The sequence below is a fragment of the Bartonella sp. JB63 genome (genome assembly GCF_002022665.1).
Lineage (GTDB): Bacteria > Pseudomonadota > Alphaproteobacteria > Rhizobiales > Rhizobiaceae > Bartonella.
Genome location: NZ_CP019788.1, coordinates 1 through 57671, shown reverse-complemented (window position 1 = coordinate 57671; position 57671 = coordinate 1). Strand labels below are relative to the sequence as shown.

At 35.6% G+C, this 57671-nt stretch carries 49 protein-coding genes, 1 other RNA gene and 3 pseudogenes (1 of these 53 running past the window's edge); 36 read left to right on the top strand and 17 right to left on the bottom strand.

Annotated features, from left to right (window positions below; genetic code table 11):
• Positions 1-677: the 3' portion of a molybdopterin-synthase adenylyltransferase MoeB gene (locus BJB63x_RS00260; protein WP_078718504.1), read on the top strand. It extends 112 nt beyond the left edge of the window; only the last 677 of its 789 coding nucleotides appear in the window; the start codon falls outside the window, past its left edge; the stop codon is at positions 675-677.
• Here the strand turns inward: BJB63x_RS00260 and BJB63x_RS00255 are convergent.
• The 4 genes from BJB63x_RS00255 to BJB63x_RS00240 form a co-directional block, all read right to left on the bottom strand.
• Positions 623-2233 (bottom strand): ABC transporter ATP-binding protein, encoded by a 1611-nt coding sequence (locus tag BJB63x_RS00255; RefSeq protein ID WP_078718503.1) that lies wholly within the window; start codon positions 2231-2233, stop codon positions 623-625. The genes BJB63x_RS00260 and BJB63x_RS00255 overlap by 55 nt on opposite strands.
• A complete protein-coding gene (locus BJB63x_RS00250; RefSeq protein WP_442855942.1) occupies positions 2233-3375 on the bottom strand; it encodes an ABC transporter permease in 1143 nt (380 codons plus the stop codon). Before BJB63x_RS00250 ends, BJB63x_RS00255 begins: the two co-directional genes overlap by 1 nt.
• Positions 3372-4493, bottom strand: coding sequence for a microcin C ABC transporter permease YejB (locus BJB63x_RS00245; RefSeq protein WP_078718501.1), 1122 nt, complete (start codon positions 4491-4493; stop codon positions 3372-3374). The genes BJB63x_RS00250 and BJB63x_RS00245 overlap by 4 nt, the downstream gene beginning before the upstream one ends.
• Positions 4494-4609: 116 nt before the next feature.
• Positions 4610-5164, bottom strand: coding sequence for a c-type cytochrome (locus BJB63x_RS00240; protein ID WP_078718500.1), 555 nt, complete (start codon positions 5162-5164; stop codon positions 4610-4612).
• 113 nt (positions 5165-5277) lie between these two features.
• Between BJB63x_RS00240 and BJB63x_RS00235 the strand changes: the two genes are divergently transcribed.
• From BJB63x_RS00235 to truB, 24 genes and pseudogenes are all read left to right on the top strand, one after another.
• The gene (locus BJB63x_RS00235) at positions 5278-6009 is read left to right on the top strand and encodes a 3-deoxy-manno-octulosonate cytidylyltransferase (protein WP_078718499.1); all 732 of its coding nucleotides are present in this window, start codon (positions 5278-5280) and stop codon (positions 6007-6009) included.
• Between the two features lie 108 nt (positions 6010-6117).
• Positions 6118-6543, top strand: coding sequence for a hypothetical protein (locus BJB63x_RS00230; protein WP_078718498.1), 426 nt, complete (start codon positions 6118-6120; stop codon positions 6541-6543).
• A 155-nt stretch (positions 6544-6698) separates the two neighbouring features.
• Positions 6699-6796: signal recognition particle sRNA small type (gene ffs / locus BJB63x_RS00225), an RNA gene on the top strand.
• A gap of 228 nt (positions 6797-7024) precedes the next feature.
• Positions 7025-8920 carry a DNA polymerase III subunit gamma/tau gene (locus tag BJB63x_RS00220; RefSeq protein WP_236823890.1) on the top strand — a complete coding sequence of 632 codons (1896 nt, stop codon included), beginning with the start codon at positions 7025-7027 and terminating at the stop codon, positions 8918-8920.
• A 14-nt stretch (positions 8921-8934) separates the two neighbouring features.
• The gene (locus BJB63x_RS00215) at positions 8935-9261 is read left to right on the top strand and encodes a YbaB/EbfC family nucleoid-associated protein (protein ID WP_078718496.1); all 327 of its coding nucleotides are present in this window, start codon (positions 8935-8937) and stop codon (positions 9259-9261) included.
• 31 nt (positions 9262-9292) lie between these two features.
• Positions 9293-9898 (top strand): recombination mediator RecR, encoded by a 606-nt coding sequence (gene recR / locus BJB63x_RS00210; protein WP_078718495.1) that lies wholly within the window; start codon positions 9293-9295, stop codon positions 9896-9898.
• 488 nt (positions 9899-10386) lie between these two features.
• Entirely contained in the window at positions 10387-10623 is a 237-nt protein-coding gene (locus tag BJB63x_RS06770) for a putative sulfate exporter family transporter (protein WP_442855958.1), read from the top strand.
• 116 nt (positions 10624-10739) lie between these two features.
• On the top strand, positions 10740-10907 hold the full coding sequence (locus BJB63x_RS06765) for a hypothetical protein (RefSeq protein WP_442855941.1): 168 nt from the start codon (positions 10740-10742) through the stop codon (positions 10905-10907).
• A gap of 331 nt (positions 10908-11238) precedes the next feature.
• Entirely contained in the window at positions 11239-11922 is a 684-nt protein-coding gene (tsaB, locus tag BJB63x_RS00200; protein ID WP_078718494.1) for a tRNA (adenosine(37)-N6)-threonylcarbamoyltransferase complex dimerization subunit type 1 TsaB, read from the top strand.
• Positions 11922-12413, top strand: coding sequence for a ribosomal protein S18-alanine N-acetyltransferase (gene rimI / locus BJB63x_RS00195; protein ID WP_078718493.1), 492 nt, complete (start codon positions 11922-11924; stop codon positions 12411-12413). The genes tsaB and rimI overlap by 1 nt, the downstream gene beginning before the upstream one ends.
• A gap of 31 nt (positions 12414-12444) precedes the next feature.
• Positions 12445-13827 (top strand): tRNA (N6-isopentenyl adenosine(37)-C2)-methylthiotransferase MiaB, encoded by a 1383-nt coding sequence (miaB, locus tag BJB63x_RS00190; protein ID WP_078718492.1) that lies wholly within the window; start codon positions 12445-12447, stop codon positions 13825-13827.
• A gap of 105 nt (positions 13828-13932) precedes the next feature.
• Positions 13933-14944: pseudogene (locus BJB63x_RS00185) on the top strand (PhoH family protein).
• A 106-nt stretch (positions 14945-15050) separates the two neighbouring features.
• Positions 15051-15527: an rRNA maturation RNase YbeY gene (gene ybeY, locus BJB63x_RS00180; protein ID WP_078718491.1), complete on the top strand. Its 477-nt coding sequence runs from the start codon at positions 15051-15053 to the stop codon at positions 15525-15527.
• 103 nt (positions 15528-15630) lie between these two features.
• The gene (locus BJB63x_RS00175) at positions 15631-16653 is read left to right on the top strand and encodes a hemolysin family protein (RefSeq protein WP_078718490.1); all 1023 of its coding nucleotides are present in this window, start codon (positions 15631-15633) and stop codon (positions 16651-16653) included.
• Between the two features lie 3 nt (positions 16654-16656).
• Positions 16657-18249, top strand: a complete 1593-nt coding sequence (gene lnt, locus BJB63x_RS00170) for an apolipoprotein N-acyltransferase (protein WP_442855957.1) — start codon at positions 16657-16659, stop codon at positions 18247-18249.
• Positions 18250-18393: 144 nt separating this feature from the next.
• Positions 18394-18807: a helix-turn-helix domain-containing protein gene (locus tag BJB63x_RS00165; RefSeq protein WP_078718489.1), complete on the top strand. Its 414-nt coding sequence runs from the start codon at positions 18394-18396 to the stop codon at positions 18805-18807.
• Positions 18808-18918: 111 nt separating this feature from the next.
• The gene (metK, locus tag BJB63x_RS00160; RefSeq protein WP_078718488.1) at positions 18919-20187 is read left to right on the top strand and encodes a methionine adenosyltransferase; all 1269 of its coding nucleotides are present in this window, start codon (positions 18919-18921) and stop codon (positions 20185-20187) included.
• Positions 20184-20885, top strand: coding sequence for a tRNA (guanine(46)-N(7))-methyltransferase TrmB (gene trmB, locus BJB63x_RS00155; protein ID WP_078718487.1), 702 nt, complete (start codon positions 20184-20186; stop codon positions 20883-20885). Before metK ends, trmB begins: the two co-directional genes overlap by 4 nt.
• Positions 20886-21035: 150 nt before the next feature.
• A complete protein-coding gene (gene rimP, locus BJB63x_RS00150; protein ID WP_078718486.1) occupies positions 21036-21596 on the top strand; it encodes a ribosome maturation factor RimP in 561 nt (186 codons plus the stop codon).
• A gap of 48 nt (positions 21597-21644) precedes the next feature.
• Positions 21645-23255 (top strand): transcription termination factor NusA, encoded by a 1611-nt coding sequence (nusA, locus tag BJB63x_RS00145; RefSeq protein ID WP_078718485.1) that lies wholly within the window; start codon positions 21645-21647, stop codon positions 23253-23255.
• Complete coding sequence (locus BJB63x_RS00140; protein WP_078718484.1) at positions 23256-23891, top strand: RNA-binding protein; 636 nt, start codon at positions 23256-23258, stop codon at positions 23889-23891.
• Entirely contained in the window at positions 23888-26440 is a 2553-nt protein-coding gene (infB, locus tag BJB63x_RS00135; RefSeq protein WP_078718483.1) for a translation initiation factor IF-2, read from the top strand. The genes BJB63x_RS00140 and infB overlap by 4 nt, the downstream gene beginning before the upstream one ends.
• Before the next feature lie 122 nt (positions 26441-26562).
• Entirely contained in the window at positions 26563-26970 is a 408-nt protein-coding gene (gene rbfA, locus BJB63x_RS00130) for a 30S ribosome-binding factor RbfA (RefSeq protein WP_078719490.1), read from the top strand.
• 5 nt (positions 26971-26975) lie between these two features.
• On the top strand, positions 26976-27932 hold the full coding sequence (truB, locus tag BJB63x_RS00125; protein ID WP_078718482.1) for a tRNA pseudouridine(55) synthase TruB: 957 nt from the start codon (positions 26976-26978) through the stop codon (positions 27930-27932).
• A gap of 90 nt (positions 27933-28022) precedes the next feature.
• Here the strand turns inward: truB and BJB63x_RS00120 are convergent, their stop codons facing one another.
• Positions 28023-29645 (bottom strand): MFS transporter, encoded by a 1623-nt coding sequence (locus BJB63x_RS00120; protein WP_078718481.1) that lies wholly within the window; start codon positions 29643-29645, stop codon positions 28023-28025.
• Positions 29646-29944: 299 nt separating this feature from the next.
• Between BJB63x_RS00120 and rpsO the strand changes: the two genes are divergently transcribed.
• The 3 genes from rpsO to BJB63x_RS00105 all read left to right on the top strand — a co-directional run bounded on the left by rpsO (position 29945) and on the right by BJB63x_RS00105 (position 33708).
• Positions 29945-30214: a 30S ribosomal protein S15 gene (gene rpsO, locus BJB63x_RS00115; protein ID WP_078718480.1), complete on the top strand. Its 270-nt coding sequence runs from the start codon at positions 29945-29947 to the stop codon at positions 30212-30214.
• 223 nt (positions 30215-30437) lie between these two features.
• A complete protein-coding gene (gene pnp / locus BJB63x_RS00110) occupies positions 30438-32639 on the top strand; it encodes a polyribonucleotide nucleotidyltransferase (RefSeq protein ID WP_078718479.1) in 2202 nt (733 codons plus the stop codon).
• Between the two features lie 70 nt (positions 32640-32709).
• Entirely contained in the window at positions 32710-33708 is a 999-nt protein-coding gene (locus BJB63x_RS00105; protein WP_078718478.1) for a class I SAM-dependent methyltransferase, read from the top strand.
• 20 nt (positions 33709-33728) lie between these two features.
• Here BJB63x_RS00105 and hslU read toward each other — a convergent pair whose 3' ends face one another.
• Together hslU and hslV are read right to left on the bottom strand one after the other, a co-directional pair.
• Entirely contained in the window at positions 33729-35036 is a 1308-nt protein-coding gene (gene hslU, locus BJB63x_RS00100; protein ID WP_078718477.1) for an ATP-dependent protease ATPase subunit HslU, read from the bottom strand.
• Entirely contained in the window at positions 35037-35618 is a 582-nt protein-coding gene (gene hslV / locus BJB63x_RS00095; protein WP_078718476.1) for an ATP-dependent protease subunit HslV, read from the bottom strand. It lies immediately after the preceding gene.
• Positions 35619-35871: 253 nt separating this feature from the next.
• On the opposite strand from hslV, the pseudogene BJB63x_RS06695 reads away from it, so the two are divergent.
• From BJB63x_RS06695 to BJB63x_RS00075, 4 genes and pseudogenes are all read left to right on the top strand, one after another.
• A pseudogene (locus tag BJB63x_RS06695) lies at positions 35872-36821 on the top strand (asparaginase).
• A gap of 134 nt (positions 36822-36955) precedes the next feature.
• Entirely contained in the window at positions 36956-37954 is a 999-nt protein-coding gene (coaA, locus tag BJB63x_RS00085; protein ID WP_078718475.1) for a type I pantothenate kinase, read from the top strand.
• Positions 37955-37967: 13 nt separating this feature from the next.
• Positions 37968-39341 (top strand): leucyl aminopeptidase family protein, encoded by a 1374-nt coding sequence (locus BJB63x_RS00080; protein WP_078719489.1) that lies wholly within the window; start codon positions 37968-37970, stop codon positions 39339-39341.
• 134 nt (positions 39342-39475) lie between these two features.
• On the top strand, positions 39476-40330 hold the full coding sequence (locus BJB63x_RS00075) for a C40 family peptidase (protein WP_078718474.1): 855 nt from the start codon (positions 39476-39478) through the stop codon (positions 40328-40330).
• Between the two features lie 409 nt (positions 40331-40739).
• Here BJB63x_RS00075 and BJB63x_RS00070 read toward each other — a convergent pair whose 3' ends face one another.
• On the bottom strand, positions 40740-43583 hold the full coding sequence (locus BJB63x_RS00070) for an autotransporter outer membrane beta-barrel domain-containing protein (protein ID WP_078718473.1): 2844 nt from the start codon (positions 43581-43583) through the stop codon (positions 40740-40742).
• Positions 43584-44053: 470 nt separating this feature from the next.
• Between BJB63x_RS00070 and BJB63x_RS00065 the strand changes: the two genes are divergently transcribed.
• Entirely contained in the window at positions 44054-44611 is a 558-nt protein-coding gene (locus tag BJB63x_RS00065) for an SH3 domain-containing protein (RefSeq protein ID WP_078718472.1), read from the top strand.
• A gap of 59 nt (positions 44612-44670) precedes the next feature.
• Here the strand turns inward: BJB63x_RS00065 and irr are convergent, their stop codons facing one another.
• Positions 44671-45102 (bottom strand): Fur family transcriptional regulator Irr, encoded by a 432-nt coding sequence (gene irr / locus BJB63x_RS00060; RefSeq protein ID WP_078718471.1) that lies wholly within the window; start codon positions 45100-45102, stop codon positions 44671-44673.
• Between the two features lie 236 nt (positions 45103-45338).
• Here irr and fabA point away from each other — a divergent pair, with 236 nt between their 5' ends.
• Genes fabA through fabI form a run of 3 tightly spaced genes read left to right on the top strand, consistent with a single transcriptional unit; the run spans position 45339 to position 48020 of the window.
• Positions 45339-45863 carry a 3-hydroxyacyl-[acyl-carrier-protein] dehydratase FabA gene (gene fabA / locus BJB63x_RS00055; RefSeq protein WP_078718470.1) on the top strand — a complete coding sequence of 175 codons (525 nt, stop codon included), beginning with the start codon at positions 45339-45341 and terminating at the stop codon, positions 45861-45863.
• 41 nt (positions 45864-45904) lie between these two features.
• Positions 45905-47125, top strand: coding sequence for a beta-ketoacyl-ACP synthase I (gene fabB, locus BJB63x_RS00050; RefSeq protein ID WP_078718469.1), 1221 nt, complete (start codon positions 45905-45907; stop codon positions 47123-47125).
• Positions 47126-47180: 55 nt separating this feature from the next.
• The gene (gene fabI / locus BJB63x_RS00045; protein WP_078719610.1) at positions 47181-48020 is read left to right on the top strand and encodes an enoyl-ACP reductase FabI; all 840 of its coding nucleotides are present in this window, start codon (positions 47181-47183) and stop codon (positions 48018-48020) included.
• Between the two features lie 159 nt (positions 48021-48179).
• Here fabI and cyoD read toward each other — a convergent pair whose 3' ends face one another.
• The 8 genes and pseudogenes from cyoD to dnaA all read right to left on the bottom strand — a co-directional run bounded on the left by cyoD (position 48180) and on the right by dnaA (position 57071).
• Positions 48180-48674, bottom strand: coding sequence for a cytochrome o ubiquinol oxidase subunit IV (cyoD, locus tag BJB63x_RS00040; protein ID WP_078718468.1), 495 nt, complete (start codon positions 48672-48674; stop codon positions 48180-48182).
• The gene (locus BJB63x_RS00035; RefSeq protein ID WP_078718467.1) at positions 48674-49345 is read right to left on the bottom strand and encodes a cytochrome (ubi)quinol oxidase subunit III; all 672 of its coding nucleotides are present in this window, start codon (positions 49343-49345) and stop codon (positions 48674-48676) included. Before BJB63x_RS00035 ends, cyoD begins: the two co-directional genes overlap by 1 nt.
• Positions 49342-51360 carry a cytochrome o ubiquinol oxidase subunit I gene (gene cyoB / locus BJB63x_RS00030; RefSeq protein ID WP_078718466.1) on the bottom strand — a complete coding sequence of 673 codons (2019 nt, stop codon included), beginning with the start codon at positions 51358-51360 and terminating at the stop codon, positions 49342-49344. The genes BJB63x_RS00035 and cyoB overlap by 4 nt, the downstream gene beginning before the upstream one ends.
• Before the next feature lie 78 nt (positions 51361-51438).
• Positions 51439-52410 (bottom strand): ubiquinol oxidase subunit II, encoded by a 972-nt coding sequence (gene cyoA, locus BJB63x_RS00025; RefSeq protein ID WP_078719488.1) that lies wholly within the window; start codon positions 52408-52410, stop codon positions 51439-51441.
• Between the two features lie 143 nt (positions 52411-52553).
• Positions 52554-52963: pseudogene (locus BJB63x_RS00020) on the bottom strand (type II 3-dehydroquinate dehydratase).
• A 53-nt stretch (positions 52964-53016) separates the two neighbouring features.
• Positions 53017-54159, bottom strand: a complete 1143-nt coding sequence (gene recF / locus BJB63x_RS00015; RefSeq protein ID WP_078718465.1) for a DNA replication/repair protein RecF — start codon at positions 54157-54159, stop codon at positions 53017-53019.
• Positions 54160-54171: 12 nt separating this feature from the next.
• Entirely contained in the window at positions 54172-55296 is a 1125-nt protein-coding gene (dnaN, locus tag BJB63x_RS00010; protein WP_078718464.1) for a DNA polymerase III subunit beta, read from the bottom strand.
• Positions 55297-55496: 200 nt separating this feature from the next.
• On the bottom strand, positions 55497-57071 hold the full coding sequence (dnaA, locus tag BJB63x_RS00005; protein WP_078718463.1) for a chromosomal replication initiator protein DnaA: 1575 nt from the start codon (positions 57069-57071) through the stop codon (positions 55497-55499).
• Positions 57072-57671: the final 600 nt, after the last annotated feature.

The following is a 57671-nucleotide window of genomic DNA, read 5'->3' as shown; positions in this document are numbered from 1 at the left end:
GCGTTCTTATCGTTGGTGCGGGTGGTCTTGGAACTCCTGTCTTACTATATCTTGCTGCAGCAGGCATTGGAACCATTGGAATTGTTGACGATGACATCGTCTCATTATCTAATTTACAACGTCAAGTTATTCATAGCACAAATACAATTAACCAATACAAAACTATTAGTGCCGAAACAACAATAAAAGCAATAAATCCTCATGTAAAAGTTGAAAAATACAATATCCGTTTAAATGAAAGTAATGTGGATAAACTGCTTAACGCCTATCACATTATTATTGACGGCAGCGATAATTTTGCCACGCGCTATCTCCTAGCAGATCATGCTGCCCAATGCGCCAAACCTTTAATAAGCGGTGCTATACATAGATTCAAAGGTTCACTAACAGTACTTATGCCTTATAAAGATAATAATCCACACTATCGCGATTTATTTCCTAACCCACCCGCCCCAGGCACTACACCTAAATGTGCCGAAACTGGAATCATCGGTGCTTTGCCCGGAGTTATCGGTACATTACAAGCAATGGAAGCAATTAAATTGATCACAAATATTGGTGAACCTTTGGTGGGAAGGCTCCTCCTTTACAACGCATTGTCAGCACAATTTGATATGATTTTCTATAAACGACCAGCTTCTAGCGCAAATGCAGCAGACATTAAAGTTTGCGTATAAGGATTTTTGGGATAAGAAAATATACGATCAGCAGAATTATATTCAACTATTCTGCCACAATTCATAACAATCACCTCATGCGCAAGCGCTTTAACAACTTTCAAATCATGACTAATAAAAAGATAACCTAAATGATATTTTAATTGCAAATAACGTAAAAGATCAACAATTTGTGCCTGCGCACTCATATCAAGAGAAGATGTTGGTTCATCAAGCATAATAAGACGTGGTTTTAGAATAATTGCACGCGCAAGAGCAATCCGCTGTCTCTGTCCGCCAGAAAACTCATGAGGATAACGAAAACGGTTAGTAGGATCAAGATCAACCTCACACAAAGCTTCAATCACACGATCATCACGTTCAGAAGAAGAAAGCCTAGGTTCGTGAATTGATAAACCCTCAGCAATAATTTCACTTACAGACATACGTGGAGAAAGTGAACTAAAAGGATCTTGAAAAACAATCTGGATATGACGACGCAAAGAACGCATCTGTTTAAAACTAAAATTGCTTATATCAACACCATCAAAGATGATCTGACCTTTAGAAGAAAGCATTCGCGTCAATGCAAGTCCTAATGTTGTTTTTCCTGATCCAGACTCTCCTACTACACCAAGCGTTTGACCAGAACGAACTATAACATCTATATCCTGAACAGCTTTTACATAATCAACTGTCCGTTGCAGCAACCCTTTTTTAATTGGAAACCAAACTCGTATTTTCTGACCTTGCATCAAAACAGGTGCGTTATTATCAGCTTGAAGAGGATGATTTTTAGGTTCTGCTTCTAATAATTGTTTTGTATAAATATGTTGAGGATTTTTAAAAATTTCGTCTGTTGAACCATTTTCAATAATTTTTCCTTCTTTCATCACGTAGACACGATCTGCAATACGACGTACAATATCCAAATTATGGGTAATAAAAAGCATTGACATTTTGTGATGTTTTTTAAGCTGTATTAACAGTTCAAGAATTTGTTTTTGAACAGTCACATCAAGTGCAGTTGTTGGTTCATCAGCAATCAATAATTTTGGATTATTGGCAATTGCCATTGCAATCATCACACGTTGTCGTTGACCACCTGATAATTGATGGGGAAATGAATCTAAACGTTTTTGTGGTTCACTAATACCTACTTGTTTCAGTAAATCAACAATATGCATGCGCAACAGTTTATCAGAAATAGCTGCATGCATTTTAAGAACTTCACCTATCTGACGTTCTACAGTATGCAAAGGATTAAGAGAGATCATCGGCTCTTGAAAAATCATGGCAATATCTTTACCACGAATTTTACGCAAATCTTCTTCTTTCAGCTTCATTAAATCTTTATTATTAAAGAGAATTTCACCCGATTGATCAAGTCTTTTTAAAAAAGGCAATAATTGTAAAATAGATAGTGCTGTTATTGATTTTCCTGAACCTGATTCTCCAACAAAAGCAACTGTTTCCCCTTCCCAAATATCGAAAAAAATCTGTTTAAGAATATATTTTTTTGTCTCTGCCTGACAAAATGCAACGGAAAGTTCACGTACTGAAAGCAATCCTGTCATTATTGTATCTTTCGTGGGTCAAAAGCGTCTCTAGCTGCTTCACCAATAAATGCCAACAACGATAATATCACAGCAATAACAACAAAACCTGTGATACCAATCCAAGGAGCATTTAAATTAGAGGTAGCCTGCCGCATTACCTCCCCTAAAGAAGCATAACCAGGAGGAAGACCAAAGCCTAAATAATCAAGCGATGTTAATAATGAAATCCCTGATGTCAATAAAAACGGCAGATAAGTTAAAGCAGCAACCATAGCATTAGGCAGTAAATGACGCATCATAATAATCCTATTAGGAACACCTAACGCGCGTGCAGCACTAATATAGGTAAAATTTCGTGCTCGTAAAAATTCTGCACGTACCACACCAACCAATACTACCCATTGAAAAAGCAGCATAACACCCAACAGCATCCAAAAGCCCTGTGCTAAAACTGCAGCCATAATAATCACTAAATAAAGTGATGGTACAGAAGACCATATTTCAATCAAACGCTGACAAATTAAATCAATCCAACCACCGAAATAACCTTGAACTGCACCAGCTGTAATACCGATAATTGCAGAAATAGCTGTTAAAAGAATACTAAAAATTATCGATACACGAAAACCATACAAAACTCGTGCAAAAATATCACGTGTCAGATCATCTGTTCCAAGCCAATTCCAGTGATTAATGTTACATTCCGGATCAGCACTTCCCTTTGCATAACTAATACAACGCTCTTCTTTGCTTTGGAGCCAAAAAGGAGGTGCTAATGCTAAAGTTTTATTCCCTACTACCGTATTATAAGAATAACGGACCAGTGGCCAAAATGCCCAACCATGTTGGGCTATTTCATTTTGAATGAAAGGATCTCGAAAATCTGCTTTAGCCAAATTTCCACCAAATTTTTCATCAGGATAATCAAAAAAAATAGGAAAAAGAAACTCCTCTTTATAAGAAACAATAATCGGACGATCATTAGCAATAAATTCTGCTAAAAAAGAACAAAAACATAAAAATAAAAACAACCATAACGACCACAAACCGCGACGATTCTGTTTAAAATTGTTCCAACGACGCGCATTCAATGGAGAAAGAAAAGCCCATTGTTTCAATTTATCATTACACAATCTATTGTATTTTTCTTTTTCCATCATAAATCCTTTTTATCAAAGTCAATACGTGGATCAACCATCATATAAACAATATCAGAAATGAGACTTATAATAAGACCAATTAACGAAAAAATATAAAGAGAAGCAAATACAACAGAATAATCACGATTAACAATAGAAGTATAACTTAAAAGACCTATACCATTTAATGAATAGAGCATTTCAATTAATAAAGATCCACTAAAAAATGATCCCATAAAAGTCGTAGGAAAACAAGCTATGACCACTAAAATCGCATTGCGAAACACATGAGCATAAAGAACTGAATGCTCACTTAACCCCTTAGCCCGAGCTGTAATAACATATTGTTGGCGAATTTCTTCCAGAAAACAATTTTTTGTTAACAATGTCGTTGTTGCAAAAGAAGAAACGACCATCGCCGTCAATGGTAAAACCAAATGATACAAATAATCCAATATCTTTTCTCCAAAAGATAATGTATCAAAATTATCAGAAGTCAAATGACTCAATGGAAACCAATCAAAAAATGACCCTCCAGCAAAGAAAACCATTAAAAAAATACCAAAAAGAAAACTTGGAATCGCATAGCCAATAACAATAACAGTACTTGTCCATACATCAAAAATAGAACCCTCCTTGATAGCTTTACGGATTCCCAATGGGATAGAAATAGTGTAAGAAATCAATAATTGCCAAAAACCAAGAGAAAGAGAGACAGGTAATGCATCTTTAATAAGATCAATAACTAAGCGTCCCTGTATATAAGACTCGCCAAAATCAAAACGCACATAACGACTAAGCATTGTTAAATAACGTTGCAAAGGAGGCTTATCAAAACCGAATTGTTTTTCAAGTTTGGCAATAAATTCTGGATCCAATCCCTGCGCACCACGATATTGAGAAGCTCCAGAGGATAATGATCCAACGTGAGAACTATTAGCAATAACATCAGAAGACAAATTAAAATCTCCGCCACCAGCTATACGTCCTATAGCATCCCCCCCTGTTCCTTGTAATTGGGCAATGATATTTTCAATAGGCCCACCTGGGGTAAATTGAACAATGATAAATGTCACCGTTAAAATACCAATAAGTGTCGGTACAATCAAAAGAAAACGCCGTATAATATAGGCTGCCATTTGTTTTTTTCCTTTTCAATAACAACATATCATATCATTTTTTACATATCGATAATAATTTTTGATAAATTCAAAATTACAAATAAAATTTAACTATATGCTTTTTTTAACATAAACTAATCTTGTTTATCATTTTGTGGTAGAGGGATATGATGATCAGATAAGCTACGTAAATAGAGCAAAAGATCGGCCCGGTCTTGATCATTTTTAATCCCACGAAAAGACATAATCGTTCCTGGAAATGCTTGACGTGGTGATTGAATATAACGATCCAAAGTAAAAAAATCCCATTTTCTATCAGAATTCGCACGCAACACTTTTGAATAAGAAAAATTTTTTACAATTGCAAAAGGACGGTTAACAATCCCCCAAAGTGATGGACCAATACGATTAGATTCATCACGTTTAGAAGTATGACAGATCGCACACTGACGAAAAACCTTTCTCCCATTTTCAAGATCACCTTGTTTAAGAAGTTCACTTAACAATAAAGATTTGTCAGATATATTCTGTGTTTTTTTAAGCGTTTCATTACTGATAATTTTATAACGTTTATAAGAATGTTGGACTGAATCATCATAAATAATATCACTCATAGTGGAAAAACCCACTAAAACAATCACCAACAACAAACAAGCACAAATTAAACAAATAAAAGTTGATCGATTCATAAAATTTAAACGTTCATATTTTTATATTATTTTCAGTTTAGTTCTTTGTAGTTATTTTCCTTATTAAGGTATAAGGTTATAAAAATTAAGTACAAATTCTTTGGAACTCTGCAATGTCTCTTCAACCAATCATTCTTATTCCTGCTCGTATGGGTTCAACTCGTCTACCAGGTAAAGCCCTAGCTGATATAGCTGGAAAGCCCATGATCGTTCATGTTGCTGAACGGGCAAAAGAAACCGGACTAGAGCGTATTATCGTTGCAACAGATCATGACAAAATCGCTCAAACTGTCACAGCTTATGGCTATGAATGTATCATAACCTGCACAAATCATCAATCGGGATCTGATCGCATTTATGAGGCTTTAACTAAAGTTGATCCTAAACAGAACTATGATGTTATTGTGAATGTACAAGGTGACTTGCCAACAATAACACCTAATGCCATAATAAGTGCCTTACGGCCTTTAGAAAATAATTTAACTGATATTGCAACATTAGGAACAAAACTTATTGAAGAAAATGAAAAAATAAACTCCAATATTGTTAAAATCATTGGCACACCAATTGCTAAAAATCGACTTCGTGCTCTTTATTTTACCCGTGCAACTGCACCTTATGGAGATGGACCTTTATACCATCATATTGGATTATATGTTTACCGACGCAAAGCTCTTGAAAAATTTATAACACTTAAATCGTCGACACTTGAAAAACGTGAAAAACTTGAGCAATTACGAGCATTAGAAAACAATATGCGTATTGATGTGGAGATAATCGATACAACTTTTTTAAGTGTCGACACACAAAATGATCTCGAAAGAGTCCGTAAAATTCTAGTATAAAACTAAAATAATCAACACAATTATTTTTTAGTATATCTTAAAATTAAACAATGTTATATTGTTAATTAAATATGATCATTCTAAATAATTTAAAAGGGGAATATATAAATGAAAAAACTTCTATCTCAAGGACTGACTTTTGTAAGTATTCTGATCTGTAATGATGCTTTTGCTGGATTTGGCGAAAATAAGTGGATTTTTAAACCTCATGAGAAGGTTGTAATTAAAAAACTTGATATAGCTCAACAAGGTGTAGAATATGATTGTAAAAGCATCAACCCTATAACCACATTTCGCTTAACATATACAGACCCTCGTGGTTTAGAATATCTGAAAATTATTTCTGATAATCCAAGTCAGATAACTCACAGTAAAGACAGCAAATTATTTATTATTAGTAATGTTTCGTCCCTTCATGTAAAGTTCCCTTGGATAGGAGGACCTTACACTTTTGAGAATATAACCGACAATAAAGTTGTAGGAACAAACTGTGATTCAGGAGTATATGATGTAGGAGTGTATGGAGAAGAATAATCTTACTTTAAAATTAAGAAAAATTTATTTCTATGTGAGAACGCTTTTATAGAGCATCCTGAAAGCTTATCAAATTCAGATACAAATTTAATCATCTGTATCATGTTTTTGGTTCTTTCTTGATTTTTTATTTTAAATAGATAATATAAGCGAAGGGAGGTTGGTGATGGACGAACTGCTCGCCAATCGGGTCAGATCTGGAAAGAAGCAGCCCTAACGAGTTTTTGTACGGGTCATCGTACCAATCTCCTTTTTTAAATAAGCTATATATTTAAGCTTTTAAAGTATAGTATTTTAGTTTTTATGGTAGTATTTCTGTTTCAAAAGAAGAGAGATTTTGAGCTCTTTAAATTTAGAGGATCTTATTCTTATAAAAGACGCCAGTTGAAAAAATTTTCTTAATATTAAAAATGCTTTCTGTTAATCCGTGCTCTCATCTTATTAAGATACATCTAAGAGGGCTTCAAAATTGGAACAATTAATAGAAAATATGCCAGCAATAATGACATATCGCGTTCTTGCTCGAAAATACCGACCTCAAAATTTTTCTGACCTCATTGGTCAAGAAGCAATGGTATGTACCCTCAATAATGCCTTTAAAACAGGACGTATTGCACAAGCATGGATGTTGACAGGAATACGGGGAGTAGGAAAAACCACAACAGCACGTATTTTAGCGCGAGCTCTCAACTACAAAACAAAAGATATTGATCAACCAACTACCCTATTCGACAAACTTGGTGAGCATTGTACACAAATCATTGAAGGTCGCCATATGGATGTTATTGAAATGGATGCTGCTTCACATACTGGCATTGACGACATTCGTGAAATTATTGAACAAATCCGTTACCGACCTATTTCTGCACGTTATAAAGTATATATTATTGACGAAGTTCACATGCTCTCAACACAAGCATTTAACGGTCTATTAAAAACACTTGAAGAACCTCCTCCACATGTAAAATTTATTTTTGCAACAACAGAAATTCGCAAAGTTCCTATTACAATTCTTTCACGCTGTCAGCGTTTTAATTTACAGCGTATTGAAGCAGCTGTTTTGGTTAACCATTTATGCCAAATTGCTCAATTGGAAAAAATTGAAGTACAAGATCAAGCTTTATTCATGATTGCCCGTGCAGCAGAAGGATCTGTCCGTGATGCATTATCTATTTTTGACCAAGCAATTGCTCATGGTAATGGCAAAGTTGATGCCATTACAGTAAGGACAATGTTAGGATTGAACGATCAATCTCGCATTATTGATCTATTTGAATCTATTATGAAAGGAAATATTATTCATGCATTGCATGAATTACACAATCAATACAATGCAGGTGGAGATCCTTTCGTTATACTAACAGAATTAGCTGATTTTACTCACTTGATCACACGATTAAGTTTGACACCAGAAATAGTAGAGAATTTATCATTCACAGAAGAGGAACGCTCAAGAAGTTTAGATTTTTCAAAAAAACTTTCTATTCGCATTCTTTCACGTAGCTGGCAAATGCTCCTCAAAGGCTTACAGGAAGTTAACCAAGCTTCTCATCCTATTCAAGCTGCTGAAATGTTATTAATTCGCCTTACACACGTTGCTGATTTACCAACTCTCGATGAAGCTTTAACAAAGCTCACACAAGAAAAAACAACATCTATAATTGTTCAAAACCATTCCTCTCAAGAAATAATAAACGAAAGCAATATCATACAAACTGAAGTTGCTCATAATTATGCTTTCTCCCCAATTTCAGATAAATTGAAAAACCAATCTAATCTTTCTCAAAAACATACAGAACAATTAAAGATTAAAACTTCTGAGAATATGAATTTTTGTGATACGACTGAAATTCGCGAAATTTTCCAAACTAATCAACCTAATGAAAATATAAACAATTTATCTGGTATTTTCCCCCAATCAGAAATAGAAACTACAGAGCAAAAACCCATCATCATAAATTCTTTACAAGATATTGTTGATCTAGCTGAACAACATAATGAAATACATTTTAAATTGTTGATCAAAGAATTTGTCCATCCTGTTTCTTTTGAACCGGAACACATTACGTTAAGACTTGCTGAAGAAGCTCCTCGCTCCCTTGAGCGTGATATAAAAAAAATATTGCATCAATGGACTGGAAAACAATGGACTATAACTGTTGTTAATGAAGGGGGAGGTCCAACTTTACAAGAAGAAAGTGTAGCTATACAAAAATCTCTTTTTTCCGATGCACAAACAGACCCTGATATTGCAAAAATTCTCAATAATTTTCCAGGAGCCAAAATCATTGATATTCGCTTTAATAAAAAAGAAAATGATCTTGATTTGATCCCTGATATCTTTGACATTGATAATGATGATACAAGTGATGAATAAGGAAACTAATCCCTATGCGTGATATGATGAATATAATAAAAAAAACCAAAGAAATGCAAACAAAAATGCAGCAAATTCAAAGTGAGTTGGCCAATCTGGAAGCAACTGGTATAGCAGGTGGAGGACTTGTCAATATCACTATTAATGGTAAAAACGCCATATCATCAATCAAAATTGACACTTCATTGATGAATCCTAAAGATGTAGAAATTCTGGAAGATCTTGTTATAGCTGCTTATAACGATGCTAAAACTAAACTTGATGTAATTATTGAAGAAAAAACTAAAAGTGTGACTGCAGGATTGCCAATCCCACCAGGTTTTCAATTTCCATTTTTATAAACAAGCTATATTTAAATTCTTGGATAATAGCATGTCTAAACATATTTCATGCCATGAAATTGACCGCCTTATTCAGCTTTTAGCTCGAATACCAGGTCTTGGCCCGCGTTCAGCACGTCGTGCTGCTCTTCATCTTATTAAGAAAAAAGAAACCCTTCTAGAACCTTTAGAATCTGCTCTGCGAGAAACTGCAAATAAAGTTCGAATTTGTTCTGTTTGTGGCAATATAGATACAATAGATCCCTGTTCAATTTGTACAGATCCCTGCCGGGATAAATCAATAATTATTGTTGTTGAAAATATTTCTGACCTTTGGGCTCTTGAACGTGCAAGAATTTTACCAGCACATTATCATGTCTTAGGTGGACGATTATCTCCTTTAGATGGAATAGGTCCGGATGAACTGAACATCACTTCCTTAATAAACCGTGTTACTAATAACTCAATTATAGAAATCATCCTAGCCGTTAATGCTACCGTTGAAGGGCAAACGACAGCTCACTATATTACCGATCAACTTTCCCAGTTTTCCGTTAAAATTACCCGTCTTGCTCACGGAGTACCAGTAGGTGGTGAATTAGATTATCTTGATGATGGAACTTTAGCTGCTGCCTTAAAGGCAAGAACTAATCTTTAATTATTTACTTACTCATCATTTTTCTGTGATAATCCCTAAATTTAAAGTGAGGTTTTAATTAAAAAACGGGAGGGGATTTCAGTGAAATGCCAAGTAGAAATTTATCTTACCTAATCAATTTAGGAGCAGGTTTTTTAGTTTGTGCAATTTATATCAGCACTTGCTTATGGTTTAGAAATTATAGAAAAGCAACTTCTTGCAGAAGCATGGATTTGAAACTATTATTTTAGCGATTTTATTAGGTTCTATTGTCCACAGTTGTCCTTATATTCCAAAATATTTTGATAAAGGTAATAAATTTTTGCGCAAAAACACTTCTTGAAATCGCTATTGTTCTTTTAGGTGCAAGCATTAGCGTTCATACAGTATTTTCCACTGGTTGGACTTTACCTTGCTGGTATTATAATTATTTTATTTCTTACTATTCTCATCAGTTTTATCATTGGACGACTTTATGGACTTTCTAAAAATTTAGCAATGCTTGTCGCCTGGGTAATGCTATCTGCGGAAATTCAGCTATTGTAGCCACTGCACCTGTTATTAATGCGAAAAGTGAAGAAGTAGCCACATCAATTGCATTCACTGTTCTCTTAGAAGCTATTATTTCATTCTGTCTTCTTTACAACTGTTCTTCAATTTATCATTCAACCAATATGGTATTAGCAGGCATGACTGTTTATGCTATTCCACAGGTTTTAGCAGCAGCAACATCTATACCTTTGTGAATGTTCAAATAGCAACTCTTGTAAATTAGTGCACATCTTAATGTTGGATCCGGTTATTTTTACTCTAGCAATCATTTATCCTCGGCCAGGACTCGTATATGTTTACATAATATTTCATGGTTTATCATTGGTTTTATTATCATGATGCTTATACGCTCAGCAGAACTTATATTCCTACAACTGCTCTCATTCCCATCAATTTTATTACCCAACTTTTCATTATTATTTCAATGGCAGGACTGGGATTAAATGTTGATATTCGTTCATTTAAAAAAGCAGGATAGCGCATTATATGTGCTTCAATCAGCTCTATATCTGTCCTGAGTATCTTCAGTATTCTGATGATAAAGTTCTTTAATTTTGACTATATCAAATTTTAAAAAGTACATTAAATATTTCACTTTCTTGAATATGAGTTGCAGAAAAATCCAAGATATTAAATCTGTTTAAAACGTATCTTTTTTCTTTGATAAGATATACGCGCTATAATCAAACACATCTTAAAAAGAATCATATACCTTACTGATCTCACCATTTTTTAATATTTTATAGATAAAATTTCTAAAAACAAAAACTAACCTTTTATTTATCAATATATTCAGCTAAAAAGCGTTTATGCTTATTCTCGCTATAGATACTGCTTCAATTTATTGTGCTGTTGCACTTGTTCAGCATAAATCTGTTGTTGCACGCATCAGTAAATGCATTGGCAAAGGTCATGCTGAGAAACTCATTGGTCAAATCGATCAGCTAATTAATCAAGCAAATATCAAGCTTGATCAGATTAATCGTATTGCCGTCAATATTGGGCCAGGATCATTTACAGGTATACGTATAGGTGTTGCTACTGCAAGAGCTTTGGCCTTAGCGTTAGAAATCCCAGCCATTGGAGTAAGCTCACTTGAAGCATTAGCAGCACAGGTGGTCAATGAAAATACCACATCAATCATCACTGTTATCATTGAAGCTGGTAGAGGAATGTTCTATCATCAAAATTTCAACAACAATCTTATAGCTTTAAGCATGCCAAGTTTAAAAACAGCTGAAAATATTGTTGCAGATCTACCCCAACACACCATACTCACCGGCCCAGCTTCTGAAATTATTGCTCTATACATTAAAAACAATATAATAAACAAAAGAATTATACCGGATCACATTCCATGTGATGCAGCAGACGTGTTAACTTATGCATACCTGGCTGCAAATAAACAGGCTCAAGCACCACCGCGTCCCCTCTACTTACGGGATACTGATGCAAAACAACAAACTGATTTTGCTTTACCGCGAAAACAATAATGGCTAAATCTTCGTTGACAAAAAAATTTTTTGTAATTGCGCCACTACATTGCGAGGACAGTATTTTTCTTCATCAAATTCATAAAAATTGTTTTGCCCTAGCGTGGACAAAACAAACATTTGAGACTTTTTTAAAAGACCATTCTATTTTTGGCTATAAAGCTCATCTCATTGGACAACCTCATCAAATTTTAGGATTTTGTCTGTGTCGTCTTATTCTTGATGAAGCAGAAATTATAACAATCGCTGTTCATTCTAATAACCGTCAACAAAAAATTGGTCATCTTCTTATTGATTATATATTCCGCCATCTTCGCCGTGAACGCGCAACAAAGCTCTTTCTAGAAGTAGAAGAAACCAATCTTCCTGCCTTAGCCCTTTATAAACAGTTTAAATTTCAAAAGATCGCTAAACGCCAAGCTTACTACCAAGCGCAAAACGGACTCATAGATGCAATCATCATGCAAAAAACTTTCAAGCAAATAGATTGAGATTTAAAAAAAAAACGTTTAAAAGCTCAATATGGATCATCGTATAAACTATAAAAACATACTTCCTAGTCACTCCAAAAAAGTTTTCATCAAAACTTATGGATGTCAGATGAATGTTTATGATAGCCAACGAATGAATGATGCTCTAAGCGCTCAAGGTTATATCGCCACACAAACACCAAATGATGCCGACCTTATTTTGATCAACACTTGCCATATTCGGGAAAAAGCAGCAGAAAAGCTTTACTCTGATCTTGGTCGTTTGCAAATAATACGTCAAGAACGTACACATGATAAACCTTTGATGATCGGTGTTACAGGTTGTGTTGCACAAGCCGAAGGAAATGAAATCTTGCGGCGTGCACCAACTGTAGATTTTATCATTGGTCCACAAATGTATCACCGCCTACCGGAACTATTAAAACAAGTCAAACAAGGGAAAAAAGTTGTCGAAACAGATTATTCTGTTGAAGATAAATTTACCCATTTACCACCTCATAATAAACAAGCTGTGCAACAACGAGGCATTAGTGCATTTTTAACAGTACAAGAAGGTTGCGATAAATTTTGTACTTTTTGTGTTGTTCCCTACACACGTGGTGTAGAAATATCGCGATCGGTTGAGCAAATCACTGATGAAGCCCGTCAGCTTATTGAAGCAGGTGTAAAAGAAATTACACTTCTTGGACAAAATGTAAACGCATGGCATGGACAAAATATCGATGGAAAAACTTGGCGCCTTGGTGATCTTCTCCATCACCTAGCCAAAATTGATGGTTTAAAGCGATTGCGTTATACAACGAGTCATCCACGTGATATGGATGATAGTCTTATTGCTGCACATCGAGATCTTGATATACTTATGCCTTATTTGCATCTTCCTGTTCAATCGGGTTCAGATCGCATCTTAAAAGCAATGAACCGACAACATAAAAGTATTCATTATCTTCAGCTTATCGATAAAATTCGTTCTGCAAGACCTGATATTGCTTTATCAGGCGATTTCATTGTAGGATTTCCAGGTGAAACTGACGAAGATTTTGAAAAAACTATCAAACTTATTAAACAAGTAGGCTATAGTTCTGCTTATTCTTTTAAATATTCACCTCGGCCTGGTACAGTAGGTGCAACAATGAAAAACCATGTTGATGAAACAGTTAAAAATGCTCGCCTCCAGTATTTACAAACCGTTCTTCTTGACCAACAACATACATTTTTACACTCTAAAATTGGTCAAACAACTGATGTTCTCATTGAAAAAATTGGCCGTCACTCTGGGCAAATGGTAGGACGCTCCCCTTGGCTTTTACCTGTTGTCGTAAATACACAAGCTTCTGTTGGAACTATTATGAAAATCCGTATTAAAAACGCAAGCTCTAATAGTTTCGTTGGTGAAAAAGCTGACATAAATTAAAAAAAACTTATATTTCTATTTTAAAATATAATCTTAAAAGCCATTTCACTTTTAAAGATAAGTGCTTATATTAAAGCTATAACATAAACAAATAAGGAGTATGGGTTGAAAGCATCAACCAAAAAATCGAAGCACATTCCAAAGATAAAAAGTGTTCCTTCTCAAAATACAAGGTATTTCTAAAACAGTTGATACATTCAACAGCAAGCATGTTATTTTAATTTTTGAAAACAACACTGCAAAAACAGTTTTTAGCAAATTTGATGCAAACCTTCTTATATTGAAAATAAACTCAAACTTGATATCCGTCCGCATAGTAATAAAGTTTCAATTCATGGAACAGCTATTGTTATACAACAAGCGCAATATATTAGATCAACTTTATCAAAAAGCAAAAATACATCAAGAGCTTACTCATCAGATACAGAAATTGCAATCGCTATGGCAAATTTGCCTAATGAGCAGCAAGAAAAACTTCAAATAATTAACTCTTCTGCAAAACATAGACTAGCACAATTTAATACCCATAAAAAAACAATCTATGCCCGTATCTTAACACAAGATACTTATATGTATGAGCGCTATGGAAAATGCTGAACTTGTTTTTGGCATAGGTCCAGTAGGCACTGGAAAAAAATATCTTGCCATTGCTCATGCTGTAATGCTTCTAAAATGTGGTATCATTAAACGGATTATTCTTTCACGTCCTGCCATTAAAGCTGGAGAACATCTTCGCTTCCTGCCCGGTAATATTAGAGAAAAAGTTGATCCCTATTTATGCCTCCTTTACGATGCTCTGTATAATATGATTCCTGTTGAAAAAGTAGAACGCATCTTAGCCTCTGGAGTTATAGAAATAGCTCCTATAGCTTTCATTCGTGGTCGAACACTTGCTCATTCAGTAACCACTCTTGATGAGGCATAAAATACCACTTCCATGCAGATGAAAATGTTCCTAACACGCCTAGGAGAAAGATCACGAATGATTGTAACCGGTGATTTAAGCCAAATCGATTTGCCTGCAGGACAAAAATCAGGCTTAGTGGAAGCAGTTCGTATTCTTTCAGATATAGAAAATATTATAATTATTCATTTCAATGAAAAAGATGTTGTGTGACACTCTCTTGTTTCTACTATCATTCGGGCTTATGATTATGATTCTGCTGAATAAAAAATATCATTCCCATCCATGCTTTTCATAAAGAAAATGAGAGCAATTTCCTATGATTTCTATTGATATGACAATTGAGAGTGCTAAATGGGGTGATGAGAAAATTCTTTATAACATCACTGAAAAAGCCCTAACTACCACATTGCAGCATTTATCATTAAATGAAGTAAAAAGTGAACTCAGCCTGCTTTTTACAGATGATAAGCATATGGCACAAATTAACGCACAATGGCGTCATCAAAATAAACCTACCAATGTTTTATCTTTTCCTTCTTTTCCTCTTAAAGCTGGACAAAATCCTGGCCTCATTCTTGGTGATATAATCATTGCGCAAGAAACTGTCATGCGAGAAGCAGAAGAAGAAGAAAAATCATTTCAGGATCATTTAACGCATATAATCATTCATGGTATTCTTCATCTTCTTGGTTATAATCACGAAACAAATGATGAAGCTAATCAAATGGAAAAACTAGAAAGAGAAATACTTCAAAAGCTATCTATAAAAGATCCCTATACTAAATTGTTGTAAAATGATAAAAACTAATTTTAAAATCAGTGTTACAAATAATTTAAGATTTAAAATAATTAGTGAAGCTATTATAATTGAGAAAGTTTAGAAGATTTTTAAAGCTATGGCGGATAAAACTAATACACAAAATGATACTCAAATATCTTCTAATTCTGAAGAATATCCCATACAACGAACAAACCACACAGAGAAAAATTCATTGCTAGGTTATCTATTTTCATTTTTACGTAGACGCAATCATACATCATTACGAGATGGTCTAACTGATGTACTCGCAGCCGATAATGAGAAAGGAATAGCACTTTTTTCTCCTGAAGAACGTACTATGCTTCACAATATTTTATGTCTACGCGAAGCGCGTGTTGACAATATTATGATCCCACGTTCTGAAATAGAAGCATTGGAAATCAATACTCCTCTTGGTGAAGCTCTTAAATTTTTTGCAAAAATTGGACATTCACGCATACCTGTATATGCTGAAACATTAGATGATCCACGAGGTATGATCCACATCCACGATATTCTTAATTATATAACTCCCTTTATTACCGGCTTCACTCAAAATGAACAAAAATATGCCTCTCTACAGTTAAATCATACAGACTTACACCACCCTATCGGTGAACTAGATCTTATCAGAAAAGTTCTATTTGTGCCTCGTTCCATGCTCGCAAGCAAATTATTAACACGTATGCAAGCCACACGAACACAAATGGCTTTAGTTATCGATGAATATGGTGGAACAGATGGTTTAGTTTCTATGGAAGATATTGTCGAATTGGTCGTTGGTGATATTGAAGATGAACATGATAATATCGATAACGCTATAGTGCGCGAACCCGATAATAAATGGTTGGTTGATGCAAAAACTGAATTAAAAGATGTGGAAAAAGCTCTTGGTCCTGATTTTGTCGTAGGAGAATATGGCGATGAAGTGGACACCATTGGTGGTTTAATCGTTTCCATTCTTGATCGCATTCCTTCAAAAGGTGAAATCATTGAAACTGTACCGGGTTATCGTTTCCGTATTTTAGAAGCTGATAAACGTCGAATTAAACGACTACGCATTTTTCGTATCCCAGAAAATGAAAATCTTAAGGAAAAACAGCCTTATAAGGATAGCTAAGTGTTGTTAAAGAGGCTGAATCTTTTCCTGTTTTCTATCACTGGTTGGAAACGGCAAATATGTGTCTTTTTATGTGGTGCATTAACATCTTTTGCACTCCCACCTTTTTATTTAACACCCATTTGCTTTTTAACATTTCCCATCTTTGTTATTTTTCTCGATGAAATTAATACTATTCAAAACAACAAAAAACGCCTTTTGATAAATGCGTTAATCTTTGGAAATTTTGGCTTTGGTTATTTTATTTTTAGCCTTTGGTGGCTAAGCAATGCCTTATTAATAGATCCGATTTCTTTTGCTTGGGCACTACCATTTTCTATTTTTTGTCTTCCTGCTTATCTTGCTCTTTATTGGTTTTTTGCTGGCATCATTGTTTTCTTATTATGGACAAAAAACATATCACGTTTTTTTGTCTTAGCCTTTGCACTCGGATTAGCTGAGTGGCTGCGCGCTATTTTATTAACAGGTTTTCCATGGAATGCTCTTGGTTATACAGCTATGCCAAGCCCGATATTCATGCAATCAGATATGATTGTAGGACTCTATGGAATGAATATTCTTGCTGTTTTATGCTATAGTTTGCCAACTGTTTTATTAACAAATGAAAAAAAATTCTCAGCACTTTCATTCTGTTTTCTTCTTATAGTAGCCCATAGTGGATTTGGATTTTATCGTTTGAACACAGCACCTAATATAACAGAATACCAAAACAGTAATCATTGGGTTCGCATTGTTCAACCCTCTATTCAACAAACTACCAAATTAAGCAATACAAAAAAAGAAGATATATTTGCAACTCATCTAAACTTAAGTATCAAAAAAGTCATTAGTCAGAATCCAGATCCTGATTTTATAATATGGCCAGAAGCATCACTTCCTTATATTCTTAGTAATGCGCCTTCTATTCTTACAAAGCGTATTGGTTCTTTTCTCAAGCCTCAGCAATGGGCTATTATCGGTGCCGTACGAAGTAGCAACCCTTCTCCTGACACTCAAACACAATATTTTAATACAATTGCATTCATTGATGCCAAAGGTGACATTCTTCACACATCTGATAAACTTCATCTCGTTCCCTTTGGTGAATATCTTCCATATCAAAATTTATTGAAAAAAATTGGATTGCATGCTCTCGCCGATAACATTGGTGGCTATAATGCTGCCAATGTGCGAAAAACTGTTATGACGCCAAATGGATTTTCTTATCTTCCACTTATTTGTTATGAAGCTATATTTCCTAATGGAACAACTTTTAAAGGTCCTCACCCTCAAGCAATTATTAATATAACAAATGATGCATGGTTTGGTAGAACACCTGGTCCATATCAACATTTTCAACAAGCACAACTCCGTGCTGTCGAATTGGGAATGCCTCTTATCCGAGCAGCAAACAATGGAATATCAGCCATTATTGATTCTTATGGAAGAATCATTTCCTCTCTTGGACATAATATCATTGGCGTTCTTGATGCACCGATTCCACAACCAATTACCCCTATTTGGAACAATAAATGTAGAACATTCTCTACTTTCATCTTATTCATTCTTATGCTATTGTGTCGTATTAGTTTTGGTTCTACAAAACAGCTGGAATGATTGACTGCTTATGTACAACATCATGTTATTTGTACCAGTAATGTCGAGAAAAGTATTACATATCATTTTCATTTATAATAAACTAACCTCACATGCACCTAATGTTTGTTTAGAAACAAAGCACTGAAAATAAAGAGTTGCATTATGACCGAAACTAGAAAAAAACCCGATCCAATAGATATTTATGTTGGAACCCGTATTCGTTTACGTCGTAATATATTAGGCCTCACCCAAGAAAAACTTGGTGAAAAATTAGGTATCACTTTTCAGCAAGTCCAGAAATATGAAAAAGGAACAAACCGTGTTGGAGCAAGCCGTCTTCAGGCAATTGCAGAAATTATGGATGTTCCGGTCTCCTATTTTTTTGATAAGGGAATTAATATACAATCTGTAGAAGGTTTTGAAGAAAGTGATAATAATTTTATGGATTTTTGTTCCAGTAGTGAAGGTATTCAATTAATGCGTGCTTTTACCAATATATCTGATGCTAAGGTGCGTCGAAAAATTATCGATTTAGCAAAAGCTCTTTCCGAAGAAGATCACACCAATAAGCTATAAAATTATATTCTTTTTTATATTATCATTGACGATTTTCCATAGGATTGGCAAATAGGGTAAATTTGAATATACGACATATGAAATATCGGTTTCTTTTTTGAGAGAGTTCCCATGCCGCATCAAGATTATCTTTTTACAAGTGAATCGGTATCAGAAGGACATCCCGATAAAATTTGTGATCGCATTTCCGATGAAATCGTTGATATGGTATACAGGGAAGCTCATAAAGCAGGAATTAATCCATGGTTAATACGAGTCGCTTGTGAAACTTTAGTGAGTGTCAATCGTGTTATCATAGCTGGTGAAGTACGTATTCCCGAAACACTCTTTAAAAAAGATAAAAATGGTCAATTTATACGTGATAAAGTTGGCTCCCCTATTATTGATCCTGCCCCTTTTCGCAAAGTTGTACGTCATGCTATTCGCGTCATTGGTTATGAACAAGAAGATTTCCATTGGAAAACTGTTAAAATTGATGTTCTTTTATGTCCACAATCGGCTGATATCGCACAAGGAGTTGATAATGCCATTGATCGTCAAGGTGAAGAAGGAGCAGGTGATCAAGGCATTATGTTTGGATATGCTTGCCGTGAAACACCAGATCTCATGCCCGCACCAATTTATTATGCCCATAAGATTTTAGAGCACCTTGCTATAGCCCGCCATAAAAAAGAAGGAGAAACCAGTAAACTAGGACCAGACGCCAAAAACCAAATAACAATACGATACAAAAATGGAAAACCTGTCGAAGTAACATCTATTGTTCTTTCGGTACAGCATCTTGATGAGACTTGGGATTCGAATAAAGTTCGTACAGTTGTTGAACCTTATATTTTTCAAGCTTTACATGATATCCCGATTTCTAATAAGTGCAGTTGGTACATTAATCCAACAGGAAAATTTGTTATCGGTGGTCCTAAAAGCGATGCAGGATTAACAGGACGAAAAATCATTGTGGATACTTATGGTGGTGCTGCACCTCATGGTGGGGGTGCTTTTTCAGGTAAAGATACAACAAAAGTTGATCGTTCTGCAGCTTATGCTGCACGTTACCTAGCGAAAAATATTGTTGCAGCCGATTTAGCAGACCAATGCACCATTCAACTCTCCTATGCAATTGGCGTTGCAGAACCTTTATCCATTTATCTTAACCTCCACGGAACAGGAAAAGTAGATGAAGGTGTTATTGAGGCTGCAATTCCAAAAATAATGGATCTATCACCAACAGGCATCCGCAAACATCTTGATCTTAACAGACCTATTTATGCAAAAACAGCTGCTTATGGACATTTTGGGCGCAAACCAGAAAGTGATGGTTCATTTTCTTGGGAAAAAACTGACCTAGTTGGAAAACTTAAAAAAATGATTAAGATACCATGACTACACATAAAACGCGCATGAGTGAAGCATTTTTTGGTCGCCGACAGGGAAAACGGCTACGAAGTAATCAAATTACACTTATAAATACGCTTTTTCCTGCTCTTAATATTAATTTAAGTAAGCCTGCACCTTTAAAATTAACGTCCTTATTCACTAATCCAGTAGAAGAAGTCCGACTTGAAATTGGTTTCGGTGGAGGAGAACATTTGCTTCATGAAATAAAATGTTTTCCACACACTGGTTTTATCGGAGTAGAGCCTTTTATTAATGGCATAGCAAAAATATTGTTATATATTGAAAAGCACAAAGAATACCAAAATCAGCTTCGTCTTTATAACGATGACGCGGCGCGTTTTCTTGATTGGTTACCAGCAGCATCACTTGATGGAATAGATTTATTTTATCCTGATCCATGGCCTAAAAAAAAGCATTGGAAACGACGCTTCATTAACGAAAAAAATCTAAATCGTTTTGCTCGAGTTCTTAAAAAAGGTAAAAAACTCCGCTTCGCCAGTGATATAGATACCTATGTAAACTGGACACTCTATCATTGTGCACAACACGATAGTTTCGAATGGCTCGCAGAAAACCCTACAGATTGGAAAATTCCTTATCCACTTTGGCCAAGCACTCGATATGAAACAAAAGCTCTATGTGAAGGTAGAACACCTACCTATCTTACCTTTATTAAAAAATAAGAGATAAAAATACTTTACTACAAATAACTTGTAAAATTTTCTGTTTAAGATTATAAGAGGATGAATTTTTGGCCTTATGATGAGGAGTGGTTCATTTGGAGCCACTCTTTTTTAATGTTGTAAGTTCGATAACAATTTGGATAAGCTATAATGAAGGAAATTGAAAAGGACGATATTGATGAACCACGCTTGTTTGAAGAAAATGGTGTTGCAGCGCGTGTTGCCGTTCTTATTGCACCATTACTAAAACCTTTAGGCTTTCGTTTAGTTCGTATAAAAATTTTAAGTTTAAATGGTTTAACACTCCAAATTATGGCAGAACGAACTAATGGAATCATGACAATAGAAGATTGTGAAATAGTTAGTCGAACTATTGCTCCTCTTCTTGACATAGAAAATGTTATTGAACGTAAATATCATTTAGAAATTTCATCCCCTGGTATTGATCGCCCACTCGTAAGAAAATCTGATTTCTTTCATTGGCAAGGACATCTCGTAAAAATTGAAACCAGTACCGCCATTGATGGACGCAAGAAATTCCGTGGTAAACTTGTAAATGTTGCACAAAATGGATTGACTTTAAATCTTGATAAGACAGCTGATGGAAAAGAAATGCATGTGTTTATTTCTTTTTCTAATATTACCAATGCGCATTTGGTTCTTACCAATGAGCTTATTCGTGACACGTTGAAAAAAAACTATAACAATTAATATTAAAAGAACCACTGCCCTCATGTGGCACAAAAAAGGAGAGAATCGATGGCTATAAGCGCTAACAGGCTTGAACTTCTGCAAATTGCAGATGCTGTTGCACGTGAAAAGTCGATTGACCGTGAAATTGTCATTTCTGCAATGGCCGATGCTATCCAGAAAGCGGCGCGTTCTCGTTATGGCCAAGAAACGAATATTCGTGCTGAAATTAATTCTAAAACAGGTGAAATTAAATTAAAACGTCTTCTTAAAGTTGTTGATATCGTTGAAGATTATACAACTGAAATCGCTTTATCCGATGCCTTAAAGCGCAAAGAAGATGCAAAAGTTGGTGATTTTCTTTCTGATCTTTTACCTCCCATGGACTTTGGACGCATTGCAACACAATCTGCTAAACAAGTTATTGTGCAAAAAGTACGTGATGCAGAACGAAATCATCAATTCGAAGAATTTAAAAATAAAATTGGTGAAATTATTTCTGGCACAGTCAAACGTGTGGAATATGGCAATGTTATTGTCGATGTAGGACGTGGAGAAGCTATCGTGCGACGAGATGAATTAATTCCTCGGGAATCTTTCCGTTATGGAGATCGTATTCGTGCATTTGTTCATGATGTACATCGTGAACCAAGAGGACCTCAAGTTTTCCTTTCACGCACACACCCTCAATTCATGGCAAAACTTTTTACTATGGAAGTCCCAGAAATTTATGATGGTATTATAGAAATTAAATCTGTTGCTCGTGACCCAGGTTCTCGCGCAAAGATTGCTGTTGTTTCACGCGATGGGTCAATTGATCCCGTTGGTGCATGTGTTGGAATGAGAGGAAGCCGTGTTCAGGCTGTTGTTGCAGAATTACAAGGCGAAAAAATTGATATTATTCCTTGGTCACCTGATGCTGCGACATTTATCGTCAATGCGTTACAACCTGCTGAAGTTTCAAAAGTCGTTCTCGATGAAGATGCGGAGCGTATTGAAGTGGTTGTGCCTGATGATCAGCTTAGCCTTGCAATTGGTCGACGTGGACAAAATGTGCGTTTGGCTTCGCAACTAACGGGATGGAATATTGATATTTTAACAGAACAGGAAGAATCTGAAAACCGTCAAAAAGAGTTCACTGAACGTAGCAAACTTTTTATGGAAACTTTAGATGTTGATGAAATGGTTGGGCAAGTCATGGCATCAGAAGGTTTCACTTCAATTGAAGAAATCGCTTATGTTGATCTTGAAGAAATAACTTCTATTGATGGTTTTGATCATGACACTGCTTCAGAGATCCAAAATCGTGCACGTGAATATTTAGAACGTAAAGAAAAAGAACTCAATGAAAAACGTAAAAAGCTAGGTGTTTCAGATGAATTGCAAAAACTTCCTGGTATGACAAATGCTATGTTAATTGCTTTAGGTAAAGATGGTGTCAAAACAATGGAAGATTTTGCGGGCTATGCAGTTGATGATCTAGTTGGATGGCGAGAATGTAAGGAAGGTCAAACAAAAAATTTTCCTGGCATCTTAACACAATTTGATATTACGCGTGCTGATGCAGAAGCCATGGTCTTAGAAGCACGTGTGCAAGCAGGTTGGATAAATCAAGCTGATCTTGCACAGCATCCTATAGAAAATGAAACAATAGATAATTTGGATGTGGATACACTTTAAATGAATGAACGGACTTGCATTGTGACGAAAAAAAGTGCCTCAGCGACAACGCTGATCCGCTTTGTCATTGGTCCAAATAATCAAATTATCCCTGACCTTAAAGCTAACTTACCAGGACGTGGTATTTGGGTTTCTGCTCATCACGCTACTATTGAAGAAGCAGTCAAACGTAAAGCTTTTAGCAAAAATCTTAAAACAAATGTTGAGGTTTCTAAAGACCTCGCTCATATTGTGGATAAATTATTATTAAAAAATGCCCTTGGAAGCCTTTCTATGGCCCGAAAAGCAGGAGCTATTGCTATAGGGTCAACTAAAGTTGTTTCTGCTATTCGTTCTAGTCAAGTTATTCTTGTTCTTCATGCAAAAGAAGCAAAAGAAGATGGAAAACGCAAAATTTCGCAAGCTATCCATGCAATACAACAAAAAATAAACCAGAATATAAAAGCCATATCTTTATTTACAAGTGATGAAATGAGTATGGCTTTTGGTGCTAATCCTGTGATACATGCTGCCTTATTGAATACGAAAGCTGCAGAGGGATTTATCAAAACGATATACAAACTGATCACCTATCGTGAGGATAAATGTAATCAGCTTGGTACAATGACAGTGAAGGTCGTGAAGGAAATACAATGAGTGAAAACAATAATGATAAAATAACAGCTAAAAAAACACTGACCTTAAAACGATCAGGATTAGAAACCAGTACAGTCAAACAAAATTTCAGCCATGGTCGTACAAAAGCTGTGGTTGTCGAGACAAAACGGCGCAAAATTACACGCCCCGATGAAAAAGCTGAAGCACTACAACCGATGATTACTAAACCACATGTGGCTCAACGCTCTAAACCAAAATTCGAAGAAGCACCACCCAGTAAACCTGTAGCCCAAAGTAATCTTTCATCGGCCGAAATAGAAGCGAGACGCCGCGCTTTAGAAGAGGCATATATTCAAGAAAAAATAACACGCAAAAAAGCTGAAAAAGAAAAACATGACAAAGAACGTAAAGAAAGCTTGTATTTACAAACTTATCAAAAAACGCAAATATTACAAGAAAATAAAGACACCTCAGAGCAAATTCCAACTCATACTTCTATCCCCCCAACAGAACCTATCGCAGTAATAGACGTAAAAACATTAAAAGCATTAGAAATGACTATCCCGCTTAAAAATATACCCTCAGCGGAAAAGCGTATTACCGATGATAATGAAAATGAAGACAGACATAACCGACGCGCTAATTCTTCTAAACCAGAAATACGTTCGCCTAAAGTTGTAAAAGGAGCTGATGAACGTCGCCGAGGAAAACTTACTCTCAATAGTGCATTAGATGAAGAAGGAAGTGCACGTGGCCGCTCAATAGCAGCAATGCGCCGCCGGCAGGAAAAATTCAAACGTGCACAAAACCAAGAACCAAGAGAAAAAATTTCCCGTGAAGTTATTCTTCCTGAAACCATTACCATTCAAGAACTCGCTCAGCGCATGACTGAACGTTCTGTTGATGTTATTAAATTTTTGATGAAACAAGGACAAATGATGAAGCCAGGTGATATCATTGATGCAGATGTCGCTGAACTGATTGCCGTCGAATTTGGTCATACAGTTAAACGTGTTTCAGAATCTGATGTAGAAGGTGGCATCTTCAATATTAATGATGATCTGTTAAAAATGCGCCCACGTCCACCTGTTGTGACCATTATGGGCCATGTTGACCATGGAAAGACTTCTCTTCTTGATGCTATTCGTAAAGCCAATGTTGTTTCTGGTGAAGCAGGTGGAATTACACAGCATATCGGTGCTTATCAGGTTGAGAAAAACGGTCAAAAGATTACCTTTATCGATACACCTGGACATGCTGCTTTTACAGCTATGCGTGCTCGTGGTGCTCAAGTGACTGATATCGCTGTTTTAGTAGTCTCTGCTGATGATAGTGTAATGCCACAAACTATTGAATCAATTAATCATGCAAAAGCTGCTAATATCCCCATTATTGTTGCCATTAACAAAATTGATAAACCAACTGCCAACACACAAAAAGTACGTACAGAACTTTTACAACATGAAGTTTTTGTTGAAACCATGGGTGGTGAAACTTTAGAAGTTGAAGTTTCTGCCAAAACAGGACAGAATCTTGATAAACTTTTGGAAGCTATTCTTCTTCAAACTGAGCTTCTTGATCTTAAGGCCGATTCAGAGCGAACAGCAGAAGGCGTTATTATTGAAGCTAAACTTGATCGAGGACGCGGATCTGTTGCAACTGTTCTTGTCCAAAAAGGTACATTACATCTTTCTGATATTATTGTTGCCGGTAATGAATGGGGGCGTGTCCGCGCTTTAATCGATGATCACAACCGCCATATTAAAGAAGCAGGACCTTCTACACCAATTGAAATTTTAGGTATGCAAGGTACACCACAAGCTGGTGACCGATTTGCTGTAGTGACAAATGAAGCAAAAGCACGAGAAATTGCTGAATATCGTCAGCGCCTAGCACGTGATAAAGCCGTAGCCCGACAAACTGGTTCTCGTGGTTCTCTTGAACAAATGATGACAAAATTACAGACGACCGGCGTAAAAGAATTTCCACTTATCATCAAAGGAGATGTTCAAGGATCTATTGAAGCGATCGCTTCAGCATTAGAAGCACTAGGGAATGAAGAAGTGCGTGCACGCATTGTGCACTCGGGCGCAGGAGGTATTACTGAAAGTGATATTTCTCTCGCTGAAGCTTCTCATTCTGCTATTCTCGGCTTTAATGTTCGAGCAAATAAACAAGCACGAGATGCAGCTAAAATTCAAGGAATTGAAATCCGTTATTATAACATCATTTATGATCTTGTTGATGATATAAAGGCAGCTATGTCAGGACTACTTTCACCAGAACAGCGTGAAACCTTCCTTGGCAATGCTGAAATTCTAGAAGTCTTTAACATTACAAAAACTGGAAAAGTCGCTGGCTGCCGGGTTACAGAAGGAAAAATAGAAAGAGGTGCTGGTGTTCGTCTGATTCGAGATAATATTGTTATTCATGAAGGAAAGTTGAAAACGCTCAAACGCTTTAAAGATGAAGTCAATGAAGTACACGTTGGTCAAGAGTGTGGAATGGCATTTGAAAACTATGATGATGTCCGCGCTGGTGATATTATTGAAACCTTCCGGATCGAACATATTAGCCGTAAATTATAAATGTTATCTAGAATCTTTCTTTTCCATAAAAGGAAGAGAAATCTTTAGACTTAATTATACAATGCTTCCATCTTTTTTTAATCTTTTAAAAGAAAGAAGCGTAATAAAAGGTAATAATTTTGATAAAAAATATAGGCCCATCACAACGGCAATTAAGAGTAGGAGAACAAGTCCGTCATGCAGTAGCTCATATATTGCAACGGGATGTTTTACTTGATGATGCCTTAAGAAATATTGTTATTTCTGTCTCCGAAGTACGTATGTCGTCAGACCTGAAAATTGCCACTTGCTTTGTTTCTCTTCTCAACACCGTAGATAAAACTTCGCACGATGCTATCATTAGCATTTTAAATAAACATAGCCGTTTTATCCGTGGAGCAATTAGTCATCAGTTACGGCAAATGAAATACATGCCTACACTCCGTTTCCGATTTGATAACAGTTTTGATAATTTTGCAAAAATTGATGCCTTACTCCGATCACCTGAGGTTGCACGTGATCTTCAACATAATGATAAACTTAAAGATTAAAAAACGTGACACGACAACGCAAAAAAAAAGGTCGTTCTATTTCTGGCTGGATCATCCTTGATAAACCCAAAGGAATGAGTTCAACAGCAGCTGTCTCAAAAATCAAATGGCTTTTTAATGCACAAAAAGCTGGGCATGCTGGAACACTTGATCCACTTGCTTCTGGTATATTGCCTATTGCACTGGGAGAAGCAACAAAAACTGTTCCTTACGTCATGGAAGGCACTAAAACTTATCATTTTCGTGTAGCTTGGGGAGAAGAGCGCTCCACAGATGATCTAGAAGGTAAAATTACTAAAACATCTCCGATACGTCCAACACAAAAAAGTATTCTCATGCTTTTACCAAAATATACAGGTGTTATTTGGCAAAAACCTCCACGATTTTCAGCAATTAAAATTGCTGGTAACCGTGCATATGATTTAGCACACAGAGGTGAAAATATTGAAATTCCACCCCGTCAAGTGGAAATTAAAACGCTCAAACTCATCGAAACCAATGCCCAAGGACATTCGATTTTTGAAATGACATGCAGAAAAGGAACCTATGTACGCTCCTTAGCACGCGATATGGGATACGATCTCGGTTGTTATGGATATATTGCTGACCTACGCCGTATAAAAGTCGCACCTTTTGGAGAAAGTGATCTCATTACATGGGATGAATTAAAAGCAGCAATACCTCACAAAGAAACAAAAAATGATTGCACTCTACCCAACAGAGATTTCTCTAAAATCGACCAATTACTGATTAAAACGGATGCCGCATTACATTGCCTACCACATTATACCCTCGATAAAACTCAAGCACTGCGTATAAAAATGGGTAATTCAGTATTTTTATTTGAGAAAAGCACACTTATTGACGAAGAAAACGCTTATGTAACCTACAAAGACCAACTTCTTGCTATAGGTGCAATTGACAAAAATCAATTCAAACCAAAACGGATTTTCACAATTTAACGAACTGTTATATATAACGCTAAGTTCTTTGCGGAAAGTTGTTTTCTATAATGATCAAATACAGCTTTTCCACATTCTATACCATTCAAATTATTGATTATTAGACAATTTTAAGCGCATCTCATTAATTTTTGGTACTGTTTGCCACTTAATCATGTAATGCACCTTTATACCATTGGATATGCGATTTAATTTATCAAGATGTTTGTTAACCTCTATATCTGCTTTTGTGCGACGGCGATTATGGCGCAAATAATCCACCCATGTTGACATATGATAAGATTCTGTCCAATATTCGGGTCTCTCAAGATCACGCAAAAGAACCCACTGTCGAGCACCATCACGTAGTCGAATATGGCGCCGACGTGTCATAATTTCGAGAAATTCTGCAAGATCATTTTCATTAATTTGATAATCAATCATAATCATAATTGGACCACTTTGTGCTTCTAAGTCTAATGAAAGCTCTGGCTCTCTAACTTGATCAAGTGGCTCAAGATTAATTTGAGGAATTTCTTTAACTTTGAATTTGATACCTGCAAGAGCTCCACAAATTAAGAATATAGCGCAAACATTTAAAGCAAATGTCAAAGAATAACTATCAGCTAATGCGCCCCAGATTGCACTTCCAACTGTCATACCAAGATAAGATGCAGTTTGATAAAGCGCTAAAGCGCGAGCAACAACCCAGCGTGGTGTAGAAAGCTGTACAGATGTATTAAATAGTGATAATGCCAAAACCCAACATAAACCAGCAGGAAATAAAACAAAGTGACTTATAAATAATGAACGACTCATTGCCAAAAAAAAGCAAGAAAAAGAAATTCCAACAAATGCACTTGTAACAATTACTTCTGGCTTTAAATGATTTCGTACAAACGAATTAATAATGCCACCTGTAATGGCTCCTAGGCCAAAACAACTAAGTAATGTACCGTAAAGCAGTGCATTCCCCCTAAAAAAATCATTTACAACAATTGGCAATAGCGCAAAAACAGACATAGCACCAACACAAAAAAGGAAGGCTCTTATCATAATATTTAGAAGATTGGGAGACATCGCTACATAACGTAAACCATCTGCTACAGATCCTAAAAACCTCTCTCGAGGTAATGTATTGTTTTGATAATCTGGTTTCCATAAAAACAAAACGCTAATTAAAGGAATATAACTTAACGCATTGACAAAAAAAGCTGAAATACCACCTAAAGTAGAAATAATAATTCCTCCAATAGAAGGACCTATACTGCGCATCAAATTGAAACCAACACTATTCAAACTAACGGCAGTAGAAATACTTTCTCGATTCACAATATCCCCTATTGTTGCTTGCCAAGAAGGATTATACAAAGCGCTTCCACATCCAATCAAAAATGTAAAGCATAATAGAAGCCAGGGGGTAATCAGTCCTATATAAGATAAAATAACCAAATTAATTGAGATAATCATCATCATAATTTGTGCAAAAAGCATAATATGACGCCGATTAAAATTGTCAGCTAATGCACCTGCCATCAGAGAAAAAACAACAAGTGGCAATGTAGTAGCACTTTGCACAAGTCCTACCATAGAATGCGAAGAACTAATCAATGTCATCATCCAGCTTGCTCCTACTGTCTGTACAAGACTCCCTAAATTAAATACAAGAGTAGCAGTCCACAAATTTCTGAATGTTGAATTATGAAAAATCTCTAATGTTGAAATCCTCTGCATCTTTTGTCTCCAAATCAGCAGTTTGTTTTTCCCTTTTAACGCATCATGTAAAGTATAATCTTTTCTATCAATTAGAATAATAATTCTTTAGGAAACTTTCATAAAAAATCTTAAAATAAATGTTCTCAGATAAACTCGTTTGCTAAAGAAAATATTCAAGGACTAGTATTTTAACTTTATTTCCTATATTAAGTATCGAAACAAATAAGATTTTTTCTTCTATTGTTATCTCACAGCCTTTGCTGGACGACATCTCGGCTACAGGTGTTTTTTTGTTCATTTTTTGAAAGGATGGTACGATGTCGATTACTGCTGAGCGTAAACAGGCTCTTATTACAGAATATGCAACTAAAATTGGTGATACAGGTTCACCAGAAGTGCAAATTGCTATTCTTTCTGAGCGCATTTCTAACTTAACCAATCATTTTAAATCTCACAAAAAGGATAACCATTCCCGTCGTGGTCTTTTAAAGATGGTATCCCAACGCCGCCGACTTCTTGATTACTTAAAATGCATTGATCAAAATCGCTATCAGAAGCTTATCGAAAGACTAGATCTACGCCGCTAAAGAAAAGTGGGTGGTTATTTTTCTATGAAAAATTACTCTTTTGTTTTAATATACTGCTTGTAATCAAAGACTAATGAAGATCATGAGCAAGATTAAGATACTTGGCATTTGATCTGTCATTTATCTCTTTTTTTGCAAAAAATAGAAGTATCTGTTGTATTGTCCATAACCTTGAAACATAATGCAAAACCAAAATGTAAATATTGGTCATTAAGGATAAAAAATGTTTAAAACCCATAAAGTAGAAATTGAATGGGCCGGTCGGCCACTTATCCTCGAAACAGGAAAAATTGCGCGTCAAGCAGATGGTGCCATTATTGCTACATATGGTGAAACTGTTGTTTTGGCAACTGTTGTTTCAGCAAAAACTCCAAAACCAGATCAAAATTTTTTTCCACTCACCGTTAATTATCAAGAAAAAAACTATGCAGTTGGTAAAATACCTGGTGGTTATTTTAAACGAGAAAACCGTTCAAGTGAAAGTGAAACTTTGATTTCACGGTTGATTGATCGTCCAATTCGTCCTCTTTTTGTCGACGGTTATAAAAATGACACACAAGTGATTGCCTCTGTTATTCAGCATGATCTAGAAAATAATCCCGATATCCTTGCTATAATTGCATCTTCTGCTGCATTAACTCTATCAGGTATTCCTTTTATGGGTCCAATTGCCGCTGCTCGTATTGGATATTGTAATGGACAATATATTCTCAATCCTAACATTGATGAAATGCCTGAATCAAAACTTGATCTTATTGTTGCCGGAACAGAAAATGCTGTACTGATGGTTGAATCAGAGGCGCATGAATTACCTGAAGATGTAATGTTGAATGCTGTCATGTTTGGTCAAAAAAGTTTTCAACCTGTAATTAATGCCATCATCAAACTTGCCGAAGTAGCGGCTAAAAAACCTTGTGACTTTACTCCAGAAGATCTGTCTGTGCTTGAAAAAAACATGCTTAAAATGGTCGAACAGGATCTGAGAGAAGCTTATACAATTACCGATAAACAAAAACGCTATACTGCGATTGATGTTCTTAAAGAAGAAGTCATCAATAAATTCACGCAGGAAACAGAAGAAAATTGCGAATTTAATACAGATCAGATTGCAACTGTTTTCAAACATTTGCAAGCAAAAATCGTTCGCCAAAACATTCTTGATACAGGAAAACGTATTGATGGACGTAATCCCTCAGATGTTCGTGCAATTCAATCAGAAGTTGGTATTTTGCCCCGCACACATGGATCAGCGTTATTTACTCGTGGTGAAACACAAGCACTTGTAGTAACAACATTAGGAACCGGAGAAGATGAACAATATATAGACTCCTTAACGGGCATGTATAAAGAAACATTCCTCCTTCATTACAATTTTCCACCTTTTTCAGTAGGTGAAATAGGCCGTATTGGCTCACCTGGCCGCCGCGAAATTGGTCATGGTAAACTGGCATGGCGTGCTATTCATCCCATGTTGCCGACAAAAGAATCCTTTCCCTACACTATTCGTACTGTATCAGAAATTACCGAATCGAATGGATCTTCTTCAATGGCAACCGTTTGCGGAACTTCACTAGCACTCATGGATGCTGGTGTTCCTTTAGCACGCCCTGTTGCTGGTATTGCAATGGGTTTGATTAAAGAAGGTGAACGATTTGCTATTCTATCTGATATTTTAGGGGATGAAGATCATCTTGGTGATATGGATTTCAAAGTAGCAGGTACAGAAAGCGGTATTACTTCCTTACAAATGGATATCAAAATTGATGGCATTACTGAAGAGATTATGAAAATCGCACTTGCACAAGCTAAAGATGGTCGAATCCATATTCTCAATGAAATGGCAAAAGCCTTAACCAGTGCACGGAGTGAACTGAGCGAATTTTCTCCACGTATTGAAATAATGAACATTACTGTAGATAAAATTCGTGATGTTATCGGCTCTGGTGGTAAAGTAATCCGCGAAATTGTGGAAAAAACTGGAGCTAAAATTAATATTGAAGATGATGGAACAATTAAAATTGCTTCTTCTGATTTAAAAACCATTGAAGCAGCAAAACATTGGATCCTTTCAATTGTTAATGAACCTGAAATCGGTGCTATTTACCAAGGAACGGTTGTTAAAATTGCAGAATTCGGTGCATTCGTTAACTTTTTTGGTTCACGCGATGGACTTGTTCATATCTCTCAACTCGCATCAGAACGTGTAGCAAAAACAACCGATATTGTTAAAGAAGGTGATAAAGTTTGGGTTAAATTAATGGGCTTCGATGAACGTGGTAAAATTCGGTTATCGATGAAAGTTGTTGACCAACAAACTGGAAAAGAACTTATCAATGGTGGTTCAATAAAAACAGAAAAAGATAATAATACTGATGAAAAGAATCCATCTAAAAAGAAACACCGTAGTAAGAAAAAAAAGGATTAATCTTATTTAATTATTATGAAATAAAATGCCATTCTAATATTGGAGAGGTCTTTCTTTGAAAGAATAAAATGTGTCTCTGTTTTTGCCTTTTGAAATCTATGATCTTCCTAAACCTTATTCGAACCAACATTTTCTAGGTTGTGGTTTAACTGAAATCCCTGATCAAAAGTGGATAAAAAACCTTGAAATTATAACCCCTTGGCGACCGGATTTTTTAAAATTTACCAATGCTAAATTTCGCTGTAGTCCCCAAATAAATCAAGCTATGATCTATGATGGAGCACTGCTACAACTTAGTAAATATCGTGATCTCAATCATAATCGTTTTCTTGATCTACTAGAACGAGTCAAACCTGGTGGATGGATCATTATTAGTGGGGAAAAAACTGTTGGTTCTGCCTCAATAATGAAATGGATTAAAACTATTGTCCCTATCAGTAAAAAATTATCCAAAAATCATAGCCATATCTTCTGGCTTCAAGTACCACAAAAAATAGACAAACAAAATATCACTCATTTTCGTTCATCACCAATCAGTTTTGAAAATAAATTTCAAACTAATTCTGGTATGTTTTCTCACGGCCGTATTGACCCAGGATCTGCTGCACTTGTACCTTATATACACAAAGTCATTTCTGGAAAAACAGCTGACTTTGGAGCTGGTTGGGGATTTCTTTCTTACACTGCACTTGAAGTAAGCAAAAATCTAACCACACTCGACCTTTATGAAGCCGACTATAATGCTTTAGAAGCAGCAAAAAAACATATAAAACAAATACCAAACCCTCTTCCAATCGGCTTTTACTGGCATGATCTTATCTGTGAGCCTATCACAAATCTTTATGATACAATCATTTCAAATCCACCATTTCATACACAAAAAACGACAGATATCTCATTAGGACAGCACTTCATTACAAATGCTGCAAAATATCTTAAACCTAAAGGTCGCTTTCTTCTTGTTGCGAATCGCCATCTTCCCTATGAAACATTATTAAAGAAACTCTTTCGCACAGTTTTTATACATGAAGAAGTTCATGGTTTCAAAATCATCGAAGCACATCGATAGATCAAAATACACAAAAACTCCTAAAGAATAAAACGCGAAAGATCGATATCAGAAGCAAGCTCTCCTATAGACTTTTTGACATAATCAGCATCAACTTTAAATGAAGTACCAGCTTTATCAGGTGCTGTAAAAGAAATTTCATCCAAAACACGTTCCATAACCGTTTGCAAACGACGTGCTCCAATATTTTCAATCCTCGCATTTAAATCAACAGCAATATCAGCTAAAGCATCAATTGCATCATCAGTAATTTCTAAATGGACTTCTTCTGTTGCCATTAAAGCAACATATTGTTTAATCAAACTGGCTTCAGGTTCAGTAAGAATGCGTCGTAAATCTTCTCTTGTTAAAGCATTTAACTCTACACGGATAGGTAAACGACCCTGAAGCTCTGGCAATAAGTCCGACGGTTTAGATACATGAAATGCACCAGAAGCAATAAAAAGAATATGATCTGTTTTTATTTGCCCATATTTTGTTGTAATCGTTGTTCCTTCAACTAAAGGAAGCAGATCCCGTTGAACTCCTTCACGTGAAACAGCAGCGCCTGCCCCACCATCTCGAGTTGCAATTTTATCAATTTCATCAATGAAAACGATTCCGTCATTTTCAGCAACACGCAGTGCTTCTTGAATAATTTGATCTTGATCAAGAAGTTTTTCAGATTCATCATCAATTAATGGTTTAAAAGCATCCTTTACAGTTATTTTGCGTATCTTTGTACGAAGACCCATTTTTCCAAAAATATCTGATAAATTCATAATACCCATTTGCGCGCCAGGCATACCAGGAATATCAAAAGTTGGAGCATTATTACTATTATCAGTTACTTCAATTTCAATCTCTTTGTCATCTAATTCTCCTTCGCGCAATTTTTTACGAAAACTATCACGAGTAGCAGGACTTGCTGTTTTTCCCACAAGAGCGTCTAAAACTCGTTCTTCAGCATTAATATGGGCTTTTGCTTTTACTCCATCACGCTTTTTTTCACGCACAAGAGAAATTGCAATTTCAACGAGATCACGAATAATTTGCTCAACATCACGCCCAACGTAACCCACTTCGGTAAATTTAGTAGCTTCTACTTTAACGAAAGGTGCTCCAGAAAGTTTTGCTAACCGACGAGCTATCCCTGTTTTACCGACACCCGTTGGTCCTATCATCAAGATATTTTTGGGCATCACTTCTTCACGCATCTGCCCTTCAAGCTGTTGTCGACGCCATCGATTACGCAGTGCAATAGCAACAGAACGCTTAGCATCATTTTGTCCAATAATAAAACGATCAAGTTCAGAAACAGTTTCGCGGGGGGAAAATACAACACACATTCAAATAGCTTTCTCTAAAGGAGGTAATTCAGCATCCAACGTTTCTATTGTAAAATTGTCATTGGTGTAAACACAAATTTTAGCGGCAATATTCATTGCTTTACATGCAATAGTTTCTGCATCTAAATCCATATCCATTAGTACTCTTGCAGCTGACAAAGCAAAATTGCCTCCAGAACCAATTGCCATAACTCCATCTTCTGGTTCTAATACATCACCAAGACCTGTTAAAGCCAAAGTAACTTTTTTATCAGCTACAAGCATCATTGCTTCAAGACGACGCAAATAACGATCGGTGCGCCAATCCTTTGCAAGTTCTACACATGCACGCATAAGCTGATCAGGATATTGCTCAAGTTTTGTTTCTAATCTTTCTAATAACGTAAAAGCATCTGCTGTAGCACCTGCAAAACCAGCTATCACCGCTCCGCCTTTCCCAAGACGACGGACTTTGCGTGCATTACTTTTCATAATTGTTTGTCCAAGTGAAACCTGACCATCACCAGCCATAACGACTTTATTATCTTTTCTTACAGTTACGATTGTTGTACCATACATAATATCAGGCTTATGCTCTGTCATAAGAAAACTCCTTAACATTGCTTCATTGCTTCCCTTTATCATTCATAAAATCAAATCACTAATTCCTTTATTTAATAATATACGCTGCAAAACACAACGACTGAGCATATTTCAATTTTTCTCAATATAAAATAAAAATGATATCATCGTTGTTGTATAGTCGAGTTATTATTATATTACTTTAGTATAAGCAATTTGCCTTCTTACAAGGAAAAATTATGAAAAAGTAGGAACATTAGGCGGAATAATTGCAATGAAAGGCGATAATTTGGGCCAAATGTAGCCAATTTTAACATCAGATGAGCTCATAAAAAACGTCCCTGTTTTAAAAAACATTGCTAATATTCATAGTCAAACTTTAACACAATTACCAAGCGGATCTTTATCTTTTAAAATTCTTCTTGAAACAATAGAGTGGGCAACACAGCAAATCAAGACTGGTGCAGATGGTATTGTTTTAACACAAGGGACCGATACACTGGAAGAAACAGCTTTTTTTCTTTCCCTTTATTGGAATAAAGCCGAACCAATTGTTGTAACTGGTGCTATGCGTATACCCTGTGAAGCAAGTGCTGACTGACCTGCTAATCTTTTGGCTGCAACTCGTGTTGCTGGCTGATCCACAAAGTCGCAATAGAGACGTCCTCGTCGTAATGAATGATACTATTCATTCACCCTACTGGGTACAAAAAAGCCATACTGTTAAAGTTGAAACATTTCAATCAGGTTTAGCAGGCATTCTAGGAACAATATTAGAAGGAAAACTCTTTTATTTCAACGATCGAAATTTTTTTCCCACAGCCTTTGCTCTTCCTCAAAAAATTGATCATCAAGTTGCACTTCTATATTGCTCTTTATCATCCAATACAAATTTAATGAGGTTTTGCCTTGAAAGTGGACATTATGCAGGTCTTATCATAGCAGGCTTTGGTGCAGGTCATTGTAGTTTTCAAGAAGCAGATATAGTGCGACAATACGCAAAGAAAATACCAATCATCATTGCAAGCCGTTCTTATCATGGCTCAACAACTCGTACAATCTATGGTTATAAAGGCTCAGAAATTGATATGATTACTTCTGGTGCTTTAATGTCTGGCTATTTATCAGCAGTAAAAGCACGTTTACTTTTATGGGCTTTTTTGGCAAAAGGTCTATCACAAAAACAAATTATTGGCATGCTGGAATGACTGGACTATAAGTTAAGTCTAATATTACTCATTATTTTAAAGAAAAAAACATGCGAAACATAATCTTTTTAACAATAAAACAATCCGCTTTTCTATTCTCAATCATGACCATTGCTAAAAAATAGTCTAAAAAACTCTTGGCCAATAAAAATGATTGATATTAATCCATTAAAAGCCGATCAAGAAGATAACTTGATCAATTATGTTTCTGAGCAATATTCTCCCTATACTTTCTTTACTGTACAGGAATGGTCTCAGTTTCGTGCAAATACACCACTTACCTTAACTTTTGATGAAATTAAGCGTTTACGATCAATGGATGATCCCATCGATTTGGAAGAAGTGCAATGTATTTATCTTTCTTTAGCACGTCTCTTATCGTACCATGTTGAGGCAGTACAGGAACTTTTCCGAAAACGTCAAATATTTTTGCATCAAACAGATACCCAAAAAACCCCTTTCATTATTGGAATTTCTGGTTCTGTTGCAGTAGGGAAATCAACAACTGCACGTATTCTCCAAGAGCTTATGAAACGATGGAAATCCAGTCTTAAAGTTGATCTTATTACAACCGATGGATTTCTTTATCCCAATATCATTTTACAGAAAAAAAATCGTATGAATCGTAAAGGATTTCCTGATTCCTATGATATTAAAAAATTACTGCGCTTTCTTTCCGATGTAAAAGCAGGCATTAGTAATGTTAGTGCACCGCTTTATTCGCATATGACTTACGATGTTTTAGAAAATCAAAAAATTATTATTGATCGACCTGATATTTTAATTGTTGAAGGTGTGAATGTGCTTCAAGTAAGTGATTATCCTAAAGATGGAAAAATTGTACCTTTTGTTTCAGACTTTTTTGATTTTTCAATCTATGTAGACGCTGCAACAGAAGTGATCCATCAATGGTATTTAGAACGTTTCAAACGTTTACGTAAAACAGCCTTTCAAAGGCCTGAATCCTATTTTCATCGTTATGCAATGTTAAATGAAGAAGAAGCCTCACAAATTGCTGAAGATCTTTGGCACACAATTAATCTGAAAAATTTACAAGAAAATATATTACCAACACGACCGCGAGCTGATCTCATTCTACGAAAGGGAAAAAATCATTTGGTCGAGTATGTTGCGCTTCGAAAACTATAAGGATCAAAAATACATGCTTCAATACCAAATCAATTTCACTGCAAAATATTCTGATAAGAGCTGTCCTATCCTTTTAATTGATACAAAAAGTCTTGCTAATTTATCCTTTGATTTGTCAACAACTTCATGGATGAAAGTGAATGATTTTACTGGAAAAGCAGGACAAATATTATTTGTCCCTCACTCAACAGGACAATTAAAAAAAGTTTTATTTGGAGTGGGTGATAAGGAAAACCCTTTCATCACTGGCCTCCTCCCTAAAAACCTCCCTACCGGCAATTGGCATTTAGAAGGAACAGCCTCAAATGAAATGAATACGTATCTTGGATTAGCATTTGGAAGCTATCAATTTAACCACTATCGTCAAAAATCCCCTTCTAAATCATTATCGATCCATGTGCATAAAGCAATTGATCTGGATGAACTTAAACGAATCTATAAAACTGTCTTTTTGATCCGTGATCTTATCAACATTCCAGCCAATGATATGAATCCTGACACTCTCGAAACAACAACACGACAGCTAGGACAAACTTATAAGGCCCATGTCAAAAGTATTTGTGGAGATGAGCTTTTAACACAAAATTTTCCGATGATTCATACCGTAGGACGAGCAAGTAGCATTGCACCACGACTCATTGAATTACAATGGGGACAAGAAAATCATCCTAAAATCACATTGGTTGGCAAAGGAGTAACCTTTGATACTGGAGGATTAGATATTAAATCTGCTAACAATATGTTATTAATGAAAAAAGATATGGGTGGCAGTGCGCATGTTTTAGGATTAGCGAAAATAATCATGGATGCAAAACTACCCTTTTGTTTACGCGTTTTAATTCCCGCGGTTGAAAATGCCATTTCTGCTAACGCTTTCCGACCAGGTGACATCCTTAAAAGTCGTAAAGGATTAAGCGTTGAGGTTGGCAATACAGATGCTGAAGGTCGGCTTATTCTTGCCGATGCCCTAACCTACGGTGATGAAAAAAGCCCACAATTCATGATTTGTATGGCTACTTTAACAGGGGCTGCTCGCATAGCATTAGGGCCAGATCTCCCTGCATTTTATTGCAGTAACCCAATTTGGGCACAAAAAATTTCTCACTCAGCAAATTCCGTTGCCGATCCCCTATGGCAAATGCCTCTTTGGAAACCCTATAGAGAAATGTTATCATCATCAATTGCCGATATTAATAATACATCTTGTAACAATTTCGCTGGTTCTATAACCGCTGCTTTATTTCTAAATTCTTTTGTAGAAAAAGCTGAAAATTTTGCTCATTTTGACCTTTATGGGTGGACTCCAAAAGAAAGACCAGGTTATCCTATCGGTGGAACTGCACAAGCTATTCGCGCTCTTTATAATCTCTTCAAAGATCAAATTTGATATAAATAATCGATAAGGATATAAGAAAACTTGAAAAAATTACAATTTTATTCTTTTTATCGACGATAAAAATAAATTAATACTCATTTTTAGATTGTTAAAGAAATAAATTCAAAATAATAAAAGATAAAAAAATGTCTCATAAAAATCCACAGTTGCATACATCTAAAGATAACCTCACAAATCAACAATCTGCAAAAGAAACAAAAACTCCCTGTTCTGTTCAAGGAGAAAAAAGGCGCGTTAATACAGCTGTTGCAGGTCTATTCAAAGAAAACAGTGAAAAAAGTGAAAGGCAAACAGAGTGCCTCTTCGGAGAAGAAGTCTTAATCGTTGAGCAAGGTGAAGCAATGTCAAAGGTGCAATCACTTAAAGATGGTTACATAGGTTATATTGATACACAAATTCTTTGCATATCAACCATAAAGCAAACGCACATTGTTTCAGTTCCTCGTACTTTCCAATATTCACAAGCTGATTTAAAAAAACCCATAGAACGCGCTTTATCTATGGGAAGCAAAGTAAGCATCGTTAATGAAACTGAAATACGTGATACACGATATTCTATCCTTGAAAATGGAACAGCTATTATTTCTTCTCATCTTCACCCTATTCAACATACGTTTAAAGATTATGTAACTATTGCTCAGACTTTTATTCGCACACCTTATCTTTGGGGTGGTGTTAGTGGCTTTGGTCTCGATTGCTCTGGATTAGTCCAGCTTTCTATGATGATGACAGGGAAAATGGTTTTACGTGATACCAGTATACAACAGCAAACTATAGGAAAACAACTAACAGACACTGATACTCTTGAACGAGGTGATTTGATTTTTTGGAAAGGTCATGTTGCAATTATGATCGACCATAAAAATATCATTCATGCAAATGGCTATTCCATGGATGTTATGATTGAACCTTTAGAAGAAGCAATTACACGGATTGCAAAAAACCATAAATATCCTGTAGCAAAGCGACGACCCCTCTAATAACATTAGACAAAATCTAACATCCGCAATATTTTAAACGCCATTTAAGAACATTCTGTTTATCGAATTATTGTTGAATTTTGAATAATGTTTTTTAAATACAATTCATAACTATTTTTATCTTTTTAATGGCTATTTTTTTACTTAACCTTTTTATACTATAAAATCATTTTTTCAAATGAGGATCATATAAAAAAATAAAGTCTTTCTAATTTGCCTCCATATAATTTATCAAAATGGCATATTTTTTGGACTTTTGGATAGCAAATTAGGCTGTTTTTAATGAAATGATTTTATCTTTTGACACAATATCTTTCCAAATTAAATGTTTATTTATAAGCTCCACTAAAAAACTTAATGGAACTTATCAACAGTTGTTAAAAACAAAGAATAGGCTAATCTTTATGAATTAAAATTGATAGCGCAATCCACCCGAAACACTAATCCCAGAAAAACCAGCTTTGGTCAATTTATGTTTATATAACAAATCACCATGAAACGCTATATTGGTAAATAATTGGGCGTGAACACCTAAACCTGTTTCAATTGCAGAACCAAATGCCCCTAATTGAAAAGCATCTTTAAAATATACCATTCGTTTGTTTTCATAATTATGCGCAAGATGAAGTTTGCTATAAAAGGAAACAACATGTGCTTCTTCAGAAGAGGAAACAGCTTTCGTTAAACAGCCACCAACGCGTGCTATCAACTGATCATGGCTTCCTAATTCAATATCAAACTGATCAATATCACGAGCTCTATCAAATGTTATAGACTGATAAATGACCTGAAGTTGCGGTTCAATAATAATTCCGTCATAATTCGTTATAATAGCCTGACCTCCCATCAAAGAGGCGCTGAAAAGTGTACCTTTTAATATTGCCGTTTTTCCTCGAGAAAAAGTTGCAACATCACCCTTAAAAAGATCATAAGATATAAATCCATTTGCATAAAAGCCCGTATCATGCTGCAAATTAGTATAAAGTTTTCCTGACCATTTATTAAATGTACTCTTTTGACTTCGCTCAACATCATGAGGCTGAAGAGAAAGCCTACTATAAGACCCCATAACTCCAAAAGACAACGCACTATGCTCATCCTCTAATGTATTTAATACAATACCTGTCATCATAGCATTATAATCAAGATCGGCTCCATAACCATATTCAAATACAGTCAAATTTGAAGCATAATGGTGATTACCACCATAACCACGTATAAAAAAGCTTGCCTTTTCATTGCGCTCAGGTTCATTGGCAGTACTTTGCATAATTTCCAAAAGTTCGTGTTGATTGCTCATATCTACCAAACCCGCATGAAATAAAGCATGAGGTAAGAGCAAATAACTAGGAAGTTGTGGCACAACTGCTGATACTCTTTTTTCAGTTAAATTCGGTTTACGGGGATGTTGAGGTTCAGATAGTGTAGGTTTGAATGGTGGTGAAAGAATATATTCACTCTGGAGACGATAATCCCAAAAATCATTTCCCTGACCACTAACCAACTTTTGATCAATACTAGCCTGACCACGAGAAGAACCTGGACCATAAGCATAAAGACTATATCGATAAGGTGAACCGTCAATTGTAATATACTCGCCTTCCAATTTGAAGGAATTTTCCTGCGCCGTACCAGAAACCTGAATAAGCGAAATACCTTGGGTATTTCCGTTCCTTCCTATATCATCTTTCGCACTTCCATTTTGACCAGTAACATAAACAGTAGTCGTACCGGATACATCGCCATAAATTAAAAGCCTATCAGTCTTTTGGTTATTAATGTTACTTTCCTTACTAATAAAAGTATTTAAATGAAGCTTAGCATCATTACTAGCACTATAAACAATACCCGATCCTTTTCCAATCTTAAGTGTTTGATAAACAATATTTTCTGTCGTATCAAACTGAACAATACTATGATCCAATTCTAAAGATGTTATAAACCATTCGATGTTATTCAAATGTCTTTGATTTGTAAAATTGTTGTTTTTTCCTGCTGTTAAAATCCATTTTGAATTATTTTTTAAATCAAACTTTGCAAGAGCTCCCTTAGCAACAGAAACACCACCTTTGAGTACAGACTGATCAGCCTGAATTTCTATAGTTCCATCCTTAGTTTGTAACAAAAGGTCTCCAGAGAGATGTGAATTATTTGATAATTTAACAATGGATTTTTTCTCACTAGTATCAAAATTTCTCATTGAAGAATTTTGTTTTGCAACATAAATAGCTGGGTACATGGCGGCTGTAATGGTTGAGTTTTCAATGTCGACCTTCTCCTCTATAATACCGCTGTCTACATCCTGATGCACTGATATGCCATAAGTATTAAAAACAGAAATATGCCCATTCTTAAAAAGAATAGATCCTCCTGAATCTAGATACAGCGCACCCTCATCATCTTTCTTATTCTTATCATCGTTACTCCTTCCAGTAATTATGACACCATCTAAAACAGCATGTCCTTGTTTTTTTGCAAGTATTCCTATTCCATTTGTAAAATCAATCGAACCATTAGTCATTTTAAATGTACTAGCATTATTAGCGATGTATATCCCTAATGAATCATAAGGATACTCATTGCCACCACCATTCTTTACTGTCATCTTTACATTGGTTAAGAAAATATTACCTTGAGAATCGCTATCTATTCCAGCACCAATACCAAAAACATTTATTGACCCATTGGTCATTGTAATTCTAGAATTACACATTTTATTAGAAGAACACACAGCATATAAACCAGTATTTGCACGCTTCTCCTTCCCTTCTTTCAATGTAATATGCACATTCTCCAACTCTACTCCTTGACTACTCCACGAGCTCACTCCTATACTACCTTTATCATAATCCAAATCAATTGTTCCACCTAACATTTTGATTGTCCCATTTTCACTAACAGAAAGAGCTTCTGCTACCTTCTGAATAGTTGAATTCTGCAAAATCACTTTTCCATTTTCTTTTGCAGATACACCTGTTGTAGAGTTAGAAATGGTAGCATTTGTGACATTAATAACTGTCCCTTGTTTTTCTACGAATATAGCCCGAGAAAACGAAGAGTCACTCTGCCTAGGCGATTGATAGTTCTTACCCGTAAAGGTATGTGTTTTACCATCAGAACATTTAAGAAAAGGACTATTTTCTAAACAATCTCCTACTTTAGAGGTCGCATTAACATTTATATTTTGTAAAAAGAAAAAAGCACTTGTTGTACAAGCACAAAAATACGTATAATTTTTAAAAACTTTAAGCATAGTTTTTCCTCAATTTTTTCCTCCGATCAAAATCAACACCTCAAAAGAATAAATCAATACAACTAATAAGTGCATTAATTTATCTTTATATTTAACTAAATTTAATACGTTATGTATTTTATTTAATACGTTATGTATTTTATGTAAAGCAAGAAATATATATTGTTTGTAACATTAGCTTTAATTCAGATATTGTATCTTAAATAACACCATGCTTATATTAAACAGAAGAAAAATCATATAAATGCTCTTTTATAGAAAAAGATTTTACGTTGACTACATCATTGATAGCATTGTGAATTGACATAAAAATTTTCAAATCTCTATGCCATTTCTAACTATTTTTATAATAATATTCTGAGTATTTAGACCTCTTTAACCAGCTGTATGCAATACTTGAATAAAGTTTCGAGTCTATCCTCCGTATCTCAAATTGCAAATTACAAAAGTAAAGAAAAAGAGGTTTTAATATGAAACATTCTATCTGGTTTAGGTTTTTTGTGCTCCTATCATGTGTATTAATGACAGGAGGACTTTTATTTGGTTCTTTTGCTTTTTCAAATGCACAAACACCACATCAAGACTTTAGTCCTAGTGGTTTACCTCTTCCGCGATTTGCTTCGATAAAATCCGCTCGTGTTAATATGCGCGTTGGACCAGGAAATAATTATTCTATTATCTTTACTTATCAAAAGCAGGGATTGCCTATTGAAATCATTCAAGAATATGATCAATGGCGCAAAGTTCGTGATGCCGAGGGAGATGAAGGATGGATTTATCAATCACTTTTATCAGGAAAACGCACTGCAATAACTATTCCGTGGCAAAAGGATAAAACACACAGACTCATGTTGCGCAAAAATCCAGGAGATAATGGGAAAATTGTAGCAGAAGTAGAACCTAATATCATTGGCAATATCCGTCAATGTAATGGAAGCTGGTGCGAATTAGATATCCGTAACATTCGTGGCTGGCTCAACCAAAGCCAATTATGGGGAATTTACCCTGACGAAAAAATCAAAAATTAAAGAATCTTAAAATGTCAGCATTTATTTTTTTTCTTGACATAACCTTTAAGCTTTTAAAATTAAATGGGCCTTTTTGGCCTTAAACGGATGATTAAATCAACATGGGAAATTTCCATATCCTTTGGTGGTTGAGGAAGATTTTCAATTATAGGGGAACCCTCCAAATTACAAGGAATATCAAGAATACGATTTTCACCCTCAATATAAAAATGATAGTGATCAGATGTATTTGTGTCAAACCAAGTTTTTGAACCCTCTACAGCAATAATCCGTAATAAACCTGCTTCTGTAAACTGATGAAGAGTATTATAAACTGTCGCTAAAGATACAAGTATACCCGATTTAACCGCCTTTTCATATAGCTCTTCAGCAGCAACATGGCAATTACCCTGAAAAAAAATCATATTAGCAAGCTCTAATCGCTGACGCGTTGGCCGTAAACCGTTTTTACGCAAATGTTCTTTTAACTCAGATAAAGAATGGCAATTCACAACCTTCTCACGATTCCCTCATGATCTTTTATAAACCGTCCTACATTCATATGTAAGTTTGGGTTAAAATTTACACATTAAGATAATAAATATTTTAAACAATAATCTCTTGCAATAAGAAAAATAAAAAATTGTCACCAAAATAATATAAAATCATTTCCCTCTCCTTAAAATTTGCTTTAAAAGTATTAGAATAGAGGCATAGAAAAAGCATACGCAGATAAATGGAAATAAAAATGGCTGAACAAAAGTCTCGCTACACTTATGAAGAACTTTTAAGCTGCACTCGCAGCGAAATGTTTGGTAAAGGTAATGCACAATTACCTGCACCTCCAATGTTGATGATTCACCGAATCACTCAAATCAGTGAAACAGGTGGAAAATATAACAAAGGAATAGTTTGCGCTGAATTTGACATTACTCCAGACTTGTGGTTTTTTGATTGTCACTTCATCGATGATCCTGTTATGCCAGGGTGTCTTGGTTTAGATGGTATGTGGCAATTGACAGGTTTTTTTCTTGGATGGTTAGGTGAACCAGGGAAAGGGCGTGCTATTTCAACAGGAGAAGTAAAATTATCAGGCATGGTAACTCCGCAAACCAAATTGCTTAAATATGAAATAAATTTTAAACGTATTCGGCGTGGAAATTTAGTCTTAGGAATAGCAGATGGATGGTTAAAAGCAGATGGAGAAATAATATATAAAGCAAGTGATTTGCGTGTTGCTTTGTTTAAAGAAAGTGAGACATACTTTCAATAAAAAAGATATTTCATTACTCTACAGGAAACAAGGAGTTATAAATGCGTCGAGTTGTTGTAACCGGAATGGGTATTATCTCCGCAATTGGAAATGATCTTCAAACCGTTTTAACAAGTTTATATGAAGCAAAATCAGGAGTTTCTTACGCGCCAAAACATGCTGAATTAGGTTTCCGTAGTAGAGTATATGCTAAACCGAATATTAATATAGAAGAATTTGTTGATCGGCGAGCCATGCGTTTTCATGGCTATGGAACAGCATGGAATCATATTGCTATGGACAGAGCAATTGCTGACGCAGGTTTAGAACCTAATGAAGTATCAAATGAATATACTGGTATTATTATGGGTTCTGGAGGACCATCAACTCGATCAATTGTTGAAGCAGCCGATCTTACACGTCAAAAAGGTCCAAAGCGCGTTGGACCTTTTGTCGTCCCTAAAGCAATGAGTTCTACAGCTTCAGCAACTCTTGCAACTTTTTTTAAAATTAAAGGAATAAATTATTCGATTTCTTCGGCGTGTGCTACATCCAATCATTGTATTGGAAATGCTTATGAAATAATACAATACGGCAAACAAGATCGTATCTTTGCAGGTGGTTGCGAAGATTTAGATTGGACATTATCCGTGTTATTCGATGCCATGGGTGCCATGTCCAGTAAATACAATGATATACCAGCAGTAGCTTCGCGTGCTTATGACATTAATCGTGATGGGTTTGTCATTGCTGGCGGAGCAGGTGTTTTAGTTCTTGAAGAACTGGAATTAGCTAAAGCGCGCGGTGCAAAAATCTACGGTGAAATTGTTGGTTATGGCGCTACATCCGATGGACATGATATGGTCTCCCCATCTGGTGAAGGAGCAGAAAGATGTATGCGTATGGCTCTTACAAACGTAAAAAATAAAATCGATTATATTAATCCTCATGCAACAGCAACACTTGTTGGTGATTCTTCTGAAATAAAAGCAATTCGTCGTATTTTTGGAGCAAGTGATCAATGTCCACCTATCTCTGCTACAAAGTCCTTAACTGGACATTCTTTAGGTGCAGCAGGTGTTCAAGAAGCAATTTATACACTATTAATGATGAATCATAATTTTATTTGTGAAAGTGCTCATATTGAAGAACTTGATCCAGATTTTGCCGATATGCCAATTATTCGTAAACGCCGCGATAATCAAGAAGTTAATACCGTCTTATCAAATACTTTTGGCTTTGGTGGTACCAATGCAACGCTCGTTTTCCAACGCTATAAATAATCATAAGCAGGAATTCTCAGTGTATTAAAACTAGCACAGTCTTACGGAGAATGATATGAAAGGTTTGATGAAGGGCAAACGTGGTCTTATTATGGGGATTGCAAATGACCATTCGATTGCTTGGGGTATTGCGTGTCAATTAGCAAACGCAGGAGCTGAATTAGCACTGACATATCAAGGAGAAGCTTTTGGGAAACGTGTCCAGCCACTAGCAGAGAAACTTGGCTGTAAATTATCATTAGAATGTGATGTTGAAAAAATTGAAAATGTCAATCGCATTTTTGAGTATCTTGAAAAAGAATGGAAAACTATTGATTTTGTTGTTCATGCTATTGGTTTTTCAGATAAAACGCAATTAAAGGGGCGTTACGTTGACGTTACAACACGTGAAAATTTCAATCGCACAATGGTTATTTCAGCCTATTCCTTTACTGAAGTTGCTCAATGCGCGGGTAAACTCATGCCTAATGGTGGTGCATTATTAACACTTACTTATGGGGCTTCACAAAGAGTTGTTCCTAATTACAATATTATGGGCATAGCTAAAGCAGCTTTAGAAGCTATGGTACGCTATTTAGCCTCAGATTTTGGGCCCCAAAATATTCGTGTCAACGCAATTTCAGCTGGCCCTATTCGGACTTTAGCTGGCAATGGCATTGCATCTGCGCGAGCAATCTTTTCATATCAACGCCGTAATGCACCTCTACGTCGCACTGTAAATATTAATGAAATTGGAAATGCCGCTCTTTACTTGCTCTCGGATTTATCATCAGGTGTTACAGGTGAAATTCACTATGTTGATTCAGGTTACAATATCCTATCTATGCCAACACTTGAAGAACTAAAACAAAGCGAAGAAGCTCAAGAAAATAAAAACTCATACAATAAAAAATAGCAGAAATGTCTATTGTACAAAACTTATACAGTTGGAAAAATATTTTAAACTTTAAAAATATATTTAATAATATGGCCCTGATAACCATTAGAACCATATTAATTTATAAGCTGTAAATTCAAGTATTCTACTCTTTAATACGATCGATCGAGCAATGGATCACTGATTCTTTGGCCTCTCAGAAGATTGTTCTACTGGCTCTAATGTTTCAGAAAGTTGTTCTACTGACTCTGATATATTAGATGGCTGTTCTACCGAATCTGGCACACTAATAAATTTTTCTTCTGGTATAGTCGTATTTATTTTTGGTTCAATAATACGTCCTGAACCACCCATCATATTATAATTTAAATGAGAAATAGCCCACCACGTACCACCAATAATAACGAAAACACACATAGTAGTAAACAATAAGGTTAATATATTCCACTTAGCATCTGGACCAGAATTTAAATGCAAAAAGAAAACAATTTGTACAATAATTTGTATAAGTGCCATTCCAATAAGATAAATGACTTTTGTACTAATGGCCCAACTGTCTAAAAGACCATACATTACAGGAATAAAAGAACCTAAAGTAAAAAGAACAGCTAAAATAAAACCAATTAAATAAGAACCAATACTTGGATCATGTGTTTTGTTATGCGTACTCATTACAGTGCTCCTAGCAGATAAACCATAGTAAAGACACCAATCCAAACAATATCAAGTAAATGCCAGAAAATTGAAAGACATGTTAAGCGTGTCTTATTATTCTGATCTAAACCGTTACGACGCAAATGAAAAAACATTACAACCATCCACAGTAAACCAACAGTTACGTGAAGGCCATGAGTACCAACTAACATAAAAAAAGCTGACCAATAAGCGGATAGAACATTTCGTCCAAAAGATTTTATGCCTGTTACAGGATCAACACCAGCATAGGCATTAGGATCGTAATAGAATACTTCATTGAGTAACTCATGAAATTCATAAAGTTCCATTCCAACAAAGCATAATCCAAGCGTAAAGGTGATCGACATCCAAACGCGTAAATTAGCAAGAGATCCTTTATGAGCGTAGACCATAGCAAACCCATAAGTAATCGATGACAACAATAAAATTACTGTTTCAACAAAAACAAAGTTTAAATTAATAAACTCATTACCGGCTTTACCTCCTCCATAAGAAGCAGAAAATACAGCAAAACTAGAAAATAATGTTGAGAACAAAATCAAATCTGAAAGAATGTAAACCCAAAATCCAAATATCATTATCGAACTATTATGATGATCATGATGATACTCGTCTGTACATACATAATTCATTGTCGTCGCACTCATATTTTTACCTCTTGTTCTTTTAGAACAGCTGTGAAGATATCTTCTGTCTTTTGCACCTCTTCAGCTGAGATATAATAACCATGATGATCACCCGTTAATGAATGATAAATAATCGTTGTAATAAAACCAACTAACCCAAGAATAGCCAGCCACCAAATATGCCAAACAAGAGCGAAACCAACAACTAATGAGAAAAAGCCTGCAACAATTCCAGCTGATGTATTTGAAGGCATATGGATTTTTACAAACCCACTTGTCGGACGCTGATAATCTCTCTTTTTCATATCCCAATAAGCATCTTCACTTTGCACCTTTGGAATAATTGCAAAATTATAAGAAGGAGGAGGAGAAGAAATAGACCACTCAAGTGTTCGTGCATCTCCCCAAGGATCATTTGATGTTACCGGCAAACGTCCTTTATGCTTAATTCCATACCAAATCGCTAAAACCATTTGCAATACAAAACAAAGTATACCAAGGAGAATAACAAAAGCACCTACTGTAGCAACCATAAACATCGGCTGCCAACCTGGCTCAATATAATGTTGAAGACGACGCGTAGCACCCATCAATCCAAGCATATAAACTGGAAAAAAAGCAAGGTAAAAGCCAACAAACCAACACCAGAAAGATGCAATACCTAATACACGATTTGGTTTAATACCAAAAACTTTTGGAAACCAAAAGGCTAACCCAGCTAAATAAGCAAAAACAACACCTCCAATAATCGTATGATGGAAGTGAGCCACCAAAAATAAAGAATTATGAAACTGCCAATCAGCAGGAACAATCGACATCAAAACACCCGTTAATCCACCACCAACGAACGTAAAAATCATTCCCATGCACCAAAGCATTGGAGGCTCAAAACGAATCCTTCCCTTATACATAGTCAATAACCAATTAAATACTTTAACACCTGTTGGAACTGAAATGATCATGGTCGCAATACCAAAGAAGGTATTCACAGCTTCACCACCCCCCATCGTAAAGAAATGATGTCCCCAAACAAGAAGAGAAAGAATCAAAATCACTATAATTGCCCATATCATTGAAATATAACCAAACAGACGTTTTGAAGAAAATGTTGAGACAATTTCAGAAACAATTCCAAATGCAGGTACAACTAAAACATAAACCTCGGGGTGACCAAAAACCCAAACATAATTAATCCACACCATTGGGTTACCACCAGCAACATTAGTAAAAAAATTCATGCCTAAATAACGATCAGCTGCCAAGAGTGCAAACGCAACAGCTAAAACAGGATAAATAACTAAAATAAGAGTGTTACTAACAAAAGCAGACCAACAAAAAACCGGCATTTTCATCATCGTCATTCCAGGAGCACGCATTTTAATAATGGTTGCCACAAAATTAACTGATCCCATCGTTGTTGCAATGCCAGAAAGCTGAAGAGACCATAAATAATAATCCACTCCTGTATCTGGACTATTTTGCAATTCTGAAAAAGGGGGATACATTAACCAACCACCACGACCAAAATTACCAACCCCAAGTGATATATTAATTAATACCGCAGCTGCAACTGTGATCCAAAATCCTAGATTATTTGCAAACGGAAATGCAACATCACGAGCACCAATCTGAAGTGGTATAAGATAATTGAAAAGACCAAATAAAATCGGTGTAGCCATGAAGAAAATCATAATAACACCATGTGCTGAAAAAATCTGATCAAAATGCTCAGGAGGCAAATAACCTGCTGTTTCACTGCCAAACGCTAAAGCCTGATGTGTTCGCATCATAATTGCATCAGCAAAACCACGGACAAGCATAACGATTCCGAGAATGATATACATAATACCGATCCGTTTATGATCAACAGTCGTAATCCAATCTCGCCAAAGAACTTTCCACCAACCAAGTATTGTTAAAGCAATAGCAACAACTAAACCACCCAAAATAATTGCAATACACGTATAAAGAACAATTGGCTCATGTGCAAGTGCATGAAAAGCAGCAGCTGTGGGATCTGTAAGTCTTCCAAACATTTTTTACCTTATATCAAATGAATTCTAATTGAAAAGAATCCCTATTTAAAAAAGGATTCTTTCTCGATTGACTATTTACTAAACAGCACTTGGATCAAAAACTGAACAAAGTGTACCCCAAAGCGTCTGAGCAGCAGCCCGCTTCATTAAATCTTCATTACAGATTACATTTTCATCAACGCATCGATTAACAATACGATAATAAAGACGTTTTTCAACAGGTGAAAAATAACGCACTTCAGCATCTTTTTCTTTCGCAGCAATATCACCCATAAGAGGAGAAACAGAAAATTGACGATAAGACAGACGATCAAGTTTTTGACCATTTGCCCGAGCTTTAGCAACCCAGTTATCGAAATCTTTCAATGATACAGAATGCCATCGAAAACGCATATTTGCAAAACCATCACCACTATAATTTGCTGAACTCCCATTGAATACCCCTTTCTTATCAGCCACTAAATGCAATTTAGCATTCATCTGCGGCATAGCATAAAGAACTGTACCAAGTTTTGGCACCCAGAATGCATTAACAGAACTTTCTGACGTTATCTGCAACAACACCTGACGACCTTGTGGCGCATAAATTTCATTAACCGATGCAATACCATACTCAGGGTAAATAAATAACCACTTCCAATCTAGTGCGACAACATCCACTTGCAAAGGCTTTTCTTCGCCGACAACTTCCTTAGGAAGAGAATTTGATGGTTCAAGTTTATAAGTATAATAGGCAGTAAATAGACCCAAAATCGTCACAATAATAACTGGAATACCCCACATAAAAGCTTCAATTTTATTTGAATGTCCCCAATCTGGTAAATAATCTTCTGTCGTTTTCGAAGCGCGATATTTTACTGCTAAAAAAACTACCGCAACCATTACTGGAATTACAACACACAACATAAGGAGAACACATAAAATAATTAAAATAAGCTGCTGGCGCGCAACATATCCTGCAGGTTGAAGAACATCAATTTTACAACCAGATAAAAGCAATGTAATCCATAAAATTGTGAGCATCTTTATTTGTTTAATAAAGTCTCTCATTCCCATCTTCCCCTTACATGCTCCTGGCAGTTATCATAATATTCATAATATATAATAATAGGAGCATTCTTCAGACACGTCTTACTTATTCAAATAAAAATTATCAAGTAAATTTTAAATAATTATATTAATATCATCCAATTTTAACTTTTTAAACTATATTTAAGCCGCTTAGCAATATATTCAAGCGCAAACCAATACCCCTCCGCACCCGATAATAACGGCATCTGCTGCCTTAGAAATATAAGAATGATGACGAAAAGATTCACGTTGATAAATGAACTTCTACTATTAGTCCTGAAAACATTTAATGCATCAAAAATTGCAAAAGATGTATGACTCTAAGCAGCTAGACTAATAACCAATCCAACACTCACTTCACATTAGCCTTTACAATTATTTTAATAAAAAATGTAACGTTATTCCAGATTTTATTGATCGGTCTTTACATAATCTTTCAATATCTTCTAAAGTTGCAGTACCGTAAACTTCTGGTTCACGTTTACCAAGAAAATTCATTAGCACCATTCAAAACCGTTATAAACTTAGACATGACATGCCCTTTTATTTCGATTATTTCCTTATAAAAAATTATCAATATACTTATCATGACAATAAAACGCCATTTTCAATTTCAAAAAACTCTGCCCGTCCTTTTAAAGGATCAAACAAAACATGATCTGTTCCTGTCATAAATGCCTGTCCACCTAAATCATCGAGAATATCAAATAAAGAAGCACGCCGATAGGAATCAAAATGAGCAGCTATTTCATCAAGAAGAAGAATAGGCGCCATATTAGATATTGCACTTGTTAAACGTGCATGACATAAAACTAAGCCTGTTAACAAAGCTTTTTGTTCACCCGTTGAACAAAATGTTGCATCCATATTTTTATCGGCATAAAAAACTTGTAAATCTGTACGATGCGGACCTTCTAATGTTCGCCCAGTAGCACAGTCTATTGCACGGTTTTTACGCAAACGATGCAAAAATTGTTCTTCAGCTTCAATGGCAGATGTCTTCCTAAGCGCTTTTTCCAAAAAACCATCAACTTTTAACAAAGCTCTTGGAAAAGGTATATAAGAAGAAGTTTGAGCAAACATATCATTCAAAAGCTGAATAACATCAATCCGCGCCGCTGCAATCGCTGTTGCAAGTTCAGCCATTTTCATTTCTAAAGCATCTAACCAAGCACGATCGTTATTTTTATCCAAAAATAAACGATTGCGCGCACGCATTACTCTGTCATAATCTGCTATACGGCGGCTATGCAAAGAATCAATGGATAAAACCATACGATCCAAAAAACGGCGTCGATCAAGTGAAGGCCCTGTAAAAAGTCTATCCATGGAAGGCGTCAATATACTAATATGGCAATAGTCTGTTAAGCAATCGCTTGCTTCATTAACACCATTAATATGTACTTTTCTACCACCATTATTAATTTCTAAAGCTGTACCAATACTTACTTCACCATAAAGAGCACATTGAAGACGAGCAAATACAACAAACCCTGCGCCCTTTCCTTCAGAAAAACTAACATCAGAATAAGCTGCACGTCGTAAACCACGACCAGGAGAAAGAAAAGATATTGCCTCTAAAAGATTGGTCTTGCCAGCGCCATTACGACCAGTTAAAACAACATGCTGACCTAATAAATGAAGAACTAGAGAACAATAATTACGATAATTTGCTAATTTCAGTTGCCTGACAGCCACTTTATATATATGGCCAACACTGCATTGCAAAATACATTATCCTTAAACACGAATAGGCATCAGCACATAAAGCGCGTTTATATCACCATTTCCACGAATCAATGCTGGTGCTCCAGGATCAGCGAGCATAAAAATCATCTCATTACCTGAAAGTTGTGCTGCAATATCTAAAAGATACCGTGAATTAAAACCTATCTCAAGTGGATCAGACGTATAATCTGCAATCAACTGATCTTCCGCACTTCCTGAATCAGGATTATTTACTACAAGTTTTAAAAGCTCTTTTTTGATAGTCAATTTTACTGCACGTCCACGATCGTTTGAAATTGTTGAAACACGATCAACTGCAGAAGAAAAATCTTGGCGATTGATAATCAACTTTTTATCATTTTCTAATGGGATAACACGTTGATATTCTGGAAATACTCCATCAATTAATTTTGATGTTAAAATCACAGACCCAACAGAAAAACGAATCTTCGTATCTGAAAGCTCTATACACACATCATTATCAGCTTCCTCCCCAAGAAGTTTTTGCAACTCTCCCACGGTTTTACGAGGAATGATAACAGCAGGCATACTAACTGCAGCTGAAGGGGCTTCTATATCAACCTGTGCTAAACGATGACCATCAGTAGAAACCAAACGTAACTTCGAAGTACCATCATCGTCAATAATATGAAAATAAATACCATTCAGATAATAACGTGTCTCTTCAGTAGACATAGCAAATTGCGTACAATCAAGTAAATATTTTAATCTTGATGCTAACAAAGAAAAACGACAACTAAACTGACCTGGAAGCGATTCCGGAAAATCCACCTTAGGAAGACATTGAAGCTGAAAATTAGCGCAACCAGAGGTAACAGACATGGTACTGGCTTGATTTTCATCAACTTCTAAAATAACCTCACTGTCATCAGGAAGCTTTCGAATAATGTCATAAAATAAATGCGCTGGAACAGTTATTGCTCCGGCTTGTTCAATATTGACTGAAGAAGACTCTGTAACTTCTAGATCGAGATCTGTTGCTTTTAATTGCATACCACCACTACTTGCATCAATCAATACATTTGACAAAATGGGAATAGCATTACGCCGTTCAACAACACGGTGAACACGACTAAGAGATTTGAGCAACTGACTGCGACCAATTGTAATGCGCATAAAAATCCCTGTTTATAATTTATTACTCATATAACTATAGGAGTCTGCTAAACTAATAGCAACAATAATGACTTAAAAGACATATGTCTAAGTTTTAATGAACCTCTTTAAAAATAGCAATAGAATTTAATACAAACCAAAATCAATACTTTTGTTAATCCTCTCTTATATTGTTAACAACGTAAAAAAGATTGTAAATATTATGCAGCATGCTCTCCTATTAATCGCTTAAGTAACTCGAGCTCTTTGGCTAAAGTTTGATCACCACAAACTAAATCTTCAATTTTACGTACAGCATGTAAAACAGTCGTATGATCCCGTCCCCCAAAACGACGTCCAATTTCAGGCAATGAACGAGGCGTCAAAACTTTCGCCAAATACATTGCAACTTGCCGCGGTTTAACAACCGTACGTGTTCGACGATTAGACAATAAATCCTGTCTAGAAATATTATAATGACGTGCAACAGTACGCTGAATCTCCTCAATGCGAATACGCTTTAATTCACCTGAACGTGTTAAATGACCTAATAATTCATCAATCCGCTCTAGAGACAAATCAGCTTCAAAAGATTGACGGAATAACAACTGGTTAAAAGCTCCTTCAATATCACGGCCTGACCCTAAAACCGTTTTAGCAATATATTCCAAAATCTCATCAGAAATTGTAATCATATTATCATCTTGCTGTGCAACTTTTAATCGTTGGCGCAATATTTTCAAGCGCATTTCATAATCCGGTGCTTTAATTTCAAGGGCTACACCTCCCTGAAGACGAGAACGCACACGAAGATCAAGAGATTCTAATTCTGCTGGTGGACGATCAGCAGCTACAATAACTTGTTTTGCACTATCGAGTAACATATTAAGCAAATGGCAAAACTCACGTTGAATTGATTTCCCTTGCAAAAATTGCATATCGTCAATAATTAAAAGATCAATATCACGAAGTTGCTCTTTAAATGAAAGAGCATCATTATCACGAATGGCTGTAGCAAAACGCCACATAAAATATTCAGCGGTTAAATAAATAACCCGCGTAGGCGTCAAACGCTTGAGCGCAGCAGCTGCGATAGCCTGAAGCAAATGTGTCTTTCCTAAACCAACAGATGCGTAAATAAAAAGAGGATTAAAGCGCAAAGAACTTTTATTTCCTTCTGCAATTGAGCGGGCTGCAGCCAAAGCAACACGATTCGAAGAACCTTCAACAAAACTCTCAAAAGTATAGCGAGAATCAAGTGGAGAACCAAAAACACCTACCTGAGTACCCTTAGTTGATTGTTCTGTATAACTCTCAACTAAAGGAGAAACAGATTGCTCCTCAGGAACAATAACAACTGAGCTTTTATTAGATCTACACACTAGACCTTTTGAAACACGCTCCATACTTCGAACAATAACTTCAACGCGAAGAATTGCTGAATTTTCCTGTTGCCATAAAGTAGTTAAAAGAGCATTATAGTGATTATTAATCCATGAACGTAAAAATGCTGTAGGAACAGAAAGCTTTACAATATTACGATTATATTCAGCAAGTTTCAAACGGCCAAACCAACTCGTATAAGCCTCAACACCAATTTGTGCCTTTAACTGCGCCATCACGCGTGCGAAAGCAGAAGCACCTTCTTCCTCTGAAAAAACAAGAGGCTCTAAAGAAGGCTTAACACCAGCCGCTTCTTTTATCTCTATCATTTCATTTATCATTTTCTCTGTCGATAGGATATTCATTGTAACCTTTTTAAAGGAACCAGCTTTAGAATTCAATTTATTCACCATTTTTCATCCCAAAAAAAATTATAATCTCGCTCTACCAAATAGCAAAATCCTGCCCCCCGAAGGTAGAACACTCCCTTCCCCAAATAAGATTACTCATCCCCCCCTTAGGATAGCCTTAATACAATCCTACTAACAAAGATGACCAATAAGATTTATCTTGTTTGATTGCATGATATGGTTTCCAAAACTGAAAACATATCAATAATGAAAACTAAAAAACCTCGCTAAAAAACTGCCTAACATGAGCTCATACACAGAGCATCAGATAAAGAACCTTACTATATAACAAATATAGAATACTCACCTGATGTAAACCTTGCGTATTTTCAATTTTCATAAAGAACATACAAAACAGCAAAGGTAAAATGCAAGAGGCTAAAATGAAATCAAAAGACCATAAAAAACGGTTATAAATTTGTATTTGTAGAAAGAAAATGAGAAAGACTATTGATTCAAATAACTTTTTTTTTCGTAAAATTTACCAATAATTAAAGATTTCATTTATTAAAAATAAAAAATAAAAAAAGCTTGACAAAAAACGACTCTACCAAAATCCACAACACTTGTGGATAACTATCCAAATATAAAAAAACAATGATA

What these genes read in the sequence shown, in the direction of transcription:
- BJB63x_RS00255 (WP_078718503.1), bottom strand. Translation starts at nt 2,233, where the DNA reads ATGACAGGATTGCTTTCAGTACGTGAACTTTCCGTTGCATTTTGTCAG.
- BJB63x_RS00250 (WP_442855942.1), bottom strand. Translation starts at nt 3,375, where the DNA reads ATGATGGAAAAAGAAAAATACAATAGATTGTGTAATGATAAATTGAAA.
- BJB63x_RS00140 (WP_078718484.1), top strand. Translation starts at nt 23,256, where the DNA reads ATGAATGAACGGACTTGCATTGTGACGAAAAAAAGTGCCTCAGCGACA.
- dnaN (WP_078718464.1), bottom strand. Translation starts at nt 55,296, where the DNA reads ATGCGCATTACAATTGGTCGCAGTCAGTTGCTCAAATCTCTTAGTCGT.
- BJB63x_RS00075 (WP_078718474.1), top strand. Translation starts at nt 39,476, where the DNA reads ATGTCTCATAAAAATCCACAGTTGCATACATCTAAAGATAACCTCACA.
- fabI (WP_078719610.1), top strand. Translation starts at nt 47,181, where the DNA reads ATGAAAGGTTTGATGAAGGGCAAACGTGGTCTTATTATGGGGATTGCA.
- BJB63x_RS00240 (WP_078718500.1), bottom strand. Translation starts at nt 5,164, where the DNA reads ATGAATCGATCAACTTTTATTTGTTTAATTTGTGCTTGTTTGTTGTTG.
- rpsO (WP_078718480.1), top strand. Translation starts at nt 29,945, where the DNA reads ATGTCGATTACTGCTGAGCGTAAACAGGCTCTTATTACAGAATATGCA.
- rimI (WP_078718493.1), top strand. Translation starts at nt 11,922, where the DNA reads ATGGCTAAATCTTCGTTGACAAAAAAATTTTTTGTAATTGCGCCACTA.
- pnp (WP_078718479.1), top strand. Translation starts at nt 30,438, where the DNA reads ATGTTTAAAACCCATAAAGTAGAAATTGAATGGGCCGGTCGGCCACTT.
- ybeY (WP_078718491.1), top strand. Translation starts at nt 15,051, where the DNA reads ATGATTTCTATTGATATGACAATTGAGAGTGCTAAATGGGGTGATGAG.
- BJB63x_RS00065 (WP_078718472.1), top strand. Translation starts at nt 44,054, where the DNA reads ATGAAACATTCTATCTGGTTTAGGTTTTTTGTGCTCCTATCATGTGTA.
- BJB63x_RS00230 (WP_078718498.1), top strand. Translation starts at nt 6,118, where the DNA reads ATGAAAAAACTTCTATCTCAAGGACTGACTTTTGTAAGTATTCTGATC.
- BJB63x_RS00035 (WP_078718467.1), bottom strand. Translation starts at nt 49,345, where the DNA reads ATGAGTGCGACGACAATGAATTATGTATGTACAGACGAGTATCATCAT.
- cyoD (WP_078718468.1), bottom strand. Translation starts at nt 48,674, where the DNA reads ATGAGTACGCATAACAAAACACATGATCCAAGTATTGGTTCTTATTTA.
- dnaA (WP_078718463.1), bottom strand. Translation starts at nt 57,071, where the DNA reads ATGGTGAATAAATTGAATTCTAAAGCTGGTTCCTTTAAAAAGGTTACA.
- BJB63x_RS00070 (WP_078718473.1), bottom strand. Translation starts at nt 43,583, where the DNA reads ATGCTTAAAGTTTTTAAAAATTATACGTATTTTTGTGCTTGTACAACA.
- recR (WP_078718495.1), top strand. Translation starts at nt 9,293, where the DNA reads ATGTCTAAACATATTTCATGCCATGAAATTGACCGCCTTATTCAGCTT.
- BJB63x_RS00080 (WP_078719489.1), top strand. Translation starts at nt 37,968, where the DNA reads ATGCTTCAATACCAAATCAATTTCACTGCAAAATATTCTGATAAGAGC.
- BJB63x_RS00165 (WP_078718489.1), top strand. Translation starts at nt 18,394, where the DNA reads ATGACCGAAACTAGAAAAAAACCCGATCCAATAGATATTTATGTTGGA.
- BJB63x_RS00245 (WP_078718501.1), bottom strand. Translation starts at nt 4,493, where the DNA reads ATGGCAGCCTATATTATACGGCGTTTTCTTTTGATTGTACCGACACTT.
- BJB63x_RS00175 (WP_078718490.1), top strand. Translation starts at nt 15,631, where the DNA reads ATGGCGGATAAAACTAATACACAAAATGATACTCAAATATCTTCTAAT.
- hslV (WP_078718476.1), bottom strand. Translation starts at nt 35,618, where the DNA reads ATGACAGAGCATAAGCCTGATATTATGTATGGTACAACAATCGTAACT.
- BJB63x_RS00235 (WP_078718499.1), top strand. Translation starts at nt 5,278, where the DNA reads ATGTCTCTTCAACCAATCATTCTTATTCCTGCTCGTATGGGTTCAACT.
- rimP (WP_078718486.1), top strand. Translation starts at nt 21,036, where the DNA reads ATGAAGGAAATTGAAAAGGACGATATTGATGAACCACGCTTGTTTGAA.
- fabB (WP_078718469.1), top strand. Translation starts at nt 45,905, where the DNA reads ATGCGTCGAGTTGTTGTAACCGGAATGGGTATTATCTCCGCAATTGGA.
- infB (WP_078718483.1), top strand. Translation starts at nt 23,888, where the DNA reads ATGAGTGAAAACAATAATGATAAAATAACAGCTAAAAAAACACTGACC.
- metK (WP_078718488.1), top strand. Translation starts at nt 18,919, where the DNA reads ATGCCGCATCAAGATTATCTTTTTACAAGTGAATCGGTATCAGAAGGA.
- BJB63x_RS00120 (WP_078718481.1), bottom strand. Translation starts at nt 29,645, where the DNA reads ATGCAGAGGATTTCAACATTAGAGATTTTTCATAATTCAACATTCAGA.
- BJB63x_RS00215 (WP_078718496.1), top strand. Translation starts at nt 8,935, where the DNA reads ATGCGTGATATGATGAATATAATAAAAAAAACCAAAGAAATGCAAACA.
- BJB63x_RS06765 (WP_442855941.1), top strand. Translation starts at nt 10,740, where the DNA reads ATGGTTTATCATTGGTTTTATTATCATGATGCTTATACGCTCAGCAGA.
- cyoB (WP_078718466.1), bottom strand. Translation starts at nt 51,360, where the DNA reads ATGTTTGGAAGACTTACAGATCCCACAGCTGCTGCTTTTCATGCACTT.
- miaB (WP_078718492.1), top strand. Translation starts at nt 12,445, where the DNA reads ATGGATCATCGTATAAACTATAAAAACATACTTCCTAGTCACTCCAAA.
- cyoA (WP_078719488.1), bottom strand. Translation starts at nt 52,410, where the DNA reads ATGAGAGACTTTATTAAACAAATAAAGATGCTCACAATTTTATGGATT.
- hslU (WP_078718477.1), bottom strand. Translation starts at nt 35,036, where the DNA reads ATGTGTGTTGTATTTTCCCCCCGCGAAACTGTTTCTGAACTTGATCGT.
- fabA (WP_078718470.1), top strand. Translation starts at nt 45,339, where the DNA reads ATGGCTGAACAAAAGTCTCGCTACACTTATGAAGAACTTTTAAGCTGC.
- nusA (WP_078718485.1), top strand. Translation starts at nt 21,645, where the DNA reads ATGGCTATAAGCGCTAACAGGCTTGAACTTCTGCAAATTGCAGATGCT.
- tsaB (WP_078718494.1), top strand. Translation starts at nt 11,239, where the DNA reads ATGCTTATTCTCGCTATAGATACTGCTTCAATTTATTGTGCTGTTGCA.
- coaA (WP_078718475.1), top strand. Translation starts at nt 36,956, where the DNA reads ATGATTGATATTAATCCATTAAAAGCCGATCAAGAAGATAACTTGATC.
- trmB (WP_078718487.1), top strand. Translation starts at nt 20,184, where the DNA reads ATGACTACACATAAAACGCGCATGAGTGAAGCATTTTTTGGTCGCCGA.